The sequence below is a fragment of the Paenibacillus tyrphae genome (genome assembly GCF_027925525.1).
GTDB lineage: Bacteria > Bacillota > Bacilli > Paenibacillales > NBRC-103111 > Paenibacillus_G > Paenibacillus_G tyrfis_B.
The window spans coordinates 1-57,671 of the sequence record NZ_BSDJ01000020.1; the positions used below are offsets into that span (position 1 = coordinate 1).

The following is a 57,671-nucleotide window of genomic DNA, read 5'->3' on the forward strand; positions in this document are numbered from 1 at the left end:
GGACGCGGCAGCAGGAGCGGCACGCGGGCGGCGTGGCGGCGCGGATGCGGCAGCAGGAGCGGCACGCGGGCGGCGCGGCGGCGCGGATGCGAGCGCTGGCGCAGAGCGCGGGCGGCGCAGCGGTGCGGACGCGGCAGCGAGTGCAGAGCGCGGGCGGCGCAGCGGTGCGGATGCGCCAGCGGGTGCGGCACGCGGGCGGCGTGGCGGCGCGGATGCGGCAGCAAGCGCTGCGCGGGGGCGCAGAGGCGGCGCGGACGCGGGCGCAGCGCGAGGACGCCGGGGCGGCGGAGGCGGCAGGCAGCGGAAGCGCTGAAACGCTTTCAAAGAGCATCTTTACCTCGTCTGAGAAACCATGTAAAATAAAGGATAGCACTCGGCAAGGACTGCACTTCCCAAATAAAGGAGGGTTTCTATGTACGAACTGAAAGACAAGGAACTCATTTTTGTATTCACGGGTCCAAATGGAGCCGGTCGCCGAACCGTCGCTCAGATGTCCGGCAGCACGCTCGGCATGAAACAGGTAATTTCGTACACGACCCGCCCTCCCCGCTCTTCGGAGGTCGACGGGCAAGATTATCATTTCGTCACTCGGAAGCAATTTGAGGAAGCCGAAGCAAACCGGGAGTTCATCGAAGTGATCGAATTGGACGGGAACCGGTACGGGGTCAAAGAATCCGACGTAGCCGACATGGTCCAAAAGTACGGGGCCGTCTACTTGATCTTGAACCGTCAAGGCGCGGAAACCCTGAAGTCCCTGTACGGCGACCGAGTCGTGCGAATCTTTATCTACGCCGATCGGGAAACGGTCAAGCGCCGAGAGAAGGAGCGCGGGGATTCCCCTGAGCTGATCGACCGCTATATGTCGCATTACGAGGAAGAAATGGCGTATAAAGACTCCTGTGAGCACACGTTCGAAAATTTGGATCTGGCACACACCGTCTTCGATCTGACCAAAGCGTTGGACGGCAACTACCTGCATCGCAATCTGCTTGACCTGGATTAAGAGTTACACCCAAGCTAATGCTGACAAGCGACCGGCCTGCTCTTTCGAGAGCGTCGGTCCTTTTTATTCAAGCGGGGAGAGAAGCCGAACGATGAACAAACCAGAAACGACAGAATATGGTGCGCATTATCAAGAATATATTGCACAGGTTCCCGATGGGGATATTCAGGAACTGCTCCGCATCCAACTGAAAGCAACGACCGGGCTGCTCCACTCGCTAACCGAGGAACAAGCTCTCTTCCGTTATGCCGAAGGCAAGTGGAGTCTGAAAGAAGTGCTCGGCCACGTCACCGATACCGAGCGGGTATTAAGCTACCGCTTGCTGTGCATCGCGCGGGGCGATCAGACCCCGTTCCCTTCCATGGACGAGCATCTCTACGTTTCCGGTGCAACATTCGATGACCGTCCGCTTACTTCTCTATTGGAAGAATTCACGGTAGTCCGGCAGGCGACGCTGACCCTTCTTGCGGGCTTGCGGCCGGAAGCCTGGCTGCGCCAAGGAACGGCGGCCGGCTGTAATACATCCGTACGAGCATTGGCTTATATTATTGCGGGTCACGAGCTTCATCACGTTCGAGTCATCCAAGAACGTTACCTCGCGGCACAGCCATAAATTCCGCCCCGTACGGAAATATCAAAAATCCCAACAACCAGGCAGACAGGAGGTATGACCATGCCTATTCTCTCGATCGAACCGACGCCCAGCCCGAATACCATGAAAATCAATTTGGATACTTCCTTGCCCAAAGACGTTCGCGAAACGTTCAACCGCGAGCAAGCCGGCCAACTGGCAGATCCTCAACTTCGGCAGCTACTCGCCATTGATGGCGTCAAAAGCTTGTACCGCGCAGCGGATTTTATCGCCCTGGACCGGACAGCCAAGGGCGACTGGCAGCACATTCTCGCCGAAGTCCGGGACATCCTGGGCGTTGCTCCGTCCGGCGCAGCACAAAACCAGACAGATGCAGCTGCCCAAAAGCCCGCTTCCCCGGACAGTCCGGCGGAAACAACTGATGCGACATTCGGCGAAGTCAAAGTGCTTTTGCAGCATTTTCGCGGTATTCCGTTGCAAGTCCGGGTAACGAATGGAGCGGAGGAACGGCGGGCCGCTCTGCCCCAACGGTTTAGCGACGCCGCCATCCGTGGGGCGGCCGCCGCGCCGAACCTGATCAAAGAGCGTTCCTTGGACGATTGGGATACGCGTTACGGCGAGCTTCAGGATGTCTTGGACGAAGTTGTTCAGGAGCTGGACGCCGCCTACAGCGACGAGCAGCTCGAACGGCTGATTGCCCAAGCTGAGCAGGGCCCGGCTGAAGGCGACGTGAAGGAGCTGGCGGCTTCCGGCCGTACGACGCTGAGCTATGAAGAAACCGAGCGAAAGCTGCAGGACCCTGATTGGAAGCAGCGATACGCGGCACTGGAGCAGATCAAGCCATCCGACGAGACGCTGCCGTTGCTGCTCAAAGGTCTGGAGGACGAACGTTCAACGGTTCGGCGCTTGGCCACCGTCTATCTGGGAGATTTGAAAGAGCCGCATGTGCTTCCTTACCTGTATCGTGCTTTGCGGGACTCTTCCTCATCCGTCCGCCGGACCGCAGGGGATACGCTGTCGGATATCGGGGACCCTGCAGCACAGGATGCGATGATAGGAGCTTTGGAGGATTCGAACAAGCTGGTGCGCTGGCGGGCAGCCCGCTTCCTCTATGAAGTGGGCGACGAAGGAGCGATACAAGCTCTGCGAGCGGCTCAGGACGACCCGGAATTTGAAGTGCGGATGCAGGTGCGCATGGCACTGGAGCGTATCGAGGGCGGCCAGGCGGCCGTCGGATCGGTCTGGCAGCAGATGGCCCGACGCAATGAGAATGCATGAACGACAAAAGGCCAAGCCAACGGATAACCGCCGGAGGCTTGGCTTTTTTCCACCTAAGATCGATCAAACCTTACGATCGCATCCATCGCTTGTAATACGTGTCAAGCTCAATCGATTGGCCTTGACGGAGCCTCGACTCCTCCGCCGCGAACGCCATGAGGTGGCTCCTGACGGATGCGGAGGCCGACGTCAGGCTTTCTCCCCCGCCGTAATGGCGCACTTCGTGAAGGAAGCTGCGCATAATTCCGCTATCGCCGCCGCCATGACCGCTCGTTTGTTCCGGAATGGCGATCACTATTTCCTCATGCGTCACGAAATCCAGCAGCGTGATCCGTCCTTCGCTTCCGCGGAGTTCTCCTCTCGTCCCCATGATCTGCACGATCCGCTCCTGATGCCGCGTGAAGCCGCTCATGCTGAATATCGCGGTGGCTCCACCCTCGAATTCCATATTGACCACCTGATGATCGACGACATCGTTGTCGCATTTGTACACGCATCGGCCGTAGTTCGTTTCCTTCAGCCCTCGCACAATATTTTCCCTCGTCAGCTCCTCCGTGAAATGCCTGGCCCAGCTTTTGCCTTCACCCAAATAAAATCTCGGCGCCGAGTAAGGACAAGTCGGCTCTGCCGGACAGCCGTCGATACAATAATCGGTTGCCCCTTCAGGAGCATTGGCGGCATGAAAGTGCATAAGCGAGCCGAACGAGCTTACGCGCACGCAAGGCTTGTCGACGAGCCAAGACAAAATATCCATGTCGTGGCACGACTTGGCCAAAATCATCGGGCTGGACGCCTCGCGATTGCGCCAATTGCCGCGCACGAAACTGTGGGCCATATGCCAATAGCCGACATTTTCGTTCAACTGGACGGATACCACCTCGCCAATGCGTCCTTCGCGGATCAGACGTTTCATCGCCGACCAGAACGGCGTATACCTCAGCACATGGCAGATGGTCAGCAGCCGATCGTTCTCCCGCGCCGCCTGCTCCATTTCGACGCATTCCTTGGGACTCGGCGACATCGGTTTTTCCAAAAGCACGTGGTATTTGGCCGCCAAAGCCTGCAGCGTCGGTTCGTAATGCATCCGATCTTGCGTACAGATGATCGCGATATCCGCCAGCCGCGGCTCCTCCAGCAGTTGTTCCCATGAAGCGTAGCATCGCTCAGGGGGAAGTCCGTGCGCTTGCGCAAACTTTTCTCTTCGCAGCGGATTCGATTCGGCCACCGCCACGAACTTCAACTCGTGCGGATAATCCAGCGCGTAGGGCGCGTAGCTGTGCGCCCCTCTCGCGCCGGCGCCGATCAATATCGCAGTAAGTGGTTTCATATATAAGCCTCCAATGGATGGCATGCCTTCAATAAAACAGCTTTTTCATGGCGGACAGGTTACTGCCGCTTGACCAGCTTCACAGCCCGAAGCTTCACCGGATCGGCCTGCCATATTTCCGTGAATCCGGATTTGGGACGGATCAGCGCAGAGCGAAGCGAGAGCATGCACGTGCCCGACCGGTCGAAAACGATCGTTCCGAGACGCGAATGGACTTCGCTGTACGGGTGCTGGCAGGCCGTGGAATTTTTGATCACCTGATCCGGCTTCGGCTGCGCCGCAAACCGCTGACTCCCGGCAGCCGCTTCGATGCCTTCCCGAAACGCCTCGTCCCATGAAGCGCCTTCCTTCTGGAAACAAACAAGCTCAAGATCGAAGGTGCCTGGAGCGACGATTTGAAAGCTCCACTCTACCGTTTTCGTATCCGCATCGATACTGCCGCTTGCCCATTCCAGCTTCACATGGCCAGACGGCTGCTGGCTCAAACGCGTATCGACGGAAAGCTCCCCTTCGATGTCCACGGCGATGACCGTCATGCAATCATTGGCCGGCTCGTCGGGCAATCTGATCGCTAACGTGTGGTGATCCAGTTCGGCATCATAGCTTTGTGCGATCTCAAGCGGTGTTCGGCTTGCATCGCTTAGTACATAAGCTTGTTTGACTTTGTTTTTGAGCCCATACAAGCATAGTTCGCTCTGCCAGTCGTCGCTTGTCAGATGCAGGTAGACGCGGCCGGGCTTCACAGTAACGGAGCCCCATTCCATCTCGTACGGAAAAGGACTGGCCCCCGCGCCGTACACCGCTTCCCCATGAACGCTCAGCCAAGCGCCCACCTCGCGCAGCCTTTCGGCGGACAAATCCGGGATCAATCCTCCGGCGTCCGGCCCGACGTTGAGCAGGAGGTTGCCGCCCTTGCTCACAATATGAACCAGCTTCCGGATGATGGCTTCCGGCTGTTTCCAGACCTGGTCCTTCGTGCTGAAGCCCCACGATTGGTTCAACGTCATCGGCGTTTCCCATGCGCGGGAGTCTTCACCATACATCGGAATTTCATTGTCGCCCTTCGACTGGTAATCCCCCATGCCCGGGTAATGACTGACCCGGCTGTTGATCAGGCAGTCCGGCTGAAGGCTCTGCACAAGCTCCACGAGCTCCTCGCTATCCTCTTTTGACAGCCCGCCCGCCGTATCGAACCATAGCAGCCCGACTGGTCCGTATTGAGTAAGCAGCTCCCGGATTTGAGGCTTCACCAGCCCGTTCCAATACGTCGGAAAATGCTTCGAGTCCGTATCATAGTCCCATACGTTGTTATATTTGTTGTGTACAGCGTGTGGATGATGCCAATCAATGACGTGGGAATAATAGAAGCACAGCACAATGCCCTGCTCATGGCATTCCTCAGCCAGCTCCCGCATCGGATCGCGTCCGAACGGTGTAGCGTCTGCAATGTTGAACGGCTCCGCCTGCGAACGGAACATGGCGAACCCGTCATGATGCTTCGCCGTGATGACGATATATTTCATGCCTGCCGCTTTGGCCAGCCCTACCCATGTCTTGGCATTGAAACGAACAGGATTGAACGTCTCTGCGAGTCGCTCGTAATCGCGAACCGGAATGTTCAATTCGTACATAACCCACTCGCCCCGGCCCAAAGCCGCATACAAGCCCCAGTGGATAAACATGCCGAATTTGGCATCCTTCCACCATTTGATTTTGTCCTCACCGCTTGTCACCGTCATCGCGCATCTACCTCTCGCTTCTACCAATATAGATTCCAGTCTTTCAACACCCGCACAAGCCCTTCAAAATAGTAATAATCGCCCCAGATGCAGCATTCGTCGATCCCGTTGCCCAGAGGCTTGCCGTAGACCGCATGAAGCAGGATGCCGTTCGAATGCGGGACCCCGGCCGTCGTATACCGCCGCGCCAGCGAGTCCAGCATCCCCAGAGCGGCATTCTCGTAGGCCCGCTTATATTCGTTAGACAGTGGCAGATGCTTGGCCAATTCGAGCAAACCGCATGCGGCGATGGCCGCAGCCGAGCTGTCCCGCTCCTCCGGCCCGTCCGTAAAGATCAGATCCCAATAACACACCGAATCGTCGGGCAGCCGGTTTAAAAAGTAGTTGGCCGTCTTTTGCGCGATAGCGAGATACGAATCATCCCGCGTATAGTTGTAGCTAAGCGGAAACCCGTAAATGGCCCATGCCTGCCCGCGCGACCAGCACGAATCGTCGGAGAAGCCTTGCGACGTCTTGCCGTATCTCGGCTGTCCCGTATCTACGTCCATGTAGAACGTATGATAGCTTGAAGCGTCTTCGCGGATGATATGTGCCGCCGCTTGTGTGGCATGATTGATGGCGATCCGGCGGTATTCCGGATTGCTCGTCGTCTCCGTTGCCCAGTACAGCAAGGGCAAATTCATAAGGCAATCGATAATCATTCGACCGCGCTGGTTCGGCTGGTTTAAATTGCCCCATGCCTGAATGATGCCCGCCTTCTCAAAATAACGCCCGATCAGTAAATCGGCGGCTTGAAGCGCCGTGTCCTTGGCCTGCTCGTTTCCCGTCAATTTATAGGCCGCTACACAGGACAGCGAGTATAAGAAGCCGAGGTCGTGCGTCTCCGTTGCGATTCTTCGCTCGATCCGTTCCCGGTAGCTGTCGAGCTGAGCTTCCGCCGCTTGGCGGTAACGGTCGTGACCGGTTATCTCGTAGGCAAGCCACAGCATTCCCGTCCAAAAGGAGGACGTCCACTCGGTATTGCCGATCGGCTTGTACACGTTCCCCTCGCTTGCAGGAGACGGAAATTGCAGCGCGAACGTCCCCAGATTGCGGTCGATTTGCGCCAGCACGTATTGTACGGCTCGCTCCCAATCGTCCCGCCGCGCCGCAGGCGGTTCCGCGTAACGATGCCGGGCTTTCAGCCCTTCGTCGACGACTTGTTTCATGGCAGCCTCCTCATTCTTCTTGCGTTTCCGTTTCCAACTTAAAACCGTCTCAAACGGTCCACAGCATCGCATCGCCCTGCTCTCCGTCCCTCACTTCGAGCAATAGACCCTCGCTGTCCGACGGATCGCCAATCAACCGGAGCGAGAGCGGGACATCGCCTTTCCGGCAAGCCCGGAAGACGGTAACAAACGCCGCGCGGGTGCACGACGTCACCCTGCGAATGCAGGCGCTGCGGACTTGGACGGGGGGCATGAACGGCGACTCGGCCAAATAGACGCTGGCGCCCCGCGGCGCGGCCAAGCCGTAAACCTGCAGCCGCTCGTCTTCCCCGCCTTCTCCGTTCCAGCTCCATTCGAGCATCCAATCGTCCGGCAGACCTTCCAGATGCCTCACCTTCCGCAAATGCGGGTACCCGTCTGTGTCCGACAGCGACTCCGCCGTAACAGAAGTGTACCGAACGGGCGGCGCTTCGACCGGATTCCCCTGCGTATGCATCACCCAGTCCACGGTCGAAGGCTCGTCGGCCGTTACCCGGAATACGTCTACCAGCAGCCCGCCAGCCAGTGTCAGCCGCCGGTCCAGCCGGACGCCTTCGTAAGCGTTCAGCGCTTCGGCCTCGACCCGGATGATGCCGGCCTCGCTCACCGCCTTGCGCAGCCGGCCGCAGGCCTCCTGCTGGGAGCGGCCGTTGACCGCCACCGTGTTGTGCGCCACAGTATGCACGTACCAAGCCTTGTGCAGTTCGTGTCCGTACGGAACCATGCCTGCGTCGGCCAACCAACTGCGGCCCCTTGCGTAATACAGCAGATTCAGCTTGTCATAATGTCCGTGCCAATCGCCATGCTCTCCGTAATCGACGAGAAGCGCCTGTGCCTCCTCGCCTGCGCCGCACGTCACGCTGACCATCCCGGGCTTGCTCAATACCGTAATCGCAGCGGCCTCGCTTGCTGCATCTATCTCCCCGTCACACCCTCTCACCGGCTGCCTCGCCTCCGCCAACGGCTCCACTGGCGCTCCGAACAACACGCCGTACAAGGAACCCCGGTCGCTGCTCCGCACGATCTCTTCTCCGATGCCGTAAAACGCATACGCCCATTCATACAAATGCGCGTATGAACGAATATCGACGACCTTGGAGTCGTGAAGGGCGGGAAACGTGCCGTCCGGCAGCATCGCCTTCAGCGGAATATCAAACATCGCACGCAGCCTCGGATGCTCGTACAGCTTCTCGCCGAACCCCATGGCGGCCCAAGCGATCACCGCCTGCGCTTCAAGCGTGTAGAAATGGTAGCTCCATGCGCCTTCGAACCAGAACCCGTCTTCGCCGACGCCGCTTTCCATCTGGAAATGGAATCCGTTCGCTTCGTCATCCAGCGCCCGCTTCAGCAGACCCACGTCGCCGAGCGCTTCGGCAATCGCCGCCAGCGCCGCATTGTGATACGTCTGCCAGTTGGAGCGGTCCCGCGGATTCCGGTCGATGACCCGGACAACCGGACGGAACAAGCGTTCTTCCATTTCGTCCAGCTCCCCCGCGCTCAGCATGGAAGCATGGCGCAAGATCGTACACGCTTGAGCTAGCGGATAAATCCAGCTGGCTTCGGACAGCGTCTGGTTTTGGACTTTCGCCCCGTATTTGCCGGCCTCCCCGCCTACCTTGCCGAAAATATCGTGGAGCGGGAAGCGGTCGTAATGCCGGGCGTAGAACAGCAGCACGCTTTTGGCCCACTGCGCGTACACAGCCTCACCCGACGCCGCATACACCACAGCGGCCAGCCGGGCGTCCTGCGCAAAGCGGTTATGCTCCTCGGCCACGGCCGCTTCATCCCATGGGGACCCGCTCCAGATGCTGTGGCAGCACGGGCATTCGTGATGATGCCGGTCCACCCGCACAAGCGCGGCGCCGTCATCGGGGCAGATGTAGCGGTGGCTCCAGCCCCCGCCGAGCAGCGGAATATCCGGAGGCCGGTTCACCTGGTCGCATAACCGCGCCTTCCACTGCTCCACACCCCGCTTCACCCAATCGCAATCCCGCATTCGGGTTCGGAGGCGCTGCGTCCATGCCGGCATGCCAATTCCATCCATCGGTTTTCCCTCCTCGAACGCGCTTTTAAAGCGGCAAGCCGGGGATCGGAGAGCATCCGTCCCCGGCTTGCCTTATACCCATGCCGCAGCGGACGACGGGCTTGCTTATTTCTTCTTGCTTTCGTTGTATTGGTCCATGTACTCTTTCATGATCTGCGCGCCCAAGCCTTTGCTCCAAGCCTCAATTTCCGCCTGCACGGCTTCCCAATTGCCGGTGCCCATCACATAGTTGACCGCGGCAGCCGACAGCTTCTTCTGATGATCCGGATTTTTGCTGGCCGTTTCGGAAACGAAGGCGATGAACGGGTTCGGCACGCCGACCTGATCGAAGCCGTCCAGGACTTCTTTTTGCGCCTTCTTGATCTCGGGAACCTGGGAATCCGCATAAATGTATTTGTCGTAAGCATTCTGCAGCACAAGCAGCATCGGCTTTTCTTTGTCATACAGCTTCTTCTGTTCCTCGTTGCGTTCTACGGCGCCGGACTCTTTGTCGTACTTGGTGTAGTGCACGCCCGGTATGCCCGCCTTCGCCAGCTCCGTTCCTTCATCGGAAGCGGTCCAATTGAGAAACTCGACGATTTTTTTCACTTTATCCTTCGCCACGCTCGTCGGAACGACCCAGATGCCGTAATAGCCTTCGATCATCTGCACGCCCTTCTTGCCGCCCGGTCCCTCCAGATATGGCACCCCGACCAGCTCCGCTTTCGGGTCGGTCTTTCGCATCACCGCCAGATTGTTCTCGTTCATCATGCTGACGTTGTCGACCATCATGCCGGCGACGCCGGACTTGAACTTGTCCTTCACCTGCCCGGTCTTGAGCACCGGGGCGTCCTTATCGATCAGCCCGGAGGTGTACGCCATACGAAGCCAATCGAGATAAGCCTTGTATTCCGGCGTTTGGAAATAAGCCACCGGCTTGTCGCCTTCGATTTTGTACGAGTACGGAAGTCCGAAGGCAAAAGCGATCGGGTTAACCGATCCGAACCACGGCGTCGTGAACGGACCTGCGATCATCGGGACCGTTTTGCCGCCCCCGGCCGGGTCTTTCTCTTTGAATACCTTGAGCACGTTGGTCAGCTCGTCTACCGTTTTGGGCACGGGCAAATTGTATTTGTCCAGCCAATCCTTGCGGAGGAAGAAGTTTGCATTGCCCCCGCCGTGCGTGCTGCGCGGTCTCGGAATGCCGAAAATCTCATTTTTCACCGTCGTGTTGTCCCATGTGTATTGAGGAATCTTTTGCAGATTCGGCATGTCCTTCACCAGCGCCGTCAAGTTGTGGAACGCTCCCTGCTTGACGAGCTTCGTGTACTTCTCGTCCTTGCCGTCCGTCAGCAAAATAAGGTCGTACTGGCTTCCCGAGGCGATGGCAATGTTCACTTTATCCGGATACACGTCGCCCGGCACGAATTCGAGATTCAGCTTGACGTTGGCTTTCTTTTCGATCTCCTTGAGCGCCTGGCTGTTCTCAAGCACGGGCGGCTCCCCGGCGGACAGCACCGCGAGCGCCTTGATCGTCGTCGGTTCGTTCGAACCCGCTGCGGGCTTCCCCGCTTCTTTCGTTCCGCTCCCGGAAGCACAGCCGACGACGCTGCCCAGAGCCAGAATGGTGACGCATGTCCCTGCGAGCCATTGTTTCGTTTTCATCGTAGAAAACCCCTCTCATCGACTTGGAATCGTTACTCTTTAATCGAGCCGAGCATGGCTCCTTTGGCAAAATGCTTCTGTAGGAAAGGATAGACGACGACGATCGGAATCATCGCTACGATAATGGCCGCCATCTTCACATTGTCGCCGACCTTGCTGGCCAGCTCGAAATCCAGATTGTTCTCGGAAGCGATGTTGGCTTCACCAGCGATGACCATCAGACGCAGCAGCACTTGAATCGGCCATTTGGCATTATCGCTCAAATAAATGATCGCCCCGAAAAATTCATTCCAGTGCCCGACCATAAAAAACAGCGAAAACGTAGCGATGATCGGCATCGAAAGCGGGATGACCACGGAGAGCAAAATGCGCGGTTCCCCTGCCCCGTCAATGCGGGCGGCTTCGTCCAGGCTTTCCGGCAAGCTTTGAAAAAACGTCTTCATGACCAGCACGGTAAAAGCATTCGTCGCGCCCGGTAAAATCAAGGCCCAATAGCTGTCCAGCAGCCCAATCGACTTGATCAGCAAATATTTCGGAATAAGCCCGCCGCTGAACACCATCGTAAAGAGCATCATCAGCAGCATGAGCTTGCGGCCGGGCAGCGTTTTTTTGGAAAGCGCATAGGCCAGCGTAATCGACACCAGCAGGTTCACGGCGGTCCCGACTACCGTAATGTAGACCGTATTCCCGATGCTCCGCACGAAACGGTCCGTCGAGAACAAGTACCGGTACGCCTCGAAATTCAGCTGCTCCGGGATCAAATAAAACCGCCCGCCGAGCGATTCGCTGACCGGACTGAGCGAGACGGTCAGCATGTACCAGAACGGGATCACGACAGCCAAGCACAGCACAAGCAGCAACAACATATTGACGGCATCAAAGACGGAAATGCGCCGCAGCCTCAGTCCCATGGTTCCCCTCCTAGAATAGGCCTTCTTCTTTAAACAGCTTGGATATGAAGTTCGCCGTCAGCATCAGAATGAGTCCGACGACCGAATTGAACAGGCCGACGGCAATGCTGAAGCTGAATTCGAACCGCTGCAGCCCTACCTTATACACATATAGATCGAATACGTTCGATACGTCATCGTTGAAATTGTTCCACATCAGGAACACCTGCATGAAGTTTGAGTCCAGGATCGAGCCAAGACGCAAAATCAGCAGCACGATGATCGTGCTTCGAATGCCCGGAAGCGTAATATGCCAGATCCGGTGCCAGCGGTTCGCGCCGTCGACCGTCGCCGCTTCGTACTGCTCGGGATTAATTCCTGCAAGCGCTGCCATAAAAATGATCGTGCCCCACCCGGCATCCTTCCATATTTGTTGCATGACGATTAAGGGACGGAACCATTCGCTGCTCATCAGGAACGGAACGTTCTGCTCAAGCCATTGCCCCAAGTAGTGGTTGATCACCCCGGACGGCCCGAAGAAGATGAACGTAATGCCGACGATAATGACCCAGGATACGAAGTGCGGAAGATAGACGACCGTCTGCACGAGCCGTTTGTACAAGCCGAACCGGACCTCGTTGAGCAGCAGAGACAGCACGATCGTAAAGGGGAAGAAAAAAATCAAGTTGTAAAAGCTGAGCAGCAGTGTGTTTTTTAATAATTGAAAGAATGTCGGCTCCGAGAAAAATTGCCGGAAATGCTCGAACCCTACCCACTCGCTGCCCAGCACGCCCTTGTACGGGCTGTAGTCCTGAAACGCCAGCAGCACGCCCCACATCGGTACATAATGAAAAAGGATAAAGTACGCAATGCCCGGGGCCGCCAGCATATAAAACCAGAGGTGCTTTCGAAACGCCTGCTTTCTGAATAAAGTCGCTTTCCTGACGGACAGCCGATTGTCCGGCACCGCATGCTCCATGTCCGAACCTCCTTCGCTTGTCTAGTGCTGTAGCTCGACTATATCCGCTCTGCGAAAGCCGTTGCAACAGTAAACTTTTACGACAGGTGGACTTTTTCGCCCGTAAAAAAAGTGCAGTCGGCCGCAAAATAGTGCACATCCCGCCAAATTAGCGCAAAAAACCCGCGAAGCGGTTAAGCTTCGCGGGTATCGCTCCGGAACATTTCGCGGTACCGGGTCGGGGTCACTCCTTCGTGCTTTTTGAACACACGGTAGTAATACGACGGCTGGTAGCCGACCCGATAGGCGATGTCATTCACTTTTTCGTTCGAATAGAGCAGCAGCTCCTTGGATTTATCCAGACGCAGCTTGGTCAAATAGTCGATGAAATTGACGCCGGTCGTCTCCTTGAACCCGGCGCTGAGCTTGGACAAGCTGATGCCGTACCGGTCGCAATACGTCTCCAGCGAAATATCAAGCGCGTACTCCTCCGTCAGCGACTGCTTCACTTTCTCGACCGTTTCCTGCATCAGCCGGTCCTGGGTATCGTTCAGCGTGTTCGACAAGGCGCTCATGTAAGCGCTTAGCTTGGCATGAAACCAGGAGGCCATCTCATCGGGCTCGCGCAGACGGTTCAATTGCTCGTACAAGTCGACATTCGGGCAGAGGAGCTGCGGGCTAAAGCCCGACAGCAGCATATGATGCAGCAGCGTGCCGAGCAGTTGGTTCATGCCCTGCCGGACCTGCATCTCCGTCTGACCGTGCTCCGTCAGCTCCTTCATAAACGTCTCCAGCGCGGCCGTCACCGCTTCCCGGTCGCCGGAACGCATATGGCGGATCAGCTCCTTTTCCGCGGAGAAGGGGTATAGAATCGGGGCGTCATGGACCACCAAGCTTTCCAAATCCAGAATCTGATTCATTTCGTTCAAATTCCGGTAGCCGAACGAGCGAACGACCTGTTCGTATACCCGCGGCAGCTCGGACAGCAGCTCCGTTTCCTTCGCCAAGCCGATCAACAGGTTCATATGCAGAATCGCATGCAGCGAGTGAATCAGCTCTTCGCTGAACGCATGCAGTTGCTTCCGCACGTCGCCCATGTCTTCATCCTTCGGCACAAGCAGCAGCAGGCTGACAGACAGCTCCTGCTCGTTCACGACACCGAACTGCTCGAACCGCTTCTCCGCCAGCTCCCCGAGCACATTGGCTGCGGCAAACGTCACGAGCTGCTCGTCGCCTTCGCCGAACCGGCCCTGCAATTTGGAGAAGCCTAGAAGCCGGACATTCATGAGCACGAACGTCCTGCCGCCGAGCTCCCACCCGTATTGCTCCATCCGGTGCCGCAGCTCCTCCTCGTTCAGATGGGACAAGTGGTCGTTCATGAGCTGGAACAAGAACAATTCCCTCAGCGTAAGCAGATGCTGCTCGACCCGTTCGTGCAACTGCTTGCTCTGGCTGTTCAAGTGGAGCCACTGCCGTTCGATGAGCTCCAGTTCGTCCTGCCCTTTCAAGTCGCCCAAGCCGTGCTTTTCTGAGCGGAATAGCTGCACCACCCGGGCGATGGGCCGGACCAGTCTTCGCGAAGCGATCCACGACATCAAGGCCGCGACGGCGATCCCGAGTCCTCCCATCGCCAGGAGCGCCCGGGAGGTGTTGACGACCGGCTGCGTCAGCTTGGAAACCGGAGTGGCGGAGACGTACTGCCAGCCGTGCTTCTCCAGCGTCCCGAACGAAACGGCGTATTTCTCCCCGTTCCACTCCCGGAAAAACGAACCCGACTTCGCCTGAACCGACTCCTTCGCCACTTCATCGCGGAGAAAATACTCGAACCGGTGCTTGTCCGCTTCCTTGGTCACGTTCGCATCCAGCCAATCCCCGTTCGACTTCAGCAAAAAAGCCGCCCCCTGCAGCTCCCCGTCCATTTGCAGCAGCCGGTTCATCTCGGCCGCATTGAACTGGACGAGCAGATACCCGAAGGGAGAACGGTCCGGAATCGTCTGCACAAGCGCCAGCGACCCTTGGGAGAAGGTCCAGTACTGCTCCATTTCTTTCAGGAATAACGAACGGAAAAATTCATTTTCTTCCGGATTGTCGATCGGTATCGCCACTTTACTGTTCAGCGCCGAGACGTACAAGGACGAATCAGGCAGGAACAGGCGCACTTCGCGAATTAGGGGACTGGAATTGCTCATGACCAGCAGCGTCCGGGCCAACTTCTGCGTGAACACAATTTCCTGCTGAAACGATTCGAGTGTCATATCGCCGAGCGGAGGCTGCAGCATCGGGTTGTACTTCCACATCGTCACCATCTTTTCGAGCTGGCTCAATTGGTCGTTCATTCGGAGTACCGTCTGCTCCAGACGGACCTCATGCGTCCGGTTCACTTCCTGCTCGATTTGCCGGACACCGACGTAATAGGTCAGAAACGCCAGAAGCGCGGTCGGCACGCTGGCGACCAGCAGGACGAAAACGAGGCTTTTGCGGTAAAAGGCGTTTTTCGGGTTCATAAAATAGTTGAGCATGGCTGCACCTCGGTCGCGTTTCTACCTCCAACATAACGGGCAACGCCTCTTGAAGTCAAGAATGCGTTTTCATTTCGATGTTGACGCGGGGCGGCCGGTGGGGCAGCATCCCTTTCCCGGGTGACAGCCTGCGCGCTGAGCGCGCGGACTCCCCCGAGCCGGGTGGCAACGCGTCTCGCGCCCCGCCCGGCTATTGCCGCAGCGTCTCTCCGTGATGCAGCACCCGCAGCCGCTCCGGCTCAAGCTTCCGCCGCGCCCATTCCGCCAACAAACGGTCGAGCGCCTCGCGCGGCGTGTCGTCCGCGAGGCGGAACGCGCCGTAATGCATCGGCACGAACAGCTCGGCCCCGCAGTCGAGGAACGCTTGAACCGCCTGTTCGGGGCTCACGTGCTGCTGAGACATAAACCATTCCGGCTCGTAGGCGCCGATCGGCATCAGCGCCCACCTGATCGGAAAGCGGTCCCCGACTAGCTTGAAGCCTGGGAAATAGCCGCTGTCCCCGACAAAATAAATCGCGTCCCGCTCCCCGCCGTGGTTCGTCGGCCGAACGATCCAGCCGCCCCAATGCGACGTATTCATATCAAACAGCGTGCGACGCGTCCAATGCTGCGCCGGGACAAAATGCAGCTCCAGCGAACCGAGCCGGAATTCCTCCCACCAGTTGGCCTCGGTCACGTGCGCGAACCCGCAGGAGCGCAGCTTGGCTCCTAGCCCGGCCGGGACAAACAGCTGCATGCGTGCGTTGGCCCGGGCAAGCTGCCGCAGCGTCGGCAGGTGCATGTGGTCGTAATGACTGTGCGACAGCAGCACTGCGTCAATCGGCGGAAGCTCCTCCAGCCGCAAGCCGGGCGGCGCCAGGCGCTTCTCCAGCCCCATTCGGGTCGCCCATACCGGGTCGGTGATGAGGTTTTTGCCCCCCATTTGCACCAAAAACGTCGAGTGCCCGATCCAAGTAACCGTCGTCTGCGTCCGATTGCTGCGCAAATAATCGGGCTGCCGTTGTTCGGCCTGTGGCACGCGGTAAGACAGGTCTTTGATTTTCGCTTTGCGTTCCTTGCGCCATTGGCGCAGATGAGCCAGCTTTTTGCGGTTTTGGCTGCCGTCCAAATTTTCATACCGCCGACGAGTGATCACGTGCCGTCCTCTCCTTTTTCTCCAGCCTTAGCTGCTTCTTTTATCAAAACTATACCTTACTCGCCCCCTTCATCTCAATTTCACCTGCATATTCTCTTGATCTCGATCATGGTATAATGGATTCCACTAAGTTTGGTAGGAGGCAGCGGACGGATGGAACGAACACGGGTGCTTATTTTCTCAGGGGGGCGGCTAGGGGGTTGGGTTTTGCAGGAAATCCGCACAGGTGATGTGCTGGTCGGGGCGGACCGCGGGGCGCTCTTTCTGGTACGGCACGGATACCGGCCGGATATGGCGCTCGGGGATTTTGATTCCGTCAGCCCGGTGGAGCTTGAGGAAATACGCCGGGCCAGCCGCGAGTTCGTCGCCTGCGATCCGGTATGGAAAGACCTGACCGACACGGAGATGGCGTTCACTTGGGCGCTCGAACAAAACGCCGAGGAAATCGTGCTGCTTGGCGTGCTTGGCACCCGATGGGACCATTCGCTCGCGAACGTTCATCTGCTGCGCAAGGCTTTGGTCGCAGGCATCCGCTGCCGCATCGCCGACGCCTGCAACGAGCTGATGCTGATGGAGGGCAGCGCGCCGCTAACGGTCAACCGGAGCCGGTTCACCCATGTGTCGCTGCTCCCGCTGAGCATCGAGGTTACTGGAATTACGCTCGCAGGGTTCCAGTACCCGCTGCACGAAGCGACGCTGACGATCGGGCAATCGCTCGGCATCAGCAACGTGCTGCTTGGCGAAGCCGGACACATCCGCATCCGGGACGGCTTGCTGCTCGTGATTCAGAGTCGGGACGAAGAGGAAGCTACGCCGGAGTAAGTATGTAGACAGGAATTTATGCCTTTAAGTTAGCATAAACTCCTCCAGGTATTTTTCAACCTCTTCTATTGAAGCTATGGAAAATTTTTTATGTTTATAATGGATCAACCCCTCATGGATGCACTGAGCAATGGAACGATTTAAGCTTCGAATAGGCGCACAGACCTCACTGGACAGCATTTGCTTGGTGAGGCTGTCCAAATCGCCGATTTTATAATGATTTAGCACACTAAATAAAATCCGGTCTTTCAAGGACAGCAGCGATAACCTCGCCGCGGTATCCGTACTCAGCATTAATTTGGAGGCCAGCTGCTTCACGAGATATAGATTAAAATCAAAATCGAGCTTCATCCATTCGTACACCTTGGTTTTATGGAGCGCTATCGTTTCGCAGTTTTGTTTGGCAATCACGCCTAGCGTTTTCATTTGGTCATTAAAAATCTCGATCTCCCCGAAGCAGCTATACGCATCGTAAATATAGACGGAAAGCATCGCTCCCGCATAGCTCTGTCTGTACACTTCCGCTTGACCCGCGGTTAAAATATAAAGATAATGATTTTCCTCATGCGGCCGAAGGATCAGGCTGCCTTTTTTATGCTTTCTATACCTAAATTCCTTTCTGATCTGCTCTGGCGCTGCGTTTACAATCTCCTTTAAATCCATGTGCTCCACCTTCTTTTGCCTTTTGGTCATTTGACCTATTTTCATGCTCGTTGGATTTATATAATAAGGCCACACCGAAAATAGGAGGTCTTATTTATGAGAAAATTAATTATCGACACGGATACCGGCAGTGACGATGCTGTAGCCCTCATTATGGCATTAAAATCAGCGGATGTTAAGGTCGAAGCAATCACGACCGTGTGCGGCAATGTTCCGCTTGAATTGGCTACCAAAAATGCGCTGATGACCATCGAAGTGGCGAACGGGCAAAAGTCGCCTCTTTATGTCGGAGCGGCCAAGCCGCTGATGCGCGATCTGGTTACCGCTGTCAACGTGCATGGCGAGGATGGGATGGGAGATTGCGATTTGATTCATCCTACGCTTCTGCCGGAGAGCAAGCATGCCGTGGATGCGATTCTGGACATTGTCGAAAAGAACCCCGGAGAAATCGAGATTGTCACCATCGGTCCCGTGACCAATATTGCCCTTGCGATTTTAAAAGCGCCCGAAGCCATGAAAAAGGTAAAGCATATTTACACCATGGGCACTTCCGGCTTTGGCCCCGGAAATACGACACCGGTTGCCGAATTTAACGTGTATGTCGATGCGGAAGCTTATCGTATTATGCTCAACTCGGGTATACCTATTACCATTATTGGATTTGACGTCTGTTTAGGAGAGGCGGCTTTGACGAAGGACGATATGGATGTTTTGCTGGCAAGCGGCAAGCCGGAAGCCGTATTTTCCGTGAAATGCAACCGTTCCTTGCTGGAATATAATATCCAAAGATGCAATGAACCGATTGTGGACTTGCCCGATGCCGTGGCTATGGGTGTCGTACTCTGGAACGAAATTGTCCTTGAAGACAAATGGTGTTACTGCTACGTCTGCACCATGGAAGAAGCGGCATATGGTCAAGTGATCCTCAATGACGGCAGCAAGCTGGCCATTTCCGACGGCTTTGCAGGCCATACCCCGAATGCCAAAGTGTGCAAAACGATTAACAACCCTTTATTCAAAGAGAAATTAATCAGCTTGCTTGTAAGGTAACAGAAGATATGATGAAGATCAACTATGTGCATTGTTTCATTACCCAAGATCAACAATTTCTGATGCTTCGAAGGAATAACCCTCCCTTTAAAAATATGTGGAATTGCGTGGGCGGCAAGATGATGCCGGATGAAACGCCCCGGGAGGCCGTCGTTCGTGAAGTCAAGGAGGAAACCGGACTGGACCTCCAGTCTGTTCAATTCAAAGGGGTTGCCACCTGGAATCAGGCGGGCGGCATGTACATTTTTGTTGCCGAGCAATTTACAGGGGATCTGACGGAATGCACGGAAGGAACTCTGGCTTGGAAAAGCAAGGAGTGGATCATGGAGTCTCCAGAGGTCGTGAGCAGCATCCGGACGATCCTGGATGATGTGCTTGCGACGGATGTCCCTGTGGAATATGCTCTCTTTTACACGGGGGCGGAGTATGACGGAGATCTATGGAAATATGTGGTGTTCCGCAACTGCGAATATCACGATTCGTAAAGAGGAAAGGACGCACCGTAGGTGAAGACGGGGGAGCGTTCTTTTCTTGCTCTTAGCCAGTACTATTATTAATTAGTACTATTCGATATTGTAATACTGGAATACACTGAGCTCATAAGGTTAATCTGCTAATAAAAACGAGAAGGAGATAAATATGATCATTCTTTATTCCTGCATTCTTTTAATCATAGCTTTATTGCTTGGATTCTGTTATTTACTATATAAACTAGTCAAAAAGGTAATAGAGGAAAATGGAACCCGTAAGTATAAATTAAATAAGTATAGTTTGATCTTTGTAAAATGGGCTATTTCCGTCTCTTGTTCTTTAGGTCCTTTACATTTTGGAAACTCCCACGAATACAATATCGCATTTGCCATGTTCATTGTCCCTATTTCAATAGCGGCATTTTCATTGCATATTCTTGAAAAAAAGACCACTTCCACTTTATTTATCTATGCATTTGTCGGTTGTTCGCTGCTATTTAATTTTTTCGCTTACTGGTTAGATGAAAGCACGGAAATTGCCGGTGGTTACGTTGTTTTTCCGGTTCTAATCCTCATTCTCATTATCACTACTGTAATCTCAATTGCAGGTATACGTATTGATAACAGAAAATGATTGGCACTGAGGAATAAGTTAGCTCGCCTTGACCTTATACCTTAATGCTAAAATGTATTTGTCCAGCTCATTTGATAATGGGGTTAATTCATAATTCACATCTTCTAATGATAGAGTGCTGGTATACGTTAATTCTTTGTCCCCGTCACTGATCGTAAGGTAATATAAATATCCAAAACTACGGGATTGATCGCTTTTTTTACGGAGTTTTATTTCTTTCAATTTGTTGGAAATATCACCAATTGTTTGTGCATCGTTGATTTTCACTACTTCTCCGCTATCTCCATACTTCACTTCGATTTTTGTAATGTTATTAAAATCGCTTTTTAATATGGTGGACAAAGGGATCGGAACAGCCGGGGCATCTTTTAAGGTAATTTCATTGAGGTTAGCGTTATAATTTATCGATATCCCTATATTTTCTGCAATGAATCGAATAGGGACATAGGCATGGTTATCGTATTTCAATACCTTGTATTCGCTCATCTCCATTCTCTTGTCATTGAAACTGATCTTCACTGGAAATAAGAACGCTTGAATGGCATCCGAGGCATAAACCATCGTTGACATGGAAACACATGCTCCGCACACAAATCCGATTACATACTTCCTCATTTTGTATTAACCTCCACAATATTGGTATAATTTGTTAGACGCTACTGGCACAACAAAGTTGCTTCCTTCAAAAATCTGTTTGATCATCCGTTGCTGCGAAGCAAAGTATAATTCCTCTTTCAGATGTCCTACTCCACTTAATCCAAATGATCGAAAGATCAGACCACTCTATAGATCCACTTTAAAGGAGAAATTTTATGGAAAAACTATGGCTTTTCTTAGCTATTATTGCCAGCCCAATAATTGCATTCTTTTTTATGTATCTGTTTATTGGGTGCTTTGTCGAAGGAAAAGAAAGGCGGAGGGTGGCCGTTTCGATACTTTTTTCTATCCTAGTTTGGGTAACCTTAGGTTGTATTATAATGTCAGCAGACTAGATACTAGTTCATCGTCAATCTTAAAGGGTGTGATAGGTAATGAAAATGTCAAAATTCATCTTAAGCATTTGTTTAATCGTCTCATTAGCATTAAATGTTTACTTGATTAAGAATCAAATGATCTCGAATAATAAGCAGCAAAAGATTGATCTAGATTTTAAAGCGTCTATAGGAAGAATTTCGGGCTCTCTTGATGCTGTTGGCGATGGAAACTATACCGGTTATTTAACGGCGATCGAACATGCATCCAAAGCACACGCATTATCCAAACATTCATCGTATAATCATGAGAGCAGCAATATAACAGGCACAACGGCAGAGCTTATTAATCAATTCAGGAGTCTCTACGCTAATCAAAAAAATTTGGCCGATAAAGAAAGACTAATGCAAGGTTTGGCAGAGCCCAATAATCGCGAAACTATGGACAACATTCTTATGCTGCTGAATAAACAATAAAAAATAACCCCCTTCGGAGGGGGCGTGATCATTACTTATGTGTCTTCGTACCTTTTTTTCCGGTGTAAGGGTTGGTGTTACCTTTGGTACTCCAATTGTTCATGAAGCTCTTGTCTTTGTTGGATCGATTATGGGATTGGACGTGAGTGCCGTTTTTCTTGGTGTAGCTTGTTACTTTTGTTGCCGCGGAAGCAGAACCGGCGAAACTGAATGCGAGCACGGCGCTCATCATGAGCAGGATCAGTTTTTTCATGGTTGTCCTCCTTCATTTCGAAATGAAAATCAGGACCATTTTACCATATTTCCAGTTATTTGCGACCATAATTTTAAATACATGTTCGAAAAAAACAAGGGGATTCGTAGCGCAGCTTGTAGCGCCATCGAATCCCCTTTTGCTTTTGCACATCAAGCCGTCGTCTGAGCCGCACTGCCGGATTGGAGCTGGTACATGCGGTAGTATCGCCTTTGCAGCCGCATCAACTGCTCGTGATTGCCCCGTTCGACGATCTCGCCGCGATGGAGCACGAGAATTTGATCGGCTTCGCGGATCGTGGACAGCCGGTGGGCGATCACGAACGTCGTTCGGCCTTCGCTGACGACCCGCAACGCCTCCTGAATGAGTCCCTCCGTCTCGCTGTCGATGCTGGCCGTCGCCTCATCGAGAATGAGGATGGCCGGGTCGAAGGCGAGCGCCCGCGCGAAGGAGATGAGCTGCCGCTGTCCGGCAGACAACGTGCTGCCCCGCTCGACCACCGGTTCGTCTACGCCGCCGGGCAGTTGCTCGACGAAGGAGGCTGCGCCGACATCCTTGAGCGCCTGGCGAACCTGTTCTGGCCCGATCCGTTCGTTGTACAGGCTCACGTTGAACTTGATGTCGCCTGCGAACAAGAACGGATCCTGCAGCACGATGCCCATATGCTTGCGCAGCGCCTGCTTCGAGATCGTACGGATTTCCGTTCCGTCGACGCGGATTTCCCCTTCCGTCGGCTCGTAGAAGCCGAGCAGCAGGTTCATGATCGAGCTTTTGCCCGAGCCGGTATGCCCGACAAGCGCGATAGTCTCGCCTTTTCGCGCCTCGAACGAAATGCCGCGAAGTACAGGCTCTCCGGTTTTGTAGGCGAAGGTGACGTTGTCGAAGACGACGTGGCCTTCCGGACGCGGTACCGCGTCCGACGAAGCGACTTCGGTGCCTTCGATGTCGAGCAGGTGAAACACTTTTTCCGCCGACACGACGGCCCGCTGCGCATTCAGCATTTGGTCGAAAATGCCGATGATCGGCTGGAAAAGCCGCCCCGTATAATCGATAAACGCGTAGAACACACCGAACGAGATCGAGGTCTGGAGCGATTGCCCGCCGAAATACCAGATGGCCCCGGCGGTAAAAAAGGCCCCGACAAGTCCCGTGAAATTGCGCGAGGACAGCGAAAATACGCGGTTCTGCTTGATATGGTTCCGGTAACGGTCCTCATTGAGCGCATCGAACTCCCGCAGGCGGTTCTTCTCCTGCCGAAACGCTTGCAGGATCGGCATGACCGCGATCGATTCGCTGATCATCGCGTTCATATCGCTCAGCCGAGCCCGCATGATGGCGACGTACTTTTGCGAAAATTTCAAATGAATGAACATAACGACGGCAAACAACGGAAGCAGCAGCAGCGTGACGAGCGCCAGCTTGACATCAAGCAAAAATAAAGCAATGTAGATGCCTACGATGTTGATCGTGCTCACCACGAACGTCGCCATAAAGCTCATGAACAGATCGCGGATCGCTTCCGTATCGTTGGCTATCCGCGATACGACCTGCCCGATCGGCGTATTATCGAAATAGCGGATCGGCATCCGCTGAATGTGGCGCATCAAATCCATCCGCATCCGCTGGATGATGCGCAGCGCCGTCGTCTGCAGCGTCAAGCCCTGAACGTAATGCAGAATGCTGCCAAGCGCAAGCAGAGCGACAAACAGCCCCAGCCAGCGAGCAACCGGACCGACGTCATACTGGTAAAACTGTGCCGTCTCTGACGCAGACAGCTTGCGGATACTTTTGCCGCTGTCCGGCGAACTTTGGCTACTCAGAAGGGCAGAATAGCGCACCAAGTACAAGCCGTCCTCCTGTTGCGAAATCCACGCACTCTTCATCAAGGACCGGTTAAAGACGGCACCGCGGCGTTCCGCTTCCTCCATCCAATCCTGACGAATGTAGAAGCTCCCATCCATCTGCACCCGCTTGACCTCTTCTTTGGGCAGATCAAGGCCGGAGGCGATTTCAACCCATGGCAGCCCGATGGCGCCGATGTGACGGTCGATGATCGTTTTGGCGATAAACGGTCCGGCCAGCTCCGCGCCGACCGCACAGCAGAGCACCAGCAGCGCTACCGCGATACGGTATTTAAAAAGAAGCGCGTAACCGAGCAGCCTGCGCAAAATGGGTTTTCCCGATGATTCGTTCGTTTCTATGGCGATATGACTCACGTCCTTCCCGGTTGGCCTGGAATCACGGCCCTATGATGAAGCGTCCAGCAAGCTTGCTTCAAGCTGCTGACGCTCGAACTGCTCCTTGTACCAGCCGCCGCGCTGCAGCAGCTGCTCATGTGTGCCTTCCTCCGCAATGCGTCCGTCCTCCAGCACGACGATCCAGTCGGCATGCATGACGGCGGACAGCCGGTGCGTAGCGATCAGCGTCGTCTTCCCGGCGCGCTCCGCACGAATGTGACCGAGGATGGCACTTTCGGTGCGGGCGTCCACGGCGGACAGCGAGTCGTCGAGAATAAGAATTTCCGGGTCGGTCAACAAAGCGCGCGCAATGCTTACCCGCTGCTTTTGTCCGCCGGACAGCATGACGCCGTTCTCGCCTACGATCGTTTGCAGCCCTTCGGGCAGTTGCTCCACATCCTGTGTAAAGGAAGCCATCTCAATGGCCCGGCCGATTTCCTCCGGCGAAGCGTCCGGATGCCCCAGCGCAATGTTGTCGCGCACGGACTTGGACAGCAGCAGGTGCTCCTGCGATACGTAGCCGATCCAGCCGCGCACGTGCTCGATCGCCAGCTCCTCAATCGGCACATCCGAGAGACATACACTGCCGGCCGGAGCCGGGTAGAAGCGCAGCAGTTGCTTCAGCAAGGTGCTTTTGCCGCTGCCGGTCCGTCCTACGATGCCGAGCGTCTGCCCGCGCTTCAGCCGCAAGGAAACGCCGGTTAAACTGTCCTGGGCCGCTCCCGGATAGCGGAACGTAAGGTTCCGCAGCTCGATCGATTCCGGACGGCCGACCTCTACCGGATGAGCAGGATTTTGCACGTCGGGCTGCTGCTCAAAGCTGCGCGTCAAGCGGTCGACGGAAGCTGTTCCGCGCTGCAGCACGTTGATGAACTCGCCGAAAGCGATCATCGGCCAGATCAGCATACCGAGATAAATGTTAAACGATATGAGCTGCCCGAGCGTAATGTCGTTATGGAACACCAGATACGCTCCGTACCCGATGCCGATAACGTAGCTCAGGCCAACGATCAGCGAGATGGCAGGATGGAACAAAGCATTGATGGCGGCCACGCGGACGTTCTTATCCATCACGTCGCGGGTGATCCGGTCAAATGCGTCGAGGTCGTGCTCCTCCTGCACGTACGAGCGGATCACGCGCATGCCGGAAATCGACTCCAGCGCCTGATCGTTCATCCGTCCGAACGCCGTCTGCGCGGCAATGAACCGCTTTCGCATATGCTTACCGAGGACGCTGATCAGCACCGTAAGCAGCGGCAGCGGCAGAAGAGCCGCCAGCATCAGCTTCCAGCTGATGAACGAAATCATCGTCACGAGCACGACCGTCGTGCCGACAATCGTATTCACAAGCGTCATGACGCCGTAACCGGCCGTCTGGCCGATGGCCGGCACGTCGTTGGTGGCTAGAGCCATCAATTCCCCGGTGCTGTTGCGCTGGAAAAACGACGGCGACATCCGAGTCAAATGAGCGGTCAAACGGCTTCGCAGCAGCTTTTCGAGCAGCAGCGAATTGCCGAACAGCGTCGTAATCCATACGTAGATCATGATATACAGTACAACGGCCAGACCGATGAGCAGCAGCACGCTCTGCCGCAGCCCTTCGGCGGTCAAAGAACCGGTGCGGATGTGGTCAATAACGCTTCCGATCATCCGCGGCGGCAAAACATTCAGCACGCTGACCGCAGCCATCAGCACGATAGCCAGTGCATACGGCCCCCAGCGGTCGCGAAAAAACCAGGCAAGACGCCCGACAAACGACAAAGGAATCCACCTCTTTCTCTCTCCAAAGTTGAAATTGTTTAGAGCATCCGATTTCTCTGTATAGGAAACATACATTCGCTTTTCACTCTAATACCATACCATATTATGGGCGTCTTGCCACCGGGAATTTTTTTATGAAATGAATTTTGTTACCACATACTTCGTAGGAAAAGTCAAACGAACAATTCTTGGGACAATCCTCTTTCTTTGCGCAAATCGCGAATCTGTATGCCTATGTTTTACAAGAAATAATATTTATAACTATTAATTATCGAAAAAATAATATCTATTAACAGATGTTTATTAAGAATCCAGTTATCTATACTTAATTGAATAAGAGGTGTGGACGATACCAAAAATTTAGAATTAAAGGGAGTCCGATAAGATGGTTAATTGGATAAGAGAAGCTCTACTTATACGATTCGATGAGTTATCCGCGCAATCGGAAAAAATAAGTGAAGTCACCGTATTGAAAGAGCAACTGCATAAATTAGAGAAGGATCTCTTAAATTTATCAGGGACAAATAGCTCCGTTCTTTCCCTTATTGACCTAAACACGCAGCTCCTATCCATTCAGAAGGAGTGGCTTTATATGAAGGGTGTCCAAGATGGGATCAAATTACGATCGTTTTTATTGCAAAGCGAGGAACTTCAATAGCAATCCAGCATAATCCGTAGTAGAAATTCTAAGAATAAAGAAGAAAAATGACGAATTCGCGAGAAATATTAGGATTATCAGCAAATAACTAATTATTCTGAATATTTACAATAATTTAATAATAGGCTATCCTAACAGTAAGCAAGACAAATGATTCACTTGATTAAGCTACGGATATCACCCTGATTCACACCGAAGTTTGTATCGTTTATATCTTTCAATCCGGATTTGGTTAAAGAGTTTAGTGGTACCGGATTGGAATTGATATAAAAATAAACAAGGGAAAGGGGATAGTCCATTGAAGTAAGGAAGCGAAGCATGCCCCGCCGCGCTTACCTGAAATCCGTACTGTACGCGCACCGAATGAAGGCTATACCGAGGGCATGCGGGAATCCGATAAGACCTGTTACTCGTTCGCGTACCCTAACGACAGCTTGATTGGAGTGTGTTTTTCGAAAATTGAATAAGCAACCTATACCAACATAGGGATTCTGGTTATCACGGATAAGCAGGGTCCCTATTTTCGTGCGTCATACTTCCAGGCCATCCGGGCATACTAACGGGCGAAGCGACGTTTAAGGAGGGTTATGGCAAAGATGGCAAACGACAAAAGCATGCCTCCGGTATCCGGCGAAGAAGTCGAAACGGATGGCATTTACTCGAACGAGTGGGGCCGGGAGGAAACGCTCAAGCGCGGCGACGAATTTCCTTACGACGAGGCGATGGGACAGACCGAGTGGGAGCTTGTCAGCCTTCCGCTCGAAAGCCAAGAGGAAGAGATGTATAAGGACACGAAAAATAACACGAAACCGCGGCTGCATATCGACCGAGGCGATAAATGAGCTGAGCGTTGTCGTGCGAAAAGAAGAGCGCTTCCCCTGTCGCGGAGAAGCGCTTTTTGGCGTGGATTTGGAGCATTATTTCCGGCCGTAATCCGCCTTGATCTCGCCCCATGCTTTCGTGTTCCACTTGATGATTTTGTTCTTGTAGGTGTTGCTGCGCAGCCAAGCTTCCGCGCGCTCCACAAGCTCCCAGATCTCTTGGGTCGATACGTCCCGCACCAAGGTGGAAGCGACCGTTTTATTGCGCACCCAACTGATTGCCGTCACCGAATCGCTGTAGATCGTCATGTCGCTGCCTTTTCGCTTCAAATAAGCGAGCCCATGGACAATCGCGAGAAATTCGCCCATGTTGTTCGTGCCTTTAGAAATCGGCTTCTGCTGAAACACGATTTCGCCGGTGCGCGTGTACACGCCTTTGTACTCAACGATACCGGGATTGCCGCTGCACCCTACATCGACGGACAGGCTCTCGGGCTCGTACTCGCCCGCAGCCTCCGCGCCTCCGGCCTTGGAGGTCCGTCCGCCGCTCTTGCCCGCACCGCCGGTGCCGGCTCCCGCGCGCGCCGCAGTGCCGAACGCCTTCTTCCAGCCGGCAGCGAGCATCGCTTTGGCTTCCGCCTCGCTCTCGTACGCCTTAAACTTGGCCTGCGGGAATCCGTTCGTCTGGGCTTGGCATTCGGCCCACGTTTTATAAATACCGGGCTGACGCCCTTCCCATACGACATAATACTTCGATTTTGCCACAGTGTTCCTCCTTGGTTCAGCCCGACGTTCCCTATGACGGTATCGCCGCGCCGTCCGAAATCGCCGCTACCCCTGACGCTGCTTGAAAAACTCGATAAAATACGCCCCGTACTTGAAAAACTTCGCTTCTCCGACGCCCTTGATCTTGAGCATGGCCGCCGGGTTTGTCGGCTGTACGCCGCACATCTCGCGCAGCGTGCTGTCCGGGAACACGATATATGGCGGGATGCCTTCCCGCTTCGCAATCTCTGTGCGCAGCTTCCGCAGCTCGTCGAACAGCTCCGCTTCGACGTCCTGAACGACCGGCGCGGACGGCTTCAACCGGATGCGCTGTACGACCCGTTCCTTGCCGCTGAGCACATCGGATGCCTTCGACGACAGCCGGAGCACCGGGTATTTGCCTTCCGTGAGCTGCAAATAACCTTCGGCGACAAGGAGCTGGATCAGGTCGACGATGTCTTTTTCCGTTCGGGTCCGCATCAACCCGTAGGTGCTGAGGCTGTCGAAGCCGAAATCCAGCACCTTCTTATTGCGCGAGCCCTTGAGCACCGAAGCGACTAGCGTCATGCCGAACCGCTCCCGCATACGCTTGACGCAGGAGAAAATCTGCTGCGCTTCGAGCGTAATATCCGTCAGCTCCATATCCGGGCTGACGCAGTTGCTGCACTGTCCGCAGTCTTCTTCCGCTTCCCCGCCGAAATAGCGGACAATGTAGCGCTGAAGGCACTGCGGCGTATGGCAGTAGTCGGCCATCTGCTGAAGCCGCCGGTACTCCTGCGCCTGCCTCTCGGGGTCCGAGACGGACTGCTCGATCAAAAACTTCTGGATATGAATGTCCTGCGGGCTGAACAGCAGCATGCAGTCGCTCGGCTCGCCGTCACGGCCCGCCCGTCCGGCTTCCTGGTAATAGGCTTCCATATTTTTCGGCATATTAAAATGGACGACGTACCGCACGTTCGACTTGTCGATGCCCATCCCGAACGCGTTGCTCGCCACCATGACGCGCACCTCGTCGTATAGGAACCGCTCCTGCGCGTCTGCGCGTTCCTTATCCGTCAAACCAGCGTGGTATTTGCCCGCGGCCACACCTTGGCGCAGCAAATATTCGCACAGCTGGTCGACTTCCTTGCGCGTCGCCGCGTAGACGATGCCCGCTTCCCCGGCATGCTCGCGGATGTATCCCATCAGCACGTCGCGCTTGTTTTCGCCTTTAATGACCGAAAACGAAAGGTTCTCCCGCGCAAAGCCGGTCACGAACACTTGCGGCTCGCTCAGCTTCAAGTGCTTCACGATATCCTCGCGCACCTGGTCCGTCGCCGTCGCCGTAAAAGCGGCCAGCAGCGGTCGGTCCGGCAGATGCGAGACCAGCTCATTAATCCGCATGTAGCTCGGGCGGAAGTCGTGTCCCCACTGGGACACGCAGTGCGCCTCGTCCACGGCCACCATCGGCACGACGAGCCCGGCGAGCAGGTTCAGAAAGCGCTCCGATTCGAGCCGTTCCGGCGCGACATAGAGCAGCTTGTACTCGCCGCGCTCGGCTTTGCGGATACGCATCTCCACCTGCGCATACGACAAAGAGCTGTTGATATAGGCCGCAGGCACGCCGATGCTGTCGAGCCCGTCCACCTGGTCCTTCATTAGCGAAATCAGCGGCGAAACAACAATCGTCGTTCCGCTCATCATCAGCGCCGGAACCTGGTAACAGATCGATTTGCCTCCGCCTGTCGGCATGATGCCGAGCGTATCCCGCCCGTTGAGCAGGCTTTCGATTACCCGCTTCTGCCCGTCGCGAAAATCCGGGTATCCGTAATATTTACGCAAAAGTTCCTGCGCTTCCGCCATCGTTCCTATCGGTTGACCCGGCTGCCGCTTAACCGCCTGTGGCCGACGGAACGGAGCTTCGAACAGATCCGTCTGTATGGGACGCCGGTTACGGAATTCCGTGTTTCCTGCCGCCGGTCTTCCGGCTTGGCGGTCATCTCCTCCGGCTCCCCAGCCCGTCTCCCGCGGGTCCCGGTAATCGAAATCGCCCGGCGGCTCGTACCAACTATCGTCAGCCGACGGGCCCGGATCTGCAGGTCCGGGGTCCATCGGATCGTACCAATCATCTTGTCGTTTCATGCTTCCTTACTTACTCCTCCCGCTTGTTTCGCCCGCCGCGATACGATCGGCTCCCCGTTCCAGAGCAGCTCCGTCTCCGCACGGCGCGCTTTGACCTCCGGCTCCTCGAGCAGGAGGAAAAAATTTTTGGTCGGCAGCTCCCCGAGCCCATGCTTCGCCGACAGCTTGTCCAGATAAGGACGCATGTCCTCTAAATTGCCGGACATATTGTTCCCGCTGTCCGCAAACGCATAAAGCGCGCTCGCCGCCGGTACCCGCTTGACCCGGAACTGCTCCGCCGCCCGCAGGTAAAAATCCCAATCCCAGTAATGATACATCTCCGTATCGAACGGACCGAGCCGCTCATGCAGCTCCGGCCGGTACAGGCAGCCCGACGAGAAGAACGTCGAGAATCTCCGCATCGCCGCAAAGTCGTGCTCGTAGGCGAATATGAACCGTTTCGTCGCACGGCGCATCCCTTCGTCCACAGTATAATCGAAAATTTCCACATCCGAATACACCAGATCGCTGTCTTCAATTTCGCACAGCATCCGCTCCACATGGGACGGGAGCAGCAAATCGTCGTCGTCGCACAGCATGATGTAATCGCCCCGAACCAGCTCCAGCCCGCGGTTGCGCGCATGCACATGCTTGAGATTGCTTTCCATATCGACCACGGTCAAATCCAGCTCCGGATACAGCTCCTTAAGCTCGTCGACCGGTTCCCCGTTATCGTTGACCACAATAATCTGCAAATGACGGTACGTCTGCCGCCACAACGATTCGATCAGCTCGGCCAAAAAATCCAGCCGATTATAGGTTGGAATAATGACGGATACCAACGGCTGCCGATTCATTCCCCTTCCCCTCGCTCTCGTTTCTTCTACTGAACACTATACCGAAAAATCGGCGAAAGGGAAACTAGCCGAAAGGAGATCCCCATGCTGCCAAAAAGAGTCAAGGAGCTTTAGGCGCGATTGCGATTGGTTGCAGAAGGTTGGACTGCATGAAAGAAACAAGCCTCCTCGCGGAAGCAGCGAAACATATTTTGCCGCTTGCGGCCCTATGGTACAATGGAGGAAAGCCATGGAATGATCGGTAGAAAAACTTTTCGACGAGACTGCCGAAACGGCTAGACCGGACTATACGAAGGAGGATTCTGCCATGCCGCCAAGAAAACAGGAGCCGCCCGTCCTTTCGGACGCCGCGGAGAAGACCGACATGAACGGAAAGCTGTTGGAGGGGGCCGAAGCCGCCTCCGCTGAGGCCGTCACAGCCGAACGGCAGCAGTCGGGCACCCGGAGGAAGCGGGGCGCCAAAACAACACCAGACGCGCAGCCGACGGAGACGAGCGGTACGGCAGCGAAGCCGCGTGCTTCCAAGCGCAAGGGTGCTGCGGACGTGCAACCGGCAGAGCCGCTGCCGCAAGAATCTCCCGAAGCGGCCCCGCTGGCGGAAGAAGCTACGCTAACGGTTGCCGCGGCAGCAGAGCCGGCTGCCGAGCCGGCCTTGCCAGTCGCTGCCGCCGAGGTCAAATCAGCCGCGACCGATACGGCAGAGGATGCGGCTCCGGTGCTGCAGTTGCTGGAGACCCGCCTCAAAAAGAAAGAGCGCAGCGAGACGCACGATAAGGACCGAGTGTTCATCCGCAAAGATTTGAAGCTGCGTCTGGATGCGCTCGCCGAAAACCGCGGCAAAGGCTTCAAAACGCTGCTGCTGAACTACGGCTTGGAGAAAGCGCTGGACGAGTTGGAGCAAGCGGAAGCGGCACGGCAAGAAGATTGATCGCTCTAGACGAAGCGAGTTCACCCCGATCCCGGAATGAACTCGCTTCGCTTCGTTTTGTTAACCGTTCCCGCCTCGCTGAACGCCAATCGCCACTTCTTTCTCCTAAACTCCCTTTTACAGCTTGCCATCCAAAAAAAACTGATAGCCGAATCCCCGAACCGTACGGATATGCCGGGGCGCGGAAGGATCACGTTCGAGCTTGCGGCGCAAATTGCTGATATGCACCATCACCGTCCGCTCGTCGCTGAAGCTGTCCCAGCCCCATACCTGATCGTGAAGCTGTGCCGCACTGAACACCTGATTCGGATGCTTCAGCAAAAAAAACAACAGCTGCCGCTCCTTGGCAAACAAATCGACCGGCTCTCCGCCAACCCGCACCTCGTAATTATGCAGATTGGCTTCCACCTCGCCGAACCGGAGCAGCGCGGCTTTTTCCCTGGTCTGCTGCGGCGACGCCGTCCGGCGCCTGAGATTGGCCTTGACCCGGGCGACCAGCACGAGCGGGTCGAACGGCTTGGTCATATAATCGTCGCCGCCGGTATCCAGGCCCGCGATAATATCGTCCGCTTCCCGTTTGCAGCTCAGGAACAGGATCGGAATATCCGAATGCTCGCGGATGCGCCGGCACAGCTGCACGCCGTCGGTATCCGGCAGCACGATGTCCAGAATGATCAGATCGGGCTTCTCGCGGAGCAGCAGTTCCACGATCTGGCCGCCTTCCTCCGCCATGAGCACCCGAAAGCCGTGATTTTGCAAATAGAGCGCGATCAAGCCGCGGATCTCCTCGTCGTCGTCCACGATTAAAATTTTCGCTTCGTCCGTCATTCCTTCGGCTCCTCCTCCCGAAAGGCCCCTTCCCCCTCAGCAAATGGGTTCAAAGGATCATCCGATAACGGAAGCGTAAAGAAAAAGGTACTGCCGCTTCCCACCCGGCTATTCACGCCAATCGTCCCCCCGTGATGCTCCATAATCTCCTTGCAGATGGCAAGTCCTAGCCCGGTGCCCGCCGAGCGGTTTTTACGCGAATTTTTCCCCCGGTAAAACCGGTCAAATACGAAAGGCAAATCCTCCTCGTCAATCCCGAAGCCCGTGTCCTGCACGCTTACCCGGATGGCGGATTGACCGTGATCCGGAGGCCCGACCCGTTCGACCGAGATTTGAATCGTTCCGTCCGTCGGCGTAAATTTACGGGCGTTAAACAACAGGTTGACAACCACCTGTTCGATCCGCACCACATCGATCCAGGCCACGTCCTCTTCGTCCTGACCGTCCGGAAGTCCGGACGTCAAGTCGATGAACTCGAACGAATACCCGTCCTGCTTCACGGTCCATTCGTATTTTTCGTACAGCGCGCGGACAAAAGGCACCGGATGCACGAACTGGCAGTCAAAGCGGATTTTGCCCGCTTCGAACTTGGACAGCTCAAACAAATCGCCGATGATGCGGTTCAAAATAAGCGTCTTGTCGTAGCTGAGCTGCAAGTAGCGGTCGCGGTTCGGCTCGTCCACCCGGTCCAGCACGGCTTTGATATAGCCTTGAATCAAGGTCAGTGGCGTCCCCAGCTCATGGGAAATATTAGAGAGCAGATGCCGCCTGGACTGCTCCATCTTGACCAGCTCCCGATTCGCCTCGTGGAGACTCGCATTTGTCATCTCAAGAGCCTCGGTCCGCTCACGCACTTTGCCTTCGAGCGATTCGTTCCAGCGCTGCAGCTCGGAGGATAGCTTCTCCACGTGAGCGAACGACTTGGAAAACCGGTGCGACAGGTCCACCGCCTGCATCAAAACGTAGAACATCATGCCGAACTGTACGGAATCGCCGGTGCTCAGCACCTGGTTGTAGAACAGCGTATCATTGAGCGCCGTAACGAAAAAGACGCTCATCGCCAGCAGGTTGAGAAAAGCGCCCTCCCGTTTCCGCAAGAACGCCAACACAAACACGCAGCCGATATAAGCGAAAATCGCCAGTATGGCAAGCTGAAAAGCAAGCATCGAGTGCGTGTAAATCCGGGCGGGGGTGAAGGCGATAAAGCAACTGTATAGTAGAAGAATTGCGACAATCGGGCGGCGCAAGACCGGACGCATTTCCACGGGATAACGTGCAGCGACGTACAGAACGAACATGAGCACGCCCAGACTGACGGACAAATATTCGAGATGCGTCTGCCACTCCCACGGAAGTCCGGGAGCGAAGCGGACGGCGAGCGTTTGCCCGGTCACGGCCGTCCGAACCCCGATCGCCAGACACAAGCATCCGAAATAAAGCGAGGCCCGGTCTTTGCGGCGGGCCACAAACAGGCCAAGGTGGTATAAGCCCATCGTGAACAAGCTGCCAACGATCAACAGTTCAATAGCGTTAGACAGCTCCCGGCGGAACGTCACAGCATCGGCGCTGCCCATCCGGATCGGCTCCCAGAGCCCGCCTTTTCGCTGCACGAAGTTCGACACCTGGATGACGATCTCGGTTTCGCTGCCGCTCAGGTGAAAAAATACGGGCTTCGGGACGTTCGTCGGCGTCATCGTCTCCCGGTTTGTCCCCACCGTTCCGCTCGTAGCCGCCTCTTTCCCGTCGATCCACAGCTTGTACGCGGTAGCTACGCTGGGCATATAGAGAGCAACATCTTTGCCGGTGTCGGCATCGGCTGTTCGGATGACAAGTCGGTACGTTGCACAACCATCCCCGGATAACTTGCTCCCTTGGTAGGTTTGGCCCTGCCACACCTGCGGCACCCTCGTATAAGACAGAGCATCGCCCCCCGTACCGGCAGCCAGCTCGGCCGGTGTCAGCAAACGGCTCCAATACCATTCCCACTCCCCGTTCAACGCAACAAGCCCGTCCTGCTCCCAATGCCAACCCGATAAATCAAGAACGCCCCGGACCGCAGCCGGGGCAGAAGTCTGGGCCCGGGCGGAAGGTGCGGCACACAGGGATAGCACGACGATAAACAAGCAAAGCCAGACTGTTATTTTTCTCATTCGCAGGCTCCTCGGAGCTTCCAAATCCAATCGATATAAGCTTACCATAAGCAAATCGCTATCCGGAGTCAATAGAAATCGGCACCGCTACAAGCAAGCTTTTCCCGTTATTCCATGCTAACAGACCCAGCTTAAAACCGGTTTAAAAATGGGTTTAAAATGGAAAAACGACCTGCGCGAAAAAGCGGATTTCCGCTTTTTCATGCAGGCCGTGCTTCGGACCTAAAGCTCAAATGGGCAGCAAAGCGGCGTTGTCGCGCTGCTTGAGGTTCTCAACCATCCGGTACCATGCGTCCGGTTTTTGCGGGAGCACCGCATAATAACGCTCCAGAAAGCTCCAGACCAACGAGGCCGGAACCGAGACTTGCTCCTCATCCGCGATCGGCATGAAGCAAAGATCGAGCCCGTGCACCGCTTCCCCGTCATTGTGCCAGGACGGGTGCACATAGTCCGTATCCAGCTTCCGGTAACCGAGATGCGCCAACACCTCGCGGCGGACGAACGAATTCATCGCATTCACGCCTCCGAATTCCAGCTTGCCCACCAATTGCGGATTGTAGATTTCGGCGAACATGCCAAGGAATGTCCCTCCGCATGCCGCTACGACCGAACGCAGATCGGCCATCCGGCGACGCGCCAGAAACGGTCCGATGCCAAGGCCGTCCCGTCCGATAATCGTAAAATCGGTCATCGCAACTTGTAAATCTTCATAATAACGGTATTCCGTCGCGCCGACGACTTCGCCGTCCAGAACAGCGACGAACACCCGGATGCCCGGATCTTGAAGCGGCTCCGCCCACAGCTCATATTCCAATACTTCTTCCGGCGGAAACACGCGCTGCATCAGCTCGTGCATTTGGCGAAAATACGGGTCGCCGATATCGGTTATTCGATGGTATTGCACAGGCTTCACCCTCCCCTGATAGCTTGCTGCTGCTTGAAACAAGCGTCTAAGCTTTCATTATATAGGGATACAGAAGGTTCTACAACACAGCATCACTTTTGTTTTCGCCGCCCCCATGGCTTCCAAACCGACAGAACAATCATCGCGGCAAGAGACAGAACTTGCAGCACAATGCCCACCCACAACTGCCCGTTATTGACGACGAAGTCCGGCTGCTGCCAGACGTCCATACCGCTTGCCGGAATCAGCGTTACTGCCCGCAGCGTCCAAAAGTACATCCCGACCGCGCCCAGCAGGATGCACAGCAGCGTCAGCACTTCTTTGGCGATAATCCAATAGTAGCGGAACAGTCCCCAAGACGTGAGTACGGAAAGCAGTACGCCGGTCACGACCGTCCCGATCGTCGAAGCCCGCAGCGACGAGGTCGACAACAGATGCATCACGGTATAGCAAGCGTTCAGCACTCCCGGATCGCCGGTGGTTGCGGAGACGATGCCCAGAACCACAAATACGACCGAATTGCCGAGCCAGATGGCCGAGAATAGGATGTGCGCTGACAGCAGCCATTTTCTTTGCCTAACCGTTAATTTCATTTTGATCCTCCTTCCTGAAACGAATGCTTTGATTTTCTGTAACGAAGCCCCTCAAGTTGTCGTTTACAGTATAGTCCCCGTCTCTAAACAACCTCTAAACCGTTTATTAAAATCAAATAAAAAAAACGGAGGCCGCGAGGGCACTCCGTTTCTATCGTGCATATCAGGTTGCGGCCGCTTCCGGCAATCCGCGTCGCAACAGCCGTTTGCCTACGCTCGTCCGGTAAAACAGCCGCTCGAGCAGGCTGAAGACGCTGCCCGCCAGCCAGTACAGCCCCAGCGCCACCGGCGCCCGCCATGTAATGACGAGCGGGATCAGCAGGAGGATCACCCCGAACAGCAGTCGCTTGCTTCCGCTCATGGAGGCGGCTGCGTCGGCCAGCGGGATCATGCTTACCGCGAACGACAGCAGCCCCGTGGCGATCGGGATCAAGTGGAACGGATCGGCCTCGGCCAAATGCGCGACCCAAGGGATCAAAATCGACGTCATCGTACTGCCGTGCGTAAAGAACAGGCCATACATCGCCATAAGCACCGGCATTTGAATAATCGCCGACAACGGCGCGCTTAAAGGATTAATCCCGTACTTGCCGTAAACTTTGGTCGTTTCTTGAACCAGCTTGGCCGGGTCATTCCCGCACGTTTCCCGCAGCTTGCTAAGCTCGGGGGAGGCGGCGGCGGAACGGACTTGCTGCCGGGCGGCCAGCAGATTGAAGCGGTACAGCGCACCCTTCACCAGCAGCGTAAGCACGATGACCGCAGCCCCCCAGTCGCGGGTCCAGTCGAACGTCCAGGACAGCACATAAGCTAACAGATCAATAATAGGTTGAAACCATGTATACATTGAGCGCTCCTTCCGTTGCGATTGAGTAGAGTCGTCGAAACTCAATCGTCAACACTTCTTGCGATTGAGCCAAGCTCGTCTCTCAATCGTCAACCGTGAAATTTTCGGTCAACCGACCATCTCATTCCAACGGAAAGGAGCGCTTGCTTCTTCGGATAACGCCGAGGACCGCGGCGGGCATTTTCGGCGAACGAAGACGGTACGCGGACTTTTTCTGGCCCGGTCATGACGTTTGAGCGGAAGCTTGGCAAGCTCGACGGCCGGCTCGAATGCGAAGGTCAACTGCTTTCCCGCCCATCCGAACCATGGCACGACGAACAGCGAAGCCAGCCCGAGCGCCAGCAGCAGCGCCAGATCCAAAGACCACTCCATATCCGTTCACCTCCTTTGTCGCGTTTTCGCTTACTTAACGTTTTACGGGATTGACCGCAATTCGTTTCACTGCGATAAGGCACTTCCCCGCTGCGCCATAACCTTGCGGTATTTCACGAAGCTGACGATACGCCAAGGCACGATATAGGCGACTGCGATCAAGTAGAACAGCATCCCCAGCTCGGCCGGATCAAGCCCGGACAAGTAGCTGCGCAGCGCCAGCCGGATGACGATCAGCCCTACCAAGGCAAAAATAAACGCTTTGCTCTTCTTCGGATAAATCTGCCCGTCTTCGCGAAACTCGTAATTCGTCGTCATAATCATCGGAACGGATAAAATAAGACCGAACAGCAGGGACAGCGTTACCTCTTTCACAGTCAAATGAAGCTGCGGGTTGAGCAGGCCAAGTATGCCGAAGCCCAAAAAAAGCAGGGGCAGCAGCAGCCGGTATCCGTTGCCTTTCACCGGCCTGGCCGCCGCGCGCATTCTCCGCCAGAGCACAAGCGCTACGATGACAATCATAAAAATCACGGGAGAAATCGATTCCATACGGTACCATCCTTATAGTTTTGATATAAACTATTTTACACATAAATTATATAGTCAATCAAACAAATACAGCTTGTCCCACCAAGCAAGATTAAGGAAACGACAAAAAAACCCTTGCCTGGCAAGTGGCAGGGGCTGAATCGGCTTTACGACCTCTTCTGCATCCGGGCGTAGGACAAAATGCGTCTGTACATCGTTTTGTTCTTAAGAGCGTTAAAAATCGATTTATCCGGCTTTGTGTTGACTTCGAGAATCCATGGCTTCAGTTTGGCATCGATCGCGACATCGACGCCGAAAGCAGGAAAATGCGGATACTTTGCGCTCAAAAACTCGCTGACGCCACTGCCCAGAGTTTTCAGCTCTTGAATGAATCCGGTGCGGCGTTTCCCCTGAATATGAGGGGAAATCAGCTTTTCTACGGGCATTGGGGTTCCTCCGTTGTGATAGTTCGTGACGATCTTTTTCGGTCTGGCCAGCCGGCCGACCATCCCCGTCACGTCCCAGCCCCGCTGCCGGTTGCGTTGGACCATGATGCGCAGATCGAACGGGCGCTTCTTGTAATGCAGCAGCGGGATTGCTTTTTGCACGAGATAGCCTCGCCGGGCCGTATGTCTGGAAACCGCGGAGTACAGGCTGCCGAACGAATGAAACGTCCGGGTAGCATAGCCGCTCTTCAGCGTGTAGCGCCCATTGCCTGTGCGGGTTATCTTCATGATTCCGTAGCCGCCCGTGCCGTTGTTCGGCTTCAGGTAAACCGCTCCCCATCGCTTCAGCATGGAGCTGACCGCAGTCCGGCTTGCCCATTGCGTCTGCGGAAGGTACGGCTTCCAACGTGCGCCGGTTTTCAAATAGCGGTATTTCCCCCACTTCGTGTTGGCATAAACCAATCGATCACCTCCCATCTAAACCATGGTATTGTATGTATGCTTTATGGCTTTGGGAACAGGCATATGCAACACGTCAACGGCTCATGAGGGAATATTTTCAAAAAAAACGTTGCATTCCTTATAATTCCGAGTATAATACTAGGTAAATAAATTGATTTTACCATGCTAGGGGATGACAAACATGATTTCTTCTGCCATGAAAGCAGCAACCGCTCTCTGGGTCAACGACTACCTGGATTTGTACAATTACGCCGGACGGATCGGAGATACGGCCTGGCAGCAAGAGATTATGGACATCCTGAAGCAAAAAGACGCGTATGTATTGGAGGCTGTACGTACAAGAAAGCTTGAGGATCTGTGGACGACCTTCGATTCGATCAATCGCAAAATGCTGGAGCTTTACCGGGAGCTGCGGGAAACGAACGATTCGTGGGCTGCGAAACGACTTAGAGAGCAAGTGATGGAATTGAAAACGGAACGCATTACGGTCTCGAGAAAAATCAAGGCGGAACAAGCTTAGAGGCTATTTCATGCGCGGGAGTGTAAATGTGGCATACGGAAGACCGTTCTGCCAGTGGCTTGGTGCGAACACGGCTTGCAGACGACTGCTTAGCCGGCGGTAATCTTGATGCATGCAGCAGACTGCTCTGCAGAGGGCTGAATCCATTTTGGCGAATGGATCAGGCCGGACAACACGCGTTATTACATGGACGCTTGTTTCATCTCGCGCATCATGTTCATCATCATCGTCATCGTTTCGTCGCATTCTTGCATCTTGGACATCATCATGTCCATATCCATGGCATCCGTCATTTTCATTTCCATCATCATGTTCATCATGGATTTCATGGAGTTCATTTTGCACATCATGTCATCCATGCACATCGTCATCATCATGCTCATGCACATTTTTTCCACTTGGTTCACCTCCTCTATGAAATCTACTAATTTTACTCCACACCCAAAATACTATAAATTCCCAGAAACTTCAAGTCTTTTTTGGTTGAGACAAGCTTGGATAAACACCCTTCTTGACCCCGGCCCGCGCTTCCGCTACTCTGAAAGAAAGTGATATGCGGGAGGAGAATGACCATGACCGAACGGCCGCCCAAGCGGGATCAAACGTACGGTGTCGGAAAAGAACCGACAGACCGCCCTATCATTCCTTTGCCGAAAGAAACGCTTGAAGACCAGGATGCCATGCTCGCAGCGCAAAAAGAACGACAAAACTGGATTGACGAGGCTTACGAGGATTTTGTCAAAAACGGCGGCCTGGAGCATTTACCCGGCTTCGGTAAGCCGCTGACGGTGCCGACTGGAGACGCATGGTCGTCCTTGCTCAAGCAAGCCAAGGTCGAGCATCCATGGGTCATGCTGCGGAAGGAAATCGGCTCGCTGATGGAGAAAGCGATCAGCCGGAAAGCCAAAAGCGCCGTCGACCCGGAAATCGATGCGCTGATCGAGGATGCGAACAAGCAGATCGCGGAGCTGAACCGCCAAGCCCCGAGCCTGTCCCTGCACCGCAGCGGCATATCCCGCGACAACTTGCACGAACAGTATGACCGCTGGTATGCGGATAAGTAACTTCGCCGATGCATAATCTTAACGTGAAAACCCCCGGAGCCTTACTCCCTGTTGAGGAAGTGCTACCGGGGGTATTTTGGTCGATATCGGTTTTTCCGAATTAGAACGACTCGTTAACGACCACGTCGCTGAGCGGCAGACGTTCTGTCGCGCGTGCCGGGCTAGCCGCTTTACCGATCGGGAGAAGCATAACCGGGATATAGCGTTCCGGAATGTTGAACTCTTGGATCAAAGCAGCCGGATTGTACCCGCCCATCGGAACCGTGTCATAGCCTTTCGCGCGCGCTGCCAGCATAAGCTGCATAGCGGCCAGCGAGGCGTTGCGGATCGCTTCGTCGCGGCCTACTGTCGGATTGTTCGCATAGGCGCCGTTAATTTGACCGAGCATCGTGTCGCGAACTTCAGGCGTCGCCTTTTCAAAGACGATCGGGGCGGTCAAGTTTGCTTGCAGGTCGCCGAGCACGACGACAACCGCGGATGCGTCGGATACTTGCTGTTGGCCGAACGCGATCGGCAGAAGACGGTCTTTGTTCGCCTGCTCGCGGATGACCAGAAAACGCCAGTGCTGCAAGTTCCAGGACGACGGCGCGCTTGCGGCCAGCTCCAGAATTTCATTCAGCTCCGCATCCGGGATCACGACATCCTTTTGATATTGACGGACGGAATGACGGGACAGAATAACTTGCTCTGCGGTTTGTTGTTGTTCGATTTGGCTCATAATTTCCACTCCTTTATTTGTATAACTCTATTTAGTATAATAACGCAATTAACTTACTTTTGTAAAGTACCATACAAAAAATTACGAGACCTAATTTTGAGCCTTGATCCATAGGGCAGCGCATATAGTTTTTACCTTGAATCCGGTAAATACAGCGTGAAGGTGCTTCCTTTTCCTTCCTCGCTTCGCAGCGTCAAGCGGCCGCCCAGCAGCTTCGCCAGCTCCAGCGAAATGGACAGCCCAAGGCCCGTCCCTCCGTATTTGCGGCTGATCGAGCCGGGGCGAAGAGCGTTGTATAGATTTTGTTCAGATTTATTTGTTAGAATAGGACGGATAAACCATTCAAAAAAAAGGAGTTGTTGCAGCGTGTTCCATCTGTCGCACGTCCTTGGACGAATCAGAAACCGTTGGTTCGCGGCGGCTTCGTTCGTTACGGGGAGCGTGTGGTCCGCGCATTTGGCCGTACTGGTATTCCACTGGGACGACAACGTGCGCTATGATACGACTTTAACCCTTATTTCTTTACTTGCTGGCATCATGACGACGTTCCTTATCTTTCATCTGGCTCTGTTCGGAAACAAAAGCCGCCTACGACTGGCGGGCGGCGGCTTGCTCACGATGATCGGGATGGCAACGATGTATATAACAGGCAGCGAAGCCGCCATCGCTCCGGATGACGACAGAGCTCATTTCGTCCACTCCGTCCTGCGCCCGGTAGATTTGTTTTTGCTCTTCGGCGTTCTGGCCGCGATGTGTCTTGTGTATATCGTCGCTTGGCGGGCGATGCGCCTCCAGCGGCAAGCGCTCGAAAAGCTGGCGTATACCGATCCTTTGACTGGTTTGCTTAACCGGAATGCTTGGGACCGCTACGCCGAGAAAAACACCGTAAACCGAAATGCGGCGTTCTTGTTTCTGGATTTGGACGAATTTAAATCCGTCAATGATACGCTCGGACATGACATTGGCGATTTGTTGATCTTGGAAGTGGGGCAGCGCTTAAAAGCGTTCCAGAACAAACATCGGCAAATCTACCGGCTCGGCGGGGACGAATTTCTGCTGGTCGCGCTCCAGTGCAGCGAGGCGTCCGCCCAAAAAACGGCTTCCGACATGCTCGAAACGATCAAGGCTCCTTACCACTTGGCAGGAAAGGTGGTCCATGTCTCCGGCAGCATCGGCATCTGCCTCGGCTCCGTTCCCGGGTCCAGTTGTACCACTATGCTGAAAAATGCGGACGCCGCCATGTACCGCGCCAAATTGTCGGGAAGAAACCGATTCTTCACGTATCGCGAAGGCGTGAGCACATTTTTTTTGAGCCCGCTGCGCGGTACGGGCAACGGCTTGCCCAAGAGCATCGCTAAGGGCAGAGGAGCCTGACTGCTTAAAAATCAAAAATTCGAAGATAGCAAAAAGCGCCACCGGGGACGAAAACGTTGAAAATTCGCCTACCCCGGCGGCGTTTTTATAAATGCATAACACCAGGATACATTCGCTCCTCCGCCGCCCGCTTCTTTTGCTCGAAAACCGGCGCAAACCGCCCCATATATTCCGGGACCTGCAGGCCCCGTCCGCTCTTTTGCGCCCAACGGCGGTGCGCCTTCAGCGCCCCTTCCCAATCCTCCAACGCCCATAAAATTTCAAATTGCACTGCGTACGAATCGGGATAATCGGGAATTTCGTTGGCGGCCAGCCTTGCGGCATCCAGCGCCAGCCCCTGCTCGTTGGCATCCAGCAGCGCCATCATCAAATCGTAATATGCGTGCGCCCTCGCGTAATCGTTCCTGTGCGGGATTCGGCGAAGCGCGCGGGCCGCGTAGAAGGAAGCGAGTGTCGGCTCGCCGATATGGCAATACGCGTTGGCCAAATGGCTGCAGACCAAGCCGTCATCCGGCTTTCGGTCTAGTTCCTGCAGCAGCAGCGGAATGTTGCGGCGCGACTTCCGCTCCATTTCGCTCTGCGTACAGCCGTAATGCAATAGCCGGCAGCCGTAAAACAGCTTGCCCGACGCGCGACGCGGGCCGCTGATCACGCGGAGCCGCTCGTGGACGGCCCCCGTATAGGTATAGCATCCCTTGCGGAACAAGCGCTCCACATGATTGACGAGCACCGTCTGTCCGTTCCGGCCGTCCAAATGGTGGCACACGAGCGAGAGCAGGCTGGTGTTGTCGGCTTCGCGGGCAAGCAGGCTTTTGAATTCCCGGACCGGCATGTCCCATACAAGCTCTTCGTCCGCATCGATGAACCACACCCACTCGCCGGACGCCAGCGTGATCGCGTAATTGCGCGCCTCCGCAAAGCTGCCGGTCCACGAAAAGCGGTGAACCTTGGCGCCCATGGCCGCCGCCGTCTCCGCGCTGCCGTCCGTCGAGCCCGTATCGACAACGACGATCTCGTCGGCCCATGGGTAAACGCTGCGGATCGCGGCAGGGAGCGAGGCTCTCGCGTCTTTTACAATCAAGCATGCCGAAATGGAAGGAATTGTTTTCATGGGGAATCACCTCAAGGGATTGCGGTATAGCTAAGCGATAAGCTCTCTGCTGTCGGTTAAGACGGCGCTTTGATTAATTCGAGGCCGCCGATGAGCGGTACCGGTTTTCGCTCGCCCCGGGCGGCACTCACCATTCCCAGAACGGCCAGGACGAAGACGGCCAGATTCGCTACCGGCAGCAGCAGCCAGCCAATGACGGGAATGAGCCCGAGCACGACATTCGCGACAAGCCCCGCGAGCAGCAGAATCAGCCCCTGATTGGCATGGTACATCGCGTAGCGGGAACCTTTGGCCACAAGCAGCGGCAGGAAAAACAAAATATAGGCCAGGACGGCAACCGTTTTATTCCGGCTGATGTCGTCCTGTTCGGCAACGGACAATTCTGTGTTGTGCTGCAAGTGAAACACCTCTCCTCTTTGCGGATCGAAAATCTTTTGCCGATCTCATCATAAGATCCGGTGCGTCATGTGACCAGTTACCGGCCTCACGTATTCCGTCATTTCTTGGCTTTCGCGGTCTCCCGGACGGAAAGCAATGGGAAACTTGTTCACTTCCGTCATTTAATTCCTGTATAAATTCCACTATAATAGGGGGGAATGGGGGGAGGACGTGGGAGCAAACTCGATTACAATCATCATAGCCGACGATCAGACCTTGATGCGGGACGGGTTGCATACGATCCTGTCGCTGGAAGAGGACATGGAGGTCGTCGGGGTCGCGGAGAACGGGGTCCAGGCGCTGGAGCTGACGGAACGGCTGAAGCCGAACCTGGTGCTGATGGATATTCAGATGCCCGTCATGAACGGCATCGAATGTACAAAGCAGATGAAGAAGCGGTTTCCGGAGACGGCTATTTTGATTTTGACGACCTTCGCGGAGGACGATTACATTGTGGAAGCGCTCGCGGGCGGCGCTTCCGGTTTCCTGCTGAAAGATATGCCCGGGGACAAGCTGATCCATTCGATCCGCGACTGCATGCGGGGACAGCTCATGATGCCTGCCGTCATCGCCTCCAAACTGGCTGCGCGGCTGGCCGCAGGCTCGCCCCCGGCTCAGGCGGAATTTGACGCAAAGCGCCTTAAAGCGGAAGGGGTCAGCTTCACGGAGCGGGAGAAGCATATTATCGCGCTGATGATGGAAGGCAAGAACAACCGTCAAATTGCCGGATTGCTGTTTATGAGCGAAGGTACGGTCAAAAATTACGTCAGCGTCATCTATAACAAGATCGGAACGAACGACCGGACGAAAGCGATTCTCGTATTGAAGGAATGGCTGCAGAACGGCTGAATCGGGCCGGCTGCTGCGCTTGGTGGAATGGCCGGAGTTGAAGGCGGCGGGAGGAAGCTTTGGCATCGCTCCCCCGCCTTTTTGGTATGGAATGATGCGGGGGACGGCGGAAAATGTTATGACTGCCGTCACTTTTCATATGACCGTCCGATCGTTCATGATGAATGGGAATGTTCGAATCAGTGGCGCAGTTCGAACTTTGGAAGCGGCACGTGACCGTCGTCACTCCTCGCTGTCCTTATTATCGACTTGGGAGCTGGTATGCTATGTTCGACCAAAAGCCGCTGCGCCTCGGTATGCGGATGATCGCCTTTCTCATCTTAGTCGCTGTCGGGATCGGAGGGCTCCTGGCGCCGACGATGACAACCGGGGGCAGCAAGCCGGTCTATGATCTGCAGGACGAACCGGGATGGCAGATTCATCTGGGGGATTTGCCGCTAGCGCCGGACGGAAGCGTTCTGGAAGGCCCGGCAAGCTGGGCCTCACTCAAGTCGGTGCAGCCTTTATACAGCGACAAGCGGTATACCGGAATCATCTGGCTGAAACGCCAACTGCCCGGCAAGATTGACCCTGGCTCGGCGCTGCACGTCGCAGGCTTGAAATCGTACGAGATGTATTTGGACAACCGACGCCTCGCCAGCGTAAACTATCAGCCGTACGATTTCAAAGTCAACGGCGCATTCCAGTGGCGTCTCCTCCCGATGCCTCCCGATGCCGGAGGGCACACGGTATACGTTCGGATCAATCATGACGACCGGGGGCTCCTTACCGGCCGGGTCACGATCGGCAGCGAGAGCGGCTACTGGGACCGCATTCTGATGCGCGATATGTATAACATCGTGCTGGGAACGCTGTTCGTTGCGCTTGGGGTCGCTTCGCTTGTTTTGTTTTTATTTCAACGCACCGAGAAGCTGCACTTTCATTTCTCGCTTTTTGCCCTCTCGGCGGGCTACGGGTGCATTGCGCGAACTGAGCTCGCCCAGGTGTTCGTCGGCAACTCGGTCTGGATCTATCTGCATAATGTCGCCTTCCCGCTCGCCACGTTCGCTTTTCTCTCGTTTCTCGAAACGATGTACGGCAGCGGGGCGTGGGACCTGAGACGGCGGATGCGGCAAACGATGCTGGCGTTTACCGGGCTTTGTCTGGCGGCTGCGTTTTGGGACGACGTCCTGTACACGGATTTGATCAAGTTTGCTTTTCCTCCGCTATTTTTCGTCATCTTCGCGCTGACTGCCGCCATGACCGTACGCGTCTTTATCCGCAGCCGGGACCGGGAAACGCGTTCGATCCTGGTCGGCTTCGCCGTGCTGCTTACGGTTACGCTGTTTCATGCGCTGCTCATTTTCAACCAGCGGTGGTTCTTCATCGTGTATGAACGGTATCCGGCGTTGTACCGGATCTGGACGGACCAAATTTTTATCGGTGTCTTCGTATTCATGCTTTGTCTCGGCATGGTGCTGTTTCACCGCTTCCGCCAGGTGCACCGGAACATGAAGCGGTACGCCGCGGAGCTGGAGCTTAAGAACGAGCGTCTCATGGAACTCGACAAGCTCAAAGACGCGTTTCTTGCCAATATGTCCCACGAGCTGCGTACGCCGCTCCACGGCATTCTCGGACTGACGCATTCGCTGCTTGACGGCGTGGCCGGCCCGGTGAATGCCGCCGCGCGGGACAATCTGGAGCTGATCGTCTCAAGCGGGAAGCGGCTTGCCGGCCTCATCGGCGATATTCTGGATTTCTCCAAGCTGAAGCACCGCGATCTGGCTCTCCAGCTCGAACCAATCGATCTCGGGGAAACGGTCCGCCTCGTGCTGGCGGTCTTCGCGCCGCTCGCCGACAAGAAGCGGCTCCGGCTCGTCCGGCAGCTGGACGAAGCTCTGCCTCCGGTTAAGGCCGACGGCAACCGGCTGGAGCAAATTTTGTACAATTTGATCGGCAACGCGATTAAATTTACGGAAAGCGGCGAAATCCGGGTCGAAGCGTCCCGGCAGGACGGCTTCGTTCGCCTGTCCGTTTCGGATACCGGCATCGGGGTGCCGGAAAGCAAGCACGAGGCGATTTTCCAGGCGTTCGAGCAAGGCGAAAGCTCCGCCTCCCGGGAATACGGCGGGACGGGGCTGGGCTTGTCGATCACCCGGAAGCTGGTCGAGCTGCACGGTGGCAGCATCGGCCTCGACTCCGCCCCAGGGCGCGGCTCGACGTTCACGTTCACGCTCCCGGTGTGGGAGGAGGACGCTACCGCTCGGAATCGTGCGGTGTCCGATGCTATCACGCCTGACGCGGGCACCGCGGGTCCCCTTCTTGCTGCGGCCCGGACGCCCTTGCCGTCTCCCGCTGCAGTGGAAGGACCCGAGTCGCGGCAGGCTCGGGAGGTCAGTCCGGCACAGCGTATCAAGCCAACGATCTTAATCGTTGACGACGAACCGGTCAACCTGCAGGTGCTCGGGAACTATTTGGCCAAGCAGCCTTATGAGCTCCGCCACGCCGGCAGCGGAGTGGAAGCGCTCCGGCTTGTTGCCGAGGCGAAGCCCGATTTGATTCTCCTCGATGTGATGATGCCGCGAATGACCGGCTACGAAGTATGCCGGGAAATCCGCCGGACCTATAGCCCCGGAGAGCTGCCGGTTCTGCTCGTAACGGCCAAAAATCAAATGGAGGATTTGCTTGAGGGCTTCAACGCCGGGGCTAACGATTATTTGACCAAGCCCGTGTCGCGCCCCGAGCTGCTGGCCCGCGTCGAGCTGCAGCTTCAGCTACTGCAGCTCAACCACTCGCTGGAGCGGCTCGTTGAAGAGCGAACGGCGGACCTGGCGGATACGAACCGCCGGCTGCACCGTTCGATGCGGGAGACGGCCGAAGCGATGGCCGAGCTGTCCGTGCTTGAGGAGCGGAACCGGATTGCGCAGGACATTCACGATATCGTCGGACATACTCTGTCGACGACGATCGTCCAGATCGAAGCCGCCAAACGGCTGATCGAACGAAACGACGCGCTCGGATTGGAGAAGCTAAGCGTTTCGCAGGAGCTCGTCCGCAAGAGCTTGAACGAAATCCGGACGTCGGTGCGCATGCTTTCGGAAAGCGCAGCCGATTACGATCTGGCCGAAGCTTTGAAGAAGCTGCTGGCCGATACGCAGGAGGTGACGGGCATCCCGGTCGTATTCGAGCTGGACCCCCTCCCTCCGCTAAGCGCGCTGCAAAAAAAGGTGCTGTACCATGCGCTCCAGGAAGGGCTGACCAACGGCATCAAGCATGGCGACTGCCGCCGGTTCGATTTTACCTTGCGTCGGGAGGAGCATCAGCTGCGGTTCATACTGAGCAACGACGGCCGGGCTTACGAGAACAACCCGATGGGCTTCGGACTCGCTGCCATGAAGGAGCGGGTGCAGCAGCTTGGCGGCACGATGAGTCTCTCGGCTCCGGAGACGGGCGGCTGTCTGCTCCGTATCGTTTTGCCCGTGGAATAAAGGCGGGAATCTTCGGAAAAGCGCTTACCATTTTCAGTTATTTCCTGTATAGTGAAAGTATCATGAACACAGGGAGTGATGCACTTTGTTGATGCGAACGACCGAGTTTTATGAAAACCTGCCTTCCAAATGCTGCGATACGTGCGGCGAACCGATTGAGGAGATGGCTGACTGCTACTCCTCCACCTGTACGAAATGCAAAGGCCATACGTTCTACCCGCTTAGCCCGATCTCCGGGCCGCCCGTTCATCCGGAATAGTTCAACGCCCCTGCCGAGGGGGCGTTTTTTTGTGCGCTTTTTTGGAGCGGCGCCCCGACAAAAGAATGCTACGAAGGACGCATGACCGTTCTCATGACGGCGATCACTGGTCATTATGACTTCCTCCGCTTTACGATGAGATCCGGAAGGAGGAGTTAAACATGCCAGGAAATATCGTAAAACGAAGCGTCAGCATGATGCTGGCGTTTGTCTTGTTGTGCAGCGGGGCCACCCCGCCCCCGGCCGTAAAGGCCTCTTCTGCGGACCGGGCCTTCTTCGGAGACAGTCCCCTGTTCCAGGACGCGGGCGACGCCATGCCGGTCGTTTACCGCCCGCTGCTCGAATCCGGCGGGGCTTCGTCGGTAACGCGCCAAGTGTACCAAACGAACGGACCACTGCCGGTTACGAAGGAACGGATAGCCGCCGGGCCACCAAGCGTCGCCTCTGCCGTCTACTGGCCCGCCGGCAGCTCGATGAACGTCACCGATCGAGGCAAAAGGATGATTGCGCTGAGCTGGACTCCGGTTCCCGGCGCTGAAGGGTACCGTCTCGAGCATAACGGCATGAGCTTCGACCTGCCGTATTACACAACCTCTTATTGGGCCGATGAACTCACGCCCGGCACGAAATACCGGTTCAAGGTCGAAGCCGTCGACGAATTCGGCGTATGGACCACCGACGGACCGGCTCTCGAAGCGTCCACGCTGGAAGATGTCGGATTGTCGGATTTGACCCTGGTGGACATCGAGGGCGGACGAATCAAGCTGTATTGGGAGAAGGCTCTGCCCGGAAGCGGCATTACGGGTTTCCGGATACACCGCACGACAGGCGGCCGCGAGGAAGTCATCGCCTCTCTGGACGATCCGCTCGCAGATTCCTACCTCGATATGGAGACCGAATCCGGCGTCGGGTATGTGTACCGCGTCTATGCCGTCAATGCGAAGGGTCAGGAATTTCCTTATTCCGTCGAGAAGCGATTCGGGCCGGTCGGGTTCGTCATCGGCTCCTTCGTTCACGAAGCGCCGAGTTATTACCGCAAGTATGCCGCTTCCGGCGATCCGGTTCAATTAACGCTCAAAACGGAACCGGGCGCGGACGTATTGGCCGAGGTTGCCTATTCGACGCCTGAGCTTAGCGGCCAGCTCTTGTCTGTCCGGCTGCAAGCCGGCGATCACCCGCAAACGTATACCGGCAGCTTTCTCATCCCGGATACGGCTGTCATGATCGAATCGATCCGCGCCACAGCAACCAAAGACGGCGCAAAGGCGGAGGCCGAAGCGCTTCGAGCCCCGCTGCCGGTCGGGGGCACGGTGCGTGTCCGCGTCACGAACGGAGAGCGGCTGGAGAACGAAACGACGCTCACGATACGCAGCGGCAGCGGCAACGCCGCCAAAAGCATGGTCATCGGCAAGTCGCCGGAGGCCGAATTCAAGGGCCTTCCCCCTGCTGCGGATTATAGGCTGTCCATGTTCGGCTCCAACGGCATCGACCTGCTGGCCGACAATGCTTCGTTGATCGACGTGCAGGCGGGCGTCAGTCGTACAGTAGAAGCAACGCCGTCGGAGCCCGCCTACTTGGAAATCGGCATCAAGGACGAACAGCAGGAGGAAGTTGGCTTCGTGCAGGTCGTCGTCACGGATACGGACGGTCAGGTGCTGTACAGCGCGGACACCTTAAACAGCGGAAAGGTGACGACACCGGCCTTAGCCGGAATGATCGGCCGCAAGGTGCGCATTAAGGTCAGCGACCGAAAAGGCTACTACTTGCAGACGGAAGCGGAAGCGACGCTCGCGCAAGGGAAGACGCCGGTCGCGGTAACGCTCGGGAAGTCGGTGACGAAGCTTACGGGCGTGGTGACCGATTGGAGCAAACGTCCCGTCGCGCTGGCGGAAGTGTCCGCGGTGCAGAACGGCAAAAGCTATCGCATGCTGACCGATGCGGAAGGCCGCTATTCGTTCGACCTGCCTACCGGTCCGGCGACCGTTCAGGCCCGCGTCGGATCGAACGTTTCGCAGCCGGCGTACAAGACGCTTGTGCCGGGAACGAATGAAGTCGGACTGGAGATTTATGCGGCGATTCCGACCCGCGTTCAGGTGAATTTCTATACCAAAGCCATCGGCGGGGATTGGACCGGCCCGCACGAGCTCGACTGGAGCTCGACGGGGCGTTATCGAGTTACCGCCTCCCGCTACCTGCTGAGCACGGGAAACCCGTTCCAGGTGTACGCCTTCCCCGGAGAAGCCGTGCAAGTATGCATCAACGACCAGCAGCACGCTGCAGCGGACGTTTGCGGCACGGCCACGATCCAGAGCAATAACACGGGTACGGTCGAGATTCGCATGGAAGAAAAAGGAACCAAGGCTTCGGGCGACATCAGCCTGCCTAATCCTTCGCAGCCTTACTATTATCAGATCTTGGCTGCCGATGCAGACGGCAAACGCAGGCTGCTGACGCAGGGGCCGGTCAAAAACGGGAGCAACGAATGGAAGCTGCCCGGGGCGGGCAATTACCAGCTCCAGATTTCATCTTCCGGAGGCGATTACGCGTCCCGCGATTTTTCCGTTGCCGACGGAGAAGCCAAGGCATTGGGAGCCATCGCGTTCGAAGTCGCAGGCGTATTTGCCGGCAAGGAAGGCAACGGCGTCGTCATTCAGCCGGATACGGCTCCGGCCGGCGGGGAGCTGCCGGTCCGCGTGTCCTATCGAAACACAAGCTCGTCTGCCGTACAGGATGCGGCTCTGCTGGCCGACATCCCTGCGGGGGCGGCGTTTATCGAAGGCAGCGCCGTCGTGAATGCCGCCGCAGCGCCTGCGGCTGCCCCAAGCGTCTCGCAGCGAACAATCGCCATCGGGGCGATCGCACCCGGCGCGTCGGGGACCGTATCCTATAAGCTGCGCTTTGACGAAAAGAGCGATGTCGAGCGGATTTCTATTTCGCCTAAAATGCGCTACCGGACCGATACGGCCGAAGCAACGGAAATCATCGGAGCGGCCCAAGCCGAACGGGTCTATGTCACCTTGTACGCTCCGGCCGTCACCAGCCGTCAGGAGATTACGGTAAGCGGGATTGCGCCTCCAGGCAGCCTCGTTCGCATCTACGACGGGAAGCTTCTGCTCGGACAGAGCCTCGCTTCCCCGTCCGGCGATTGGAAACGAAATATCCGCCTGCCGGGCGATACGCCGCAGACCAATCACGCGCTCCGGGCCGAGGCGACGAAATTGGAACAAACCTGGTACGGTCCCCCGGTATTCGTCCGTTACGACGTCAATTACCCGGAGCCGGTCGAGCTGATCATCGAGCATAACCGTACAAAGTATCGGCTGGACCCTTCCCTAGGGGTCGCACAGTTTCCATTCATAGTCAAACCTGGCGATCCGCTGGCCATTACGCTGAAATTTAATCATCCCAATCGCGCGCGGAACGTTAGGATTCATGTGGGTGATAGGCTTATCGATCCTTCCGTCAATGACAAGGGGGACTTTATCGCCATCGTGAAAGCTGAGAAGCTGGGACCGATCGGTGTCAGCTATACGCCACTGGAGAGCGTGCCAAGCGATACCCCGACGGAAGAAAACATACGGGAGCAGCTTCCTCCCAGTCTGAAGGCATTCGAGAAAAAATCGCTGGAGATTTCGGAGAAAACCCCCGATGGGGCCAAACAAACCGCACGCCTGCAAGGCTCGCTCCCGGCTTCCAAGGGCAGCGCCGGTTTGGATTTGGACGTATCGCTGGAGAAAACGAGCTACTCTCCGACTCCCGCGGATCTGAACAAGGCGCAGAGTACGGGCGTACCGGTGTACGGGCTGAAGGTCAGCCACTCCTTGACTCCGGAACAGTTCAGAGTCCAAATGTCGGCTTATATCCCGCTGGACGAATTCCAGACCGGCTTGAATGCGCAGGAGGCGGTGTCGCTCGTAGCCGCGGCGCTTGAGCCGAAGCCGGGGGCCCGAAGCAAGCCGCAAGTACGCGCTGCCTCTCCAGGCGCGGGAGGGGCCGTACTGGTCCGCATCAGTCTGGCGCTCGCTTCGGAAGCCGGCAAATGGACCTGGACGTCGATCGATTCGGTTTATTCCGTTTACGACGGCATGGGGATTAACGATACATTGAAGGATTTGGAAGGCTTGGTCGACGCGGCTTCGGAAACCTGCGATCCCGAGATGGCCGGCATTTATACGGACTGGGCAAAAGCCATTGCCAACGAAGCGATGATCAACGAAGCGATCAAAGCGACCTTGATGCTCGCAGGATTTTTCCTCGGCCCGGAGACGTTCGGCGTCGGCACGATCGGCGTCTGGCTTCTGACGAACGCCATCGGCAAGGTGCTGGATGCCGATATCGCCGCCAAGGTCGACAAACTCAAAGCGGACATCGCGAATAACAATTGGTGCGAAGACCCGCCTCCGAATAAGCCGACACCCACAAAGCCGGGAACTAAAAAACCGACAAAGAAGCTGGCCGATCCGAAGTGGATGTACGATCCGAGCGGCTATGTCTACGAGGTTTCGCCCGACAATCGGCTGGAAGGCGTCAAGGCGACGGCGCTTGTAAAGGATGCCGAATCGCGACAGTGGAATGTGTGGGACGCCGAATGGTTCGGTCAGGCCAATCCGTTGACGACGGATGCCGAAGGCCGGTACGGATGGGACGTTCCGGAAGGCCAGTGGAAGGTCATGTATGAGAAGGACGGTTACCGGACGGCTTTCAGCAGCGAGCTTACGGTGCCGCCGCCGCATTTTGACGTTAACGTGCCGATGATATCCACCCGGCCGCCAAAGGTCGTTGCGGTTCGGGCCCTGCCCGGCGGCAGCTCCGTTCTGATCGACTTCGACCGCCACGTGACGGCAGCCAGTGTGAACGATACGACGATCACGGTGACCGATAAGGAAAACGGCGCACCCGTTATTGGAGAAACGGCGCTTGTGCAGCCCGTTACCTTCGAAGGGCAGTCCGTGTCGAAAACGGTCCGCTTTACGCCGAACGCAGCGTCGCCTCTCGTCATCGGGCGCGTTTACGAAGTGAACGTCGACAGCGCCATTCAAGGCTACAACGGCATTCCGGAGGGCAGTGGATATAAAGCCGACGTGATCGTGAAGGCGGTGGACGATACGCCTCCCACAGCGGTAAGCGGTCTGGAAGCCGTCGCCGATGCCCAAGGCTTGATGCTCCGTTGGACGGATCCGGGCGACCCGGATTTCACCAAAGCGGCGCTCAGCTACCGGGCCGAAGGGGCCTCGACCTTCAGCGATCCGATCGAAATCGCCAAAGGCAAGCAATGGGCGCTGCTCGAAGGGCTCAAGGCGGGAACCGCCTATGAAATCGAAGTGAAGTCGGTGGATGAAGCAGGCAATACTGCCTCCACCGGAATCAAGACACCAACTGCGGTTAGGCTGGCGGAGCCCGTCGATATCATTGCGCCGCGGCAAGCGTCCGGCGTCAAGATCGAAGCGGGCGAGCGTACGCTCACTGTCCGTTGGACCGATCCGGCAGATGCCGACTTCCAAGCCGTTCAGCTGAGGTGGAACCGGTTCGTCGGAGACCCGAACGGAGGCGAAGCCAAGGTGGAAAAAGGCGTGAAGCAGTACACGATTACCGGCCTATTGCCCGCCAAAGATTACCGCATCCTGCTCTCGACTCAAGACGTCGCAGGCAACGAGTCGCATGCCTTGGAGATCGCCGCGCGCACGAAGCCGGTTGGTGAAAGCGGCGGCGGCAGTGGAAGTGACGGCGGCAGCGGAGAAAGCGATCCGGGCCCGAGCCCCGGCGGCGGCTCCCCGTCGTCCCCCGCCAATACGCCGAAGCCTGATTCCGCGAATCGCGAAAGCGTGAAGCTGGACGGAAACGCGGGAAGCTACCCGCTGTTCGGAGGAGCGCTTCGCATAGCCTTGCAGGAAGGCACCTTGACGAAGCCCGCCACCTTGCAAGCGGAGCGTTCGGCCAATGCCGGGTCTCCGAACGACACGGCGCTGAAGCTCCACTCGCCGGTATACTCGCTCTCGCTCGGCGGTGAAGAGGTCCTGCACAAGCCTATCCGGCTTACAATCCGCTACGACGCATCGGGGCTGTCCGGAGAAGACCCGCGCAAGCTTGGCCTGTACCGGCAAGCGGACGGCAAATCGGGCGCTTGGACCTATGTCGGCGGAGTTACGGACGGAACCGCCGGCGAGGTAACGGCCTCAATCGATCGGTTCGGCGTCTATGCGGTAGGGCTCGCCGATTACCGGTTCGCCGACTTGGAAGAGCACTGGAGCCGCGCAGATGTCGAGCTTCTTGCCAGCCGCCATCTCGTCAGCGGCGTAGACGGCGGCAAGTTCGAGCCCGACCGTCTGATCACCCGCGCCGAATTCGCCAAGCTGCTTGTACGGCTAAGCGACGATGACCGGCAGGCGGTTTCGGCCGGGGAGACGTTCAGCGATGTAGCCCCCGACGCCTGGTACGCCGGCTTCGTCAACCGCGCTTCGCAGCTTGGGCTGGTGCAGGGGGCTGGCGGACGGTTCCGGCCCGACGATCCCGTGACGCGGGAGGAAATGGCCGTCATGGTGCTTCGCGCATGGGGCGAGGCCCCTGCCCTTCCGCTTGAACCGGCTTCGGCTCTCGCGGATTTCCAAGACGGGACCGACGTCTCCGTCTGGGCCCGTCAAGGCGTCGCCTTGGCCGTGCGGCACGGTCTGCTCCAAGGCATGGAGGAGCGCGCGCTGAAGCCGCAGGACTCCGCCACCCGGGCGCAATCGGCCGTCCTGCTGCTCCGCTTGATGGACCGGATGGGCCGGTTAACGGCCGCTCCGGTGAAGCCGTAGCAAGCAAACTTCGATGTGCCGGTCCTTCGGGGCCGGCCCGCATCGTCCTTTTAACGAGATACAACCAACTTGAAGGAGTGACCTGTTCCATGATCAACGAGCTTGATTTACGCCTTGACCCCTACCCGTGGTATGAAGAAATGCTCCAAGTGAGCCCTGTCGAATACAGCCCGCAGTTTGGGGCCTACCTCATTTTCCGTTACGAAGAAGTCCGCAAGGTATTTGCCGACCATCAGACATTTTCATCAGCCGTCTTCGACGGGCTCTCCCAAGAGCTAACCTTTGAGAATCAGCTTCAGGGGATGGACCCGCCCCGGCACACGCAGCTTCGGGCATTGGCTGTCCATGCCTTTACCCCGAAGGCGGTAGCCGACCTTGAGCCGCGCATCCGCCGCCTTGTCAGCGAGCTGCTTGACCAGGCGCTGGCGAAGGACGAGATCGATTTTGTCCGCGATTTTGCCATTCCGTTTCCCGTGACGGTTATCGCCGAAATGCTCGGGGTGCCCGAGGAAGACCGGGACCAATTCAAGTATTGGTCGGACGTGATCATAGAGGCCTCCGAGCATCTGCTCACCGGCAAAGCGGAAGATCCCCGGCATGTCGCCGCTTATCGGGAAATGAAAGACTACTTCGAGCAGCGGACAAGAGAGCGCAGAGAAGCTCCTCAAGACGACTTAATCAGCCGGCTGGCGCTTGCCGAGGTGGAGGGGCAGCGGCTTACGGATGCGGAAGCGGGCAATTTCTGTCTCCTTCTCATGGTGGCCGGCAACGAAACGACGACGAATCTATTGAGCAATGCGATTCGCACGTTCATCGAACATCCCGGACAGTGGGAGCTGTTATGCCGGGAGCCCGGGCTGATTCCGCAAGCCATCGAGGAAGTGCTGCGCTTCCGCTCGCCGGTACAGCTGTTGTACCGGGTCGTGAAGCAGGACGTCGAGCTTGGCGGCCGGCAGATGAAAGCCGGGGAGCGCGTCGTCGTCTTCATGGGCGCGGCCAATCGGGACGCAGGGAGATTCGAGCGTCCGGATACGTTCGATATTACGCGCCCGCTGGGTCCGCATATGTCTTTGGGCCATGGCATCCACTTTTGTCTCGGGGCACCGCTCGCCCGGCTGGAGTCCAAAATCGCGCTTGAATCCTTGATCGAGCGCATCCGGGAGTTTCATTTGCCCGAGGGAGGCAGGCTTGAACCGCTCTCGACCTTTAATGTATTCGGGCTGCGCCGGCTGCCTTTGCGGCTGGTCCGTCGCAAATAAGCGCAAACGCCGTTCATCCGGTTTTCTCGGATGAGCGGCGTTTGCGCTTGTGCCCTGCCTGATTCAGCCTCGCTGACTTACCACGCCTCGCGAATCGTGGTCGTCGTCTGCCACGCTTTCCGAACAGAAGAAGCTGTCTGCTGAAGATGCATAATCGCATCCCAAGCCTGTTCGGTCGGGCGCTGGCGACGGAACTGCCGTGCCCTACCCTTCATCGCGGCCAGCGCAAGCCGGTTGTCCGCAAGCTCCAGCAGCTGATCCTGGAGCGTCCGGGCGGCTGTCGCCCGGACGGCGACGCCAGCCTTCTCCAGCACCGCGGCGTTGTCTTCCTCTTGGCCGGGAATCGGCTTATAGAGCAGCATCGGCAAGCCCACCGCGACCGCCTCCGCCGTCGTCAGCCCGCCCGGCTTCGTCACGAGCAAATCGGCGACGGCCATCCATTCGTGAATTTCCTCCACGAATCCTTTGACAATGACGCGGTTCGTCGGATGCTCCCGTAGCTCCGCTTCCAGCTCTTCCCGCACGGCCGCGTTGCTTCCGCAGATGACGACCAGTTGCAGCCGCTTCAGCAGAGACGTCGAACGGATCAGCGAACGGACGCTTTCGTCCAGCATGCCGCTGCCGCCGCCCATCACGAGGACGACCGGGCGCTTCGGATCGAGACCGAACGACTGGCACAGCCGGACCCGGTCGAACGATTCGGAGAAGCGGCTTCGCACCGGAATGCCGGTCACCCGGACGCGGGAGGACGACACGCCGTGCAGACGCAGCGCGGCCGCTACCTGCTCGGACCCGACCAGATACAAGTCCGTATGCGGCTGCAGCCACAGGCTGTGGTCGGTATGGTC

Annotated in this window: 51 protein-coding genes and 1 pseudogene (1 of these 52 running past the window's edge); 21 read left to right on the forward strand and 31 right to left on the reverse strand. The window is 56.2% G+C overall.

The window, feature by feature from the left end:
• From QMG93_RS22190 to QMG93_RS22205, 4 genes are all read left to right on the forward strand, one after another.
• A partial coding sequence (locus tag QMG93_RS22190; RefSeq protein WP_281940327.1) for a hypothetical protein occupies positions 1-425 on the forward strand: 425 nt, incomplete at its 5' end.
• Positions 413-1,003: a guanylate kinase gene (locus tag QMG93_RS22195; RefSeq protein ID WP_281940329.1), complete on the forward strand. Its 591-nt coding sequence runs from the start codon at positions 413-415 to the stop codon at positions 1,001-1,003. The genes QMG93_RS22190 and QMG93_RS22195, both read left to right, overlap by 13 nt.
• Positions 1,004-1,094: 91 nt before the next feature.
• Positions 1,095-1,616, forward strand: a complete 522-nt coding sequence (locus QMG93_RS22200) for a DinB family protein (protein ID WP_281940331.1) — start codon at positions 1,095-1,097, stop codon at positions 1,614-1,616.
• Between the two features lie 60 nt (positions 1,617-1,676).
• Positions 1,677-2,873 carry a virulence factor gene (locus QMG93_RS22205; protein WP_281940333.1) on the forward strand — a complete coding sequence of 399 codons (1,197 nt, stop codon included), beginning with the start codon at positions 1,677-1,679 and terminating at the stop codon, positions 2,871-2,873.
• Positions 2,874-2,943: 70 nt separating this feature from the next.
• Here QMG93_RS22205 and QMG93_RS22210 read toward each other — a convergent pair whose 3' ends face one another.
• The 9 genes from QMG93_RS22210 to QMG93_RS22250 form a co-directional block, all read right to left on the reverse strand.
• Positions 2,944-4,200, reverse strand: coding sequence for a Gfo/Idh/MocA family protein (locus QMG93_RS22210; RefSeq protein ID WP_281940335.1), 1,257 nt, complete (start codon positions 4,198-4,200; stop codon positions 2,944-2,946).
• Between the two features lie 59 nt (positions 4,201-4,259).
• Positions 4,260-5,939, reverse strand: a complete 1,680-nt coding sequence (locus QMG93_RS22215; RefSeq protein WP_281940337.1) for an alpha-L-fucosidase — start codon at positions 5,937-5,939, stop codon at positions 4,260-4,262.
• A 20-nt stretch (positions 5,940-5,959) separates the two neighbouring features.
• Positions 5,960-7,147: a glycoside hydrolase family 88 protein gene (locus QMG93_RS22220; RefSeq protein WP_281940339.1), complete on the reverse strand. Its 1,188-nt coding sequence runs from the start codon at positions 7,145-7,147 to the stop codon at positions 5,960-5,962.
• 49 nt (positions 7,148-7,196) lie between these two features.
• Positions 7,197-9,230 (reverse strand): heparinase II/III family protein, encoded by a 2,034-nt coding sequence (locus QMG93_RS22225; RefSeq protein ID WP_281940341.1) that lies wholly within the window; start codon positions 9,228-9,230, stop codon positions 7,197-7,199.
• A gap of 105 nt (positions 9,231-9,335) precedes the next feature.
• Complete coding sequence (locus QMG93_RS22230) at positions 9,336-10,874, reverse strand: extracellular solute-binding protein (protein ID WP_281940343.1); 1,539 nt, start codon at positions 10,872-10,874, stop codon at positions 9,336-9,338.
• 32 nt (positions 10,875-10,906) lie between these two features.
• On the reverse strand, positions 10,907-11,785 hold the full coding sequence (locus tag QMG93_RS22235; protein ID WP_036683427.1) for a carbohydrate ABC transporter permease: 879 nt from the start codon (positions 11,783-11,785) through the stop codon (positions 10,907-10,909).
• Positions 11,786-11,795: 10 nt separating this feature from the next.
• Positions 11,796-12,743 carry an ABC transporter permease gene (locus QMG93_RS22240; RefSeq protein WP_281940349.1) on the reverse strand — a complete coding sequence of 316 codons (948 nt, stop codon included), beginning with the start codon at positions 12,741-12,743 and terminating at the stop codon, positions 11,796-11,798.
• A 173-nt stretch (positions 12,744-12,916) separates the two neighbouring features.
• Positions 12,917-15,241: an AraC family transcriptional regulator gene (locus QMG93_RS22245; RefSeq protein ID WP_281940351.1), complete on the reverse strand. Its 2,325-nt coding sequence runs from the start codon at positions 15,239-15,241 to the stop codon at positions 12,917-12,919.
• A gap of 190 nt (positions 15,242-15,431) precedes the next feature.
• Complete coding sequence (locus QMG93_RS22250) at positions 15,432-16,376, reverse strand: MBL fold metallo-hydrolase (RefSeq protein WP_281940352.1); 945 nt, start codon at positions 16,374-16,376, stop codon at positions 15,432-15,434.
• A gap of 153 nt (positions 16,377-16,529) precedes the next feature.
• Between QMG93_RS22250 and QMG93_RS22255 the strand changes: the two genes are divergently transcribed.
• On the forward strand, positions 16,530-17,198 hold the full coding sequence (locus tag QMG93_RS22255; RefSeq protein ID WP_281940353.1) for a thiamine diphosphokinase: 669 nt from the start codon (positions 16,530-16,532) through the stop codon (positions 17,196-17,198).
• 24 nt (positions 17,199-17,222) lie between these two features.
• On the opposite strand, the gene QMG93_RS22260 is transcribed toward QMG93_RS22255, so the two are convergent.
• Positions 17,223-17,861, reverse strand: coding sequence for a Crp/Fnr family transcriptional regulator (locus QMG93_RS22260; RefSeq protein WP_281940355.1), 639 nt, complete (start codon positions 17,859-17,861; stop codon positions 17,223-17,225).
• Positions 17,862-17,957: 96 nt separating this feature from the next.
• Here QMG93_RS22260 and QMG93_RS22265 point away from each other — a divergent pair, with 96 nt between their 5' ends.
• The 3 genes from QMG93_RS22265 to QMG93_RS22275 all read left to right on the forward strand — a co-directional run bounded on the left by QMG93_RS22265 (position 17,958) and on the right by QMG93_RS22275 (position 20,015).
• Entirely contained in the window at positions 17,958-18,911 is a 954-nt protein-coding gene (locus tag QMG93_RS22265) for a nucleoside hydrolase (RefSeq protein WP_281940357.1), read from the forward strand.
• An 11-nt stretch (positions 18,912-18,922) separates the two neighbouring features.
• Positions 18,923-19,396 (forward strand): NUDIX hydrolase, encoded by a 474-nt coding sequence (locus QMG93_RS22270; RefSeq protein ID WP_281940519.1) that lies wholly within the window; start codon positions 18,923-18,925, stop codon positions 19,394-19,396.
• A gap of 154 nt (positions 19,397-19,550) precedes the next feature.
• On the forward strand, positions 19,551-20,015 hold the full coding sequence (locus QMG93_RS22275) for a hypothetical protein (protein WP_281940359.1): 465 nt from the start codon (positions 19,551-19,553) through the stop codon (positions 20,013-20,015).
• 18 nt (positions 20,016-20,033) lie between these two features.
• On the opposite strand, the gene QMG93_RS22280 is transcribed toward QMG93_RS22275, so the two are convergent.
• Positions 20,034-20,630, reverse strand: coding sequence for a stalk domain-containing protein (locus tag QMG93_RS22280; protein WP_281940361.1), 597 nt, complete (start codon positions 20,628-20,630; stop codon positions 20,034-20,036).
• Between the two features lie 197 nt (positions 20,631-20,827).
• Between QMG93_RS22280 and QMG93_RS22285 the strand changes: the two genes are divergently transcribed.
• Entirely contained in the window at positions 20,828-21,007 is a 180-nt protein-coding gene (locus tag QMG93_RS22285; protein WP_281940363.1) for a hypothetical protein, read from the forward strand.
• Between the two features lie 39 nt (positions 21,008-21,046).
• Positions 21,047-21,463 (forward strand): hypothetical protein, encoded by a 417-nt coding sequence (locus tag QMG93_RS22290; protein ID WP_281940365.1) that lies wholly within the window; start codon positions 21,047-21,049, stop codon positions 21,461-21,463.
• Positions 21,464-21,494: 31 nt separating this feature from the next.
• On the opposite strand, the gene QMG93_RS22295 is transcribed toward QMG93_RS22290, so the two are convergent.
• From QMG93_RS22295 to QMG93_RS22305, 3 genes are all read right to left on the reverse strand, one after another.
• Complete coding sequence (locus tag QMG93_RS22295; protein ID WP_281940367.1) at positions 21,495-21,716, reverse strand: hypothetical protein; 222 nt, start codon at positions 21,714-21,716, stop codon at positions 21,495-21,497.
• Between the two features lie 152 nt (positions 21,717-21,868).
• Positions 21,869-23,932, reverse strand: a complete 2,064-nt coding sequence (locus QMG93_RS22300; protein WP_413789320.1) for an ABC transporter ATP-binding protein — start codon at positions 23,930-23,932, stop codon at positions 21,869-21,871.
• A 30-nt stretch (positions 23,933-23,962) separates the two neighbouring features.
• Entirely contained in the window at positions 23,963-25,714 is a 1,752-nt protein-coding gene (locus tag QMG93_RS22305; protein WP_281940369.1) for an ABC transporter ATP-binding protein, read from the reverse strand.
• A 385-nt stretch (positions 25,715-26,099) separates the two neighbouring features.
• Between QMG93_RS22305 and QMG93_RS22310 the strand changes: the two genes are divergently transcribed.
• Positions 26,100-26,372 (forward strand): hypothetical protein, encoded by a 273-nt coding sequence (locus QMG93_RS22310; RefSeq protein WP_281940371.1) that lies wholly within the window; start codon positions 26,100-26,102, stop codon positions 26,370-26,372.
• Between the two features lie 596 nt (positions 26,373-26,968).
• Positions 26,969-27,214 (forward strand): hypothetical protein, encoded by a 246-nt coding sequence (locus QMG93_RS22315; RefSeq protein WP_010492983.1) that lies wholly within the window; start codon positions 26,969-26,971, stop codon positions 27,212-27,214.
• 75 nt (positions 27,215-27,289) lie between these two features.
• Here the strand turns inward: QMG93_RS22315 and rnhA are convergent, their stop codons facing one another.
• The 3 genes from rnhA to QMG93_RS22330 all read right to left on the reverse strand — a co-directional run bounded on the left by rnhA (position 27,290) and on the right by QMG93_RS22330 (position 30,915).
• Positions 27,290-27,958 carry a ribonuclease H gene (gene rnhA / locus QMG93_RS22320; protein ID WP_281940373.1) on the reverse strand — a complete coding sequence of 223 codons (669 nt, stop codon included), beginning with the start codon at positions 27,956-27,958 and terminating at the stop codon, positions 27,290-27,292.
• A gap of 66 nt (positions 27,959-28,024) precedes the next feature.
• The gene (gene recQ, locus QMG93_RS22325) at positions 28,025-29,800 is read right to left on the reverse strand and encodes a DNA helicase RecQ (protein WP_281940523.1); all 1,776 of its coding nucleotides are present in this window, start codon (positions 29,798-29,800) and stop codon (positions 28,025-28,027) included.
• 275 nt (positions 29,801-30,075) lie between these two features.
• The gene (locus QMG93_RS22330) at positions 30,076-30,915 is read right to left on the reverse strand and encodes a glycosyltransferase family 2 protein (protein ID WP_281940375.1); all 840 of its coding nucleotides are present in this window, start codon (positions 30,913-30,915) and stop codon (positions 30,076-30,078) included.
• Positions 30,916-31,222: 307 nt separating this feature from the next.
• On the opposite strand from QMG93_RS22330, the gene QMG93_RS22335 reads away from it, so the two are divergent.
• Positions 31,223-31,843, forward strand: a complete 621-nt coding sequence (locus QMG93_RS22335; RefSeq protein ID WP_281940377.1) for a hypothetical protein — start codon at positions 31,223-31,225, stop codon at positions 31,841-31,843.
• 117 nt (positions 31,844-31,960) lie between these two features.
• On the opposite strand, the gene QMG93_RS22340 is transcribed toward QMG93_RS22335, so the two are convergent.
• From QMG93_RS22340 to QMG93_RS22375, 8 genes are all read right to left on the reverse strand, one after another.
• Entirely contained in the window at positions 31,961-32,671 is a 711-nt protein-coding gene (locus QMG93_RS22340; protein ID WP_281940378.1) for a response regulator transcription factor, read from the reverse strand.
• Positions 32,668-34,821: a sensor histidine kinase gene (locus QMG93_RS22345; protein ID WP_281940380.1), complete on the reverse strand. Its 2,154-nt coding sequence runs from the start codon at positions 34,819-34,821 to the stop codon at positions 32,668-32,670. The genes QMG93_RS22340 and QMG93_RS22345 overlap by 4 nt, the downstream gene beginning before the upstream one ends.
• 229 nt (positions 34,822-35,050) lie before the next feature.
• Complete coding sequence (locus QMG93_RS22350; RefSeq protein WP_281940382.1) at positions 35,051-35,725, reverse strand: GNAT family N-acetyltransferase; 675 nt, start codon at positions 35,723-35,725, stop codon at positions 35,051-35,053.
• A gap of 92 nt (positions 35,726-35,817) precedes the next feature.
• Positions 35,818-36,318, reverse strand: coding sequence for a hypothetical protein (locus tag QMG93_RS22355; protein WP_281940384.1), 501 nt, complete (start codon positions 36,316-36,318; stop codon positions 35,818-35,820).
• Between the two features lie 163 nt (positions 36,319-36,481).
• On the reverse strand, positions 36,482-37,162 hold the full coding sequence (locus QMG93_RS22360; RefSeq protein WP_281940387.1) for a YidC/Oxa1 family membrane protein insertase: 681 nt from the start codon (positions 37,160-37,162) through the stop codon (positions 36,482-36,484).
• 108 nt (positions 37,163-37,270) lie between these two features.
• Entirely contained in the window at positions 37,271-37,534 is a 264-nt protein-coding gene (locus QMG93_RS22365) for a hypothetical protein (RefSeq protein WP_281940389.1), read from the reverse strand.
• A gap of 66 nt (positions 37,535-37,600) precedes the next feature.
• A complete protein-coding gene (locus QMG93_RS22370) occupies positions 37,601-38,083 on the reverse strand; it encodes a cytochrome c biogenesis protein CcdC (RefSeq protein WP_281940391.1) in 483 nt (160 codons plus the stop codon).
• 146 nt (positions 38,084-38,229) lie between these two features.
• Positions 38,230-38,970, reverse strand: a complete 741-nt coding sequence (locus QMG93_RS22375; RefSeq protein WP_281940393.1) for a YheC/YheD family protein — start codon at positions 38,968-38,970, stop codon at positions 38,230-38,232.
• A 181-nt stretch (positions 38,971-39,151) separates the two neighbouring features.
• Here QMG93_RS22375 and QMG93_RS22380 point away from each other — a divergent pair, with 181 nt between their 5' ends.
• Positions 39,152-39,490 (forward strand): hypothetical protein, encoded by a 339-nt coding sequence (locus QMG93_RS22380; RefSeq protein ID WP_281940395.1) that lies wholly within the window; start codon positions 39,152-39,154, stop codon positions 39,488-39,490.
• A gap of 182 nt (positions 39,491-39,672) precedes the next feature.
• Here the strand turns inward: QMG93_RS22380 and QMG93_RS22385 are convergent, their stop codons facing one another.
• Positions 39,673-39,888, reverse strand: a complete 216-nt coding sequence (locus QMG93_RS22385) for a hypothetical protein (protein WP_281940396.1) — start codon at positions 39,886-39,888, stop codon at positions 39,673-39,675.
• Positions 39,889-40,062: 174 nt separating this feature from the next.
• On the opposite strand from QMG93_RS22385, the gene QMG93_RS22390 reads away from it, so the two are divergent.
• The gene (locus QMG93_RS22390; RefSeq protein WP_281940398.1) at positions 40,063-40,554 is read left to right on the forward strand and encodes a DUF1992 domain-containing protein; all 492 of its coding nucleotides are present in this window, start codon (positions 40,063-40,065) and stop codon (positions 40,552-40,554) included.
• A 100-nt stretch (positions 40,555-40,654) separates the two neighbouring features.
• Here QMG93_RS22390 and QMG93_RS22395 read toward each other — a convergent pair whose 3' ends face one another.
• Complete coding sequence (locus QMG93_RS22395) at positions 40,655-41,272, reverse strand: nitroreductase family protein (protein ID WP_281940400.1); 618 nt, start codon at positions 41,270-41,272, stop codon at positions 40,655-40,657.
• A gap of 140 nt (positions 41,273-41,412) precedes the next feature.
• Positions 41,413-41,550, reverse strand: a pseudogene (locus QMG93_RS35425) (ATP-binding protein); the annotation flags it as partial.
• 88 nt (positions 41,551-41,638) lie between these two features.
• Between QMG93_RS35425 and QMG93_RS22405 the strand changes: the two are divergent.
• On the forward strand, positions 41,639-42,646 hold the full coding sequence (locus QMG93_RS22405) for a GGDEF domain-containing protein (RefSeq protein ID WP_281940402.1): 1,008 nt from the start codon (positions 41,639-41,641) through the stop codon (positions 42,644-42,646).
• Between the two features lie 85 nt (positions 42,647-42,731).
• Here QMG93_RS22405 and QMG93_RS22410 read toward each other — a convergent pair whose 3' ends face one another.
• Together QMG93_RS22410 and QMG93_RS22415 are read right to left on the reverse strand one after the other, a co-directional pair.
• Positions 42,732-43,757 (reverse strand): glycosyltransferase family 2 protein, encoded by a 1,026-nt coding sequence (locus QMG93_RS22410; protein WP_281940404.1) that lies wholly within the window; start codon positions 43,755-43,757, stop codon positions 42,732-42,734.
• A gap of 56 nt (positions 43,758-43,813) precedes the next feature.
• Complete coding sequence (locus tag QMG93_RS22415; RefSeq protein WP_281940406.1) at positions 43,814-44,155, reverse strand: DUF4870 domain-containing protein; 342 nt, start codon at positions 44,153-44,155, stop codon at positions 43,814-43,816.
• A gap of 211 nt (positions 44,156-44,366) precedes the next feature.
• Here QMG93_RS22415 and QMG93_RS22420 point away from each other — a divergent pair, with 211 nt between their 5' ends.
• The 5 genes from QMG93_RS22420 (at position 44,367) to QMG93_RS22440 (ending at position 56,823) form a co-directional block, all read left to right on the forward strand.
• Positions 44,367-45,044, forward strand: a complete 678-nt coding sequence (locus QMG93_RS22420) for a response regulator transcription factor (RefSeq protein ID WP_281940408.1) — start codon at positions 44,367-44,369, stop codon at positions 45,042-45,044.
• Positions 45,045-45,310: 266 nt separating this feature from the next.
• A complete protein-coding gene (locus tag QMG93_RS22425) occupies positions 45,311-48,511 on the forward strand; it encodes an ATP-binding protein (RefSeq protein WP_281940410.1) in 3,201 nt (1,066 codons plus the stop codon).
• 91 nt (positions 48,512-48,602) lie between these two features.
• Complete coding sequence (gene yhfH, locus QMG93_RS22430; protein WP_281940526.1) at positions 48,603-48,770, forward strand: protein YhfH; 168 nt, start codon at positions 48,603-48,605, stop codon at positions 48,768-48,770.
• Between the two features lie 161 nt (positions 48,771-48,931).
• Positions 48,932-55,564: an S-layer homology domain-containing protein gene (locus tag QMG93_RS22435; protein ID WP_281940412.1), complete on the forward strand. Its 6,633-nt coding sequence runs from the start codon at positions 48,932-48,934 to the stop codon at positions 55,562-55,564.
• Between the two features lie 89 nt (positions 55,565-55,653).
• Positions 55,654-56,823 (forward strand): cytochrome P450, encoded by a 1,170-nt coding sequence (locus QMG93_RS22440; protein ID WP_281940414.1) that lies wholly within the window; start codon positions 55,654-55,656, stop codon positions 56,821-56,823.
• Positions 56,824-56,900: 77 nt separating this feature from the next.
• Here QMG93_RS22440 and QMG93_RS22445 read toward each other — a convergent pair whose 3' ends face one another.
• Positions 56,901-57,671, reverse strand: the 3' portion of a protein-coding gene (locus QMG93_RS22445) for an MGDG synthase family glycosyltransferase (protein ID WP_281940416.1). It continues 438 nt past the right edge of the window; 771 of the gene's 1,209 nt are visible here — the last part of the coding sequence; the start codon falls outside the window, past its right edge; it ends in the stop codon at positions 56,901-56,903.

Excerpts from the sequence above, each read along its gene's own strand:
- QMG93_RS22195 (WP_281940329.1), top strand. The coding sequence starts at position 413 with ATGTACGAACTGAAAGACAAGGAACTCATTTTTGTATTCACGGGTCCA.
- QMG93_RS22200 (WP_281940331.1), top strand. The coding sequence starts at position 1,095 with ATGAACAAACCAGAAACGACAGAATATGGTGCGCATTATCAAGAATAT.
- QMG93_RS22205 (WP_281940333.1), top strand. The coding sequence starts at position 1,677 with ATGCCTATTCTCTCGATCGAACCGACGCCCAGCCCGAATACCATGAAA.
- QMG93_RS22210 (WP_281940335.1), bottom strand. The coding sequence starts at position 4,200 with ATGAAACCACTTACTGCGATATTGATCGGCGCCGGCGCGAGAGGGGCG.
- QMG93_RS22215 (WP_281940337.1), bottom strand. The coding sequence starts at position 5,939 with ATGACGGTGACAAGCGGTGAGGACAAAATCAAATGGTGGAAGGATGCC.
- QMG93_RS22220 (WP_281940339.1), bottom strand. The coding sequence starts at position 7,147 with ATGAAACAAGTCGTCGACGAAGGGCTGAAAGCCCGGCATCGTTACGCG.
- QMG93_RS22225 (WP_281940341.1), bottom strand. The coding sequence starts at position 9,230 with ATGGATGGAATTGGCATGCCGGCATGGACGCAGCGCCTCCGAACCCGA.
- QMG93_RS22230 (WP_281940343.1), bottom strand. The coding sequence starts at position 10,874 with ATGAAAACGAAACAATGGCTCGCAGGGACATGCGTCACCATTCTGGCT.
- QMG93_RS22235 (WP_036683427.1), bottom strand. The coding sequence starts at position 11,785 with ATGGGACTGAGGCTGCGGCGCATTTCCGTCTTTGATGCCGTCAATATG.
- QMG93_RS22240 (WP_281940349.1), bottom strand. The coding sequence starts at position 12,743 with ATGGAGCATGCGGTGCCGGACAATCGGCTGTCCGTCAGGAAAGCGACT.
- QMG93_RS22245 (WP_281940351.1), bottom strand. The coding sequence starts at position 15,241 with ATGCTCAACTATTTTATGAACCCGAAAAACGCCTTTTACCGCAAAAGC.
- QMG93_RS22255 (WP_281940353.1), top strand. The coding sequence starts at position 16,530 with ATGGAACGAACACGGGTGCTTATTTTCTCAGGGGGGCGGCTAGGGGGT.
- QMG93_RS22260 (WP_281940355.1), bottom strand. The coding sequence starts at position 17,861 with ATGGATTTAAAGGAGATTGTAAACGCAGCGCCAGAGCAGATCAGAAAG.
- QMG93_RS22265 (WP_281940357.1), top strand. The coding sequence starts at position 17,958 with ATGAGAAAATTAATTATCGACACGGATACCGGCAGTGACGATGCTGTA.
- QMG93_RS22270 (WP_281940519.1), top strand. The coding sequence starts at position 18,923 with ATGAAGATCAACTATGTGCATTGTTTCATTACCCAAGATCAACAATTT.
- QMG93_RS22275 (WP_281940359.1), top strand. The coding sequence starts at position 19,551 with ATGATCATTCTTTATTCCTGCATTCTTTTAATCATAGCTTTATTGCTT.
- QMG93_RS22280 (WP_281940361.1), bottom strand. The coding sequence starts at position 20,630 with ATGAGGAAGTATGTAATCGGATTTGTGTGCGGAGCATGTGTTTCCATG.
- QMG93_RS22285 (WP_281940363.1), top strand. The coding sequence starts at position 20,828 with ATGGAAAAACTATGGCTTTTCTTAGCTATTATTGCCAGCCCAATAATT.
- QMG93_RS22290 (WP_281940365.1), top strand. The coding sequence starts at position 21,047 with ATGAAAATGTCAAAATTCATCTTAAGCATTTGTTTAATCGTCTCATTA.
- QMG93_RS22295 (WP_281940367.1), bottom strand. The coding sequence starts at position 21,716 with ATGAAAAAACTGATCCTGCTCATGATGAGCGCCGTGCTCGCATTCAGT.
- QMG93_RS22310 (WP_281940371.1), top strand. The coding sequence starts at position 26,100 with ATGGTTAATTGGATAAGAGAAGCTCTACTTATACGATTCGATGAGTTA.
- QMG93_RS22315 (WP_010492983.1), top strand. The coding sequence starts at position 26,969 with ATGGCAAACGACAAAAGCATGCCTCCGGTATCCGGCGAAGAAGTCGAA.
- recQ (WP_281940523.1), bottom strand. The coding sequence starts at position 29,800 with ATGGCGGAAGCGCAGGAACTTTTGCGTAAATATTACGGATACCCGGAT.
- QMG93_RS22330 (WP_281940375.1), bottom strand. The coding sequence starts at position 30,915 with ATGAATCGGCAGCCGTTGGTATCCGTCATTATTCCAACCTATAATCGG.
- QMG93_RS22335 (WP_281940377.1), top strand. The coding sequence starts at position 31,223 with ATGCCGCCAAGAAAACAGGAGCCGCCCGTCCTTTCGGACGCCGCGGAG.
- QMG93_RS22340 (WP_281940378.1), bottom strand. The coding sequence starts at position 32,671 with ATGACGGACGAAGCGAAAATTTTAATCGTGGACGACGACGAGGAGATC.
- QMG93_RS22345 (WP_281940380.1), bottom strand. The coding sequence starts at position 34,821 with ATGAGAAAAATAACAGTCTGGCTTTGCTTGTTTATCGTCGTGCTATCC.
- QMG93_RS22355 (WP_281940384.1), bottom strand. The coding sequence starts at position 36,318 with ATGAAATTAACGGTTAGGCAAAGAAAATGGCTGCTGTCAGCGCACATC.
- QMG93_RS22360 (WP_281940387.1), bottom strand. The coding sequence starts at position 37,162 with ATGTATACATGGTTTCAACCTATTATTGATCTGTTAGCTTATGTGCTG.
- QMG93_RS22365 (WP_281940389.1), bottom strand. The coding sequence starts at position 37,534 with ATGGAGTGGTCTTTGGATCTGGCGCTGCTGCTGGCGCTCGGGCTGGCT.
- QMG93_RS22370 (WP_281940391.1), bottom strand. The coding sequence starts at position 38,083 with ATGGAATCGATTTCTCCCGTGATTTTTATGATTGTCATCGTAGCGCTT.
- QMG93_RS22380 (WP_281940395.1), top strand. The coding sequence starts at position 39,152 with ATGATTTCTTCTGCCATGAAAGCAGCAACCGCTCTCTGGGTCAACGAC.
- QMG93_RS22390 (WP_281940398.1), top strand. The coding sequence starts at position 40,063 with ATGACCGAACGGCCGCCCAAGCGGGATCAAACGTACGGTGTCGGAAAA.
- QMG93_RS22395 (WP_281940400.1), bottom strand. The coding sequence starts at position 41,272 with ATGAGCCAAATCGAACAACAACAAACCGCAGAGCAAGTTATTCTGTCC.
- QMG93_RS22410 (WP_281940404.1), bottom strand. The coding sequence starts at position 43,757 with ATGAAAACAATTCCTTCCATTTCGGCATGCTTGATTGTAAAAGACGCG.
- QMG93_RS22425 (WP_281940410.1), top strand. The coding sequence starts at position 45,311 with ATGTTCGACCAAAAGCCGCTGCGCCTCGGTATGCGGATGATCGCCTTT.
- yhfH (WP_281940526.1), top strand. The coding sequence starts at position 48,603 with ATGCGAACGACCGAGTTTTATGAAAACCTGCCTTCCAAATGCTGCGAT.
- QMG93_RS22435 (WP_281940412.1), top strand. The coding sequence starts at position 48,932 with ATGCCAGGAAATATCGTAAAACGAAGCGTCAGCATGATGCTGGCGTTT.
- QMG93_RS22440 (WP_281940414.1), top strand. The coding sequence starts at position 55,654 with ATGATCAACGAGCTTGATTTACGCCTTGACCCCTACCCGTGGTATGAA.